The organism is Thalassospira sp. CH_XMU1448-2, from assembly GCF_037027285.1.
GTDB classification, from domain to species: Bacteria; Pseudomonadota; Alphaproteobacteria; order Rhodospirillales; family Thalassospiraceae; genus Thalassospira; species Thalassospira profundimaris_C.
The window spans coordinates 501,114-558,784 of the sequence record NZ_JAYMEA010000002.1 but is presented as its reverse complement, the minus strand read 5'-3'; the positions used below and the strand labels follow the sequence as shown (position 1 = coordinate 558,784).

The window sequence follows — 57,671 nt, the reverse complement described above, 5'->3', positions numbered from 1 at the left end:
ATCGGCAACCGACGTCAGCGGGTCGCAACCCTCGACATCAACTTCTTGCAGTTCCTCGACGAAATCGAGGATACGGGTCAAATCTCCCGCCAGTTCGGAAAGACCTTCTTCGGACACGTTGATACGTGACAGATAGGCAATGCGGCGAACTGTTTCCTTATCCAAAGACGACATGGATGAAAGTCTCTCTTAAGGAATGACAAAAAACCCGGCAGACATTTCATCTGCCAGAACTTGAATTACAGCGCGGAAACTAGCACCCTGCCGCCCCTATCGCAAGGCCCGCAAACGCCCTAAAGGTGCGACATCTGCAATCACCGCTATCCGATGTCGCCATCAAGGTCAAAAATGCCCGCAACGATCCGCAAATGACGTTACAATCGGGCATGCCTGAATTGCGTCATTCAACCGGCAATTCGGCTGGTGTTTTACAATCAACCCGCCTATAAGGTCGCCATGATTTGCAATGATACTCAGGAATTGCTGCGGTTTTTAGCACCAGCAGCGCGCGTTTTGGGCCTGGACCTTGGCACCAAAACCATTGGCGTGGCCCTTTCAGATGTCGGGCTGCAGATAGCTTCACCTTATGAGTTGATCTCGCGGAAGAAATTTACCCGCGATATCGCACAGCTATCGTCGATCATTACCAAGCAGAATGTTGGTGGCATCGTCATTGGCTTCCCGCGCGAACTGGATGGTTCGATCGGCAAGGCCTGCCATCGCGTTTACGCCTTTATCGACGAGATGGAAAAATACATCGACCTGCCGGTACTGATGTGGGACGAACGTCTTTCAACCAACGCGGTCGAGCGTATCCTGATCGAGGAAGTCGACATGACCCGCAAACGTCGTGCGGAAGTCGTCGATAAAACGGCAGCTGCCTATATCCTTCAGGGTGCACTTGATCACCTTAACCGTCACACCGATCCGGGTGAAAACGCGGAACCCGATGAAGACGAGTTTGACGGCGACGAAGACTGATATCCTCGTCCTGATCATCTAATGATTTTAAAAAGCTGCCTGTTCATTCAGGCAGCTTTTTTTATCTGGATTTGATGACGACCATCAGTCCAAAGAACTTCGATGGCGGCAGGATCAGTTGCCCCTTCTTCTGAACCGCCCCAAGGGACAATGCAGCGTCTGCAATCTTGCTGATATCTTCGACGATCAGCTCAAATCCGGCAAATCCGTCTGTTGAGAATTCAGGATCATCAAAGCCGTATTTTGCAATCAATTCATCGCTGTGAAGGGCTTCAACCAGATGATCGATCCTGATTGCTTCATAGAAATCACGTACTGCATCCGCCGCCCAATGGCTTAACATTACCTTGCCAATCGCCTTTGCACCATTGGCATGCGTCTGATATTGCGGAAAATAGAAATTCTGTGGCGGGTGGCGATGCTGGCAAACAAATGTAACCGCATTGCGCAGCAACGGATGATTTGCAAAGGCCAAGGAGAATGCCACGCCCACCGTGTCACCATCTGGAGTCCGGGCGTCACGTTCAAAGTGAAATACCGGCGGAACCGCCGCACCGGCAGCAATGAAATCCTCGCGGTCCTTTTCTGCATCGCGTGATTGCAGTGCCAGCATCGACATGCCCTGACGATGGCGCAGATAATCACGATTATAGATCGCAAAGGAAAACGGCGCCGACAAATCGGTTTCGGCAATATTACCGGGATCCACCACGGCAAGCAGCTCAATATACATACCATCAAGCTGGATCAGCGCATTGCCGGTCCCGAACGGATGAATGGCACGGGGCGTCACGGTAAAACCGAGCAGGGAATAGGCAGCAATCGCCGCATCAAGATCATTCACACATAGAACCAAATGGTCGATTGCGCGCGACATAGCGTCCCCTTTTGTTTTAGCAGCCCTGGCACTTTACAACGAGGGCACCCTTATAGATGTGCTGACTATCACATTCTGATTGCTCAACAAAGAACAACCGGGTCGCAGGTGAATTAAAGTCATCTAGCCCAATCGCTTGCAGCGATTGCATTTTTATCGGAAAACATAAGCTAGCGCCGGGCCTTTCAAACCGAAATGCACCCGGCACACATCAAGCCAGCGGGTCTTTTAATGATCGCCATTCTGTCCGCCCTTTTGCCAACATTTGCCCTGATCGTTCTGGGCTATGTGCTTCGCCAACGGCGATTCCTGCCTGATACATTCTGGCCGGGCGCAGAGAAACTGACCTATTTTGTTACCTTTCCAGCCTTGCTGTTTTCCAATACCGCCAAGGCCGACCTTGGCAGCCTGCCACTTGTCGGGATCACCAGCGCAATGCTTGGAACCATTGCGATTTGCACCATCCTGATCATGGTACTGAAGCCGGTTCTAAAGGTCAGCCCGGCGGCATTTTCATCGCTGGTTCAGGGGGCTATACGCCCCAACACCTATATTGGTCTTGCGGTTGCAGCCGCCCTTCTTGGAACATCCGGACTGACAGTTACAGCGCTTTGTGTGGCACTGGTTGTTCCGACCGTGAATGTCATATCGGTTCTGGCCTGCGCCCATTGGGGAGACAATGACCGAACACCCGGCTTGCTATCGCTGTTGCGCGATGTTTGCAAAAACCCGTTACTGATGGCATGCGTTTTGGGCAGCCTTTTCAATGTTTCAGGTCTCGGTTTACCCCCTGTGATCGGCCCGTTCCTTGAAGTTCTTGGACGTGCCGCACTGCCAATCGGCCTGCTTGCGGTCGGCGCCGGGCTTGATCTTAAGGCCGCACGCAATGCCGGGGTTCCGGTTGGCATATCGACCTTCGGCAAGCTTGCGATCAGCCCGGCAATTGCCGCCGGACTTTGTTTTGCCCTGGGATTGCCCCCAATCGAGAGCGCGGCAGTAGTGCTTTATGCCGCCCTTCCCTGTTCGGCCAGCGCCTATGTTCTTGCCCGCCTGATGGGCGGCGATGCCCAAATGATGGCCAGCATCATCACCGTTCACACACTTGTTGCCATCATCACCATGCCGATCATCGCCGTCCTGATGCATGTGGTTTAACCGGTCTCACAATTCTTGACCACGCCGAAAACCTGACCGATCAGTCAGGAAAACCTTCGCATCTTCGGGGCAAGGTTTGGAATATTTAACTTTTCGTGACAGGGGCAATTCGCTATGCTCCGCGCGAAAATTTTTCCAGACCATCCAAGGGAAATGTGCAACGCCATGAGCGTCATGGGACCAGCGGCGGATCACTATCCGCACCCACACCTCCTCGGCATCGAGGGTCTCACCCCCGGGGAAATCACCCTTATTCTTGATCGGGCACAGCATTACGCGGAAAAGAACCGTTCTGCTGACAAGACCAGCAATATTCTGGCAGGTGCCACGGTTGTTAATCTGTTTTACGAAAACTCCACCCGCACGCTGACATCGTTTGAGCTTGCCGCCAAACGTCTGGGCGCGGATGTCATCAACATGACGGTCGGGACCAGCTCGGTCAAAAAGGGTGAAACCCTGATTGATACCGCAATGACGCTGAATGCCATGAACCCGGATGCACTTGTCGTTCGTCACGGCGATAGTGGCGCTGTCAAACTGCTGAGTGAAAAGGTCAATTGTGCAGTTCTGAATGCCGGTGACGGTCGCCACGAACACCCGACACAGGCCCTGCTTGATGCACTGACCATTCGTCGCCACAAGGGACGTCTGCACCGTCTGAACGTTGCGATCTGCGGTGATATTGCGCATTCGCGCGTTGCACGTTCGAACATTCTGTTGCTCAACACCATGGGATCGCGTGTGCGTCTGGTCGCTCCGCCAACCCTTATCCCGTCAAAGATTGACCGCATGGGTGTCGAGATTTTCCATGACATGGAAGAAGGTTTGAAGGATTGCGATATCGTTATGATGTTGCGTCTTCAGCTTGAACGCATGGAAGGAAGCTTTATCCCGTCTGTGCGCGAGTATTTCCATTTCCATGGTCTTGACCGGGCAAAGCTTGCCAATGCCAAACCCGATGCACTCATCATGCATCCCGGTCCAATGAACCGCGGCGTTGAAATCGATAGTGAAGTTGCCGACGACGTCGAACGTTCCGTGATCCGCGAACAGGTCGAAATGGGAGTTGCCGTACGTATGGCCGCGCTGGAATTGCTTGTGCAGAACCACAGAAAGCTGGGAGGTCAGGCATGAACCCCGCTATTCGCGCCAAGGGCGCAGGCAAAAAGGCCCTTATCAATGCTCGCCTTCTTGATCCGGCCGCCCAGACCGATGGCCCGGGCGGCCTTCTGATCGAAGATGACACCATCATCAAATCCGGCTCCGACATTACAAAGGATACTGTGCCCGAAGGGTTCGAGATCGTTGATCTTGGTGGTGCCTGCCTGGCCCCCGGTCTGGTTGACATGCGCGCCCAGCTCCGTGAACCGGGTTTCGAGCATCAGGAAACCATTGAGACGGCTGGTAAATCAGCCGCTATTGGTGGCGTTACCACCATCATCGCCCTGCCCAATACAGATCCGGTGATTGACGATGTTGCCGGTGTCGAGTTCATCGCACGCCGTGCGCGCAAGGTCGGGCTGGCAAAGGTCTTTGTCTATGGTGCCGTTTCCAAAGGTATCGAAGGCAAGGAAATTACCGAAATGGGCCTTCTGCATCAGGCAGGTGCAGTAGCATTCTGTGACGGTGTAAAAACCATCGCCAGTGCGCGTTTGCTGCGTCAGGCCCTGTCCTACTCCGCCTTTTTCGATGGCATGATTGTGCAGCACCCCGAAGAACCCGAACTTTCCACGGGGGCTTCGATGAATAGTGGCGAGCTTGCCACCCGTCTTGGTCTGTCAGGTGTTTCGCCGCTTGCAGAAGTCATGCAAATCGAACGCGACTTGCGCCTGGCCGAAATGACAGGCGGTAGACTTCATTTTGCACATATTTCGACAGGTGAATCGGTCGAAGTCATCCGCAAGGCCAAGAAACGCGGCCTTAAGGTGACTTGCGACACCGCGCCATTCTATTTCGCGCTGAATGAAAACTCGGTATCGGATTATCGCACCTTTGCCAAACTGTCCCCGCCACTTCGTTCAGAAGATGATCGTCAGGCGATTGTGGCCGGACTGGCCGATGGCACCATTGATGCCATCGCATCGGACCATAATCCGCAAGATGCCGATTCCAAACGCTTGCCCTTTGCACAGGCTGCTGCCGGTGCGGTGGGCTTTGAGACACTTCTGCCGATTTCACTGGAACTTTACCACAACGGCCACATGTCGCTTCTTGAGGTCATCACCAAGCTGACACGTATTCCGGCAGAACTGGTACGCATCAAGGGTGCCGGAACATTGGCCGAAGGCACACCGGCCGATCTGGTGGTATTTGATCCGGATCGTCCGTGGAAAATCGATCCTTATCAGTTCCATTCGAAATCGAAAAACTCACCATTTGATGGTCGCCTTACACAGGGTCGTGTTCTGCGCACCCTGATTGATGGCCGCGAAATCTTCAAGGAAGGCGCCTGATATGGAACTCGACGAAGGCTACAAGGCCATGCTGATGTCGCTGCAGATCGCCACGGTTTGTGGTTATTTGCTGGGCTCCATCCCGTTCGGGCTGGTTCTGACACGTATGGCGGGTCTTGGGGACATTCGCAAAATCGGATCGGGCAATATTGGCGCAACCAACGTTCTGCGTACCGGTCGCAAGGGTCTGGCATTCATGACCCTGATTGGCGATGCAGGCAAAGGTGCCTTTGCAGCCCTTCTGTTCACTCATCTGGCAGGTGTTGAACAGGGAATATTTGCCGGTGGCGCCGCCGTCATCGGGCATATGTTCCCGATCTGGTTGCGTTTCAAAGGCGGCAAAGGTGTTGCCACCACGCTTGGCACCCTTGCAGCCGTCAACTGGATCATGGGGCTTTGTGCGGCCCTGACCTGGCTTGTTATGGCGCTGATTTTCCGCATCTCATCGCTGTCGGCATTGATTGCGATGATTGCCGCACCGCTTGCTGCATTTTTCATTGCAAACGATCCCGGTGCCGGATGGCTTGGCGTATTTCTGGCAGTCATTGTCTGGGCAGCACACCATGCCAATATCGGGCGTCTTTTGCGCGGTGAAGAACCCAAGATCGGTCAGAAAAAGAAACAGTCAGAAGAAGATAGCGCGCCCCCGGAAAACTGAGCCGTCCTTTCGAATAGCTTGACGAAGCAACGCCCGGATGACCACAATCCGGGCGTTATGCATTTAAGTGATCAACAACCGGCACGATTAGCACAATCAGAACGCCTTGCCCGCATGCGGCTTGCGCGCAGTGGCAATATTGGCCCGGTTACCTTTCGCAAACTGCTTGAACGCTTTGGCTCTGCGCGTGAGGCCATCGAAGTTTTGCCTGAAATCATCCGGCAATCCGCCAATAGCCGAAAAATCACACTCGCCAGCCGTGAGGACACCATTGCCGAAATTGATCAGGCAAAGGCCTGTGGCGCAAAACCAGTCATTTTCGGTGACCCGGAATATCCTGCTTTGTTGGCGCGTATTGAAGATGCCCCACCCTATTTCTATGCAATCGGGCGAACGGAACTTTTAGGGAAAACATCCATCGGGATCGTCGGTGCACGCAATGCATCGGCAAACGGTTGCGGTTTCGCCCGCAAGATCAGCCATGAACTTGTCTCAGCCGGATATGTCGTCACATCCGGGATGGCACGCGGCATTGATGGCGCAGCCCATAGTGCGGCACTTGGCATCACCGGTGATCACGCCGGAGGAACAATCGCAGTGCTTGGGGGTGGTGTCGATGTCATCTATCCCCGCGAACATCAGGAACTTTATGAACAGCTCTGCCAAAGCGGACTGGTCATTTCCGAAATGCCGCCAGGCTTAAAACCACAGGCGCGCCATTTCCCAAGACGCAACCGGATCATAGCGGGTCTATCTGCCGGAACTGTCGTTATCGAGGCCGGACGCAATTCAGGGTCCCTGATTACCGCCCGTTTTGCCGCGGATCAGGGGCGTGACGTCTTTGCCGTGCCCGGTTCACCAACCGACCCGCGTGCGGCCGGGCCAAACAGCCTGATCCGCGATGGCGCAATTTTATGCGACTCTGTTGACGTAATTCTTGATGCGTTGCGTCAGGCAGAAAAAAACATCCATCTTTTCGAAGGATTTCATCATTTCAACACAGAGGGTCGCATTCCCGATACAGATGCGTCCCCGACTGACTATGAGGACATCATCGCGTCACTTGAACGTGACGCCAAAACCTTACCGGTTCAAAAATCCGGCCAACATATTGAGAATGAACATAAAATGTCAAAAACACATTCATCCGATCCGGCCTCTGATGATCAGGAGAAAATCTTTGATTTACTGTCCACATCCCCCCTGCTGGTTGATGAGCTAATTCGTACATCAAATATGTCTGCAAACCATGTTTCTACGATTTTGATTGAGCTTGAACTTGCAGGAAGGGTTGAACGTCACCCCGGAAATAGGGTATCGCGTATCGCCAAATGAGAGTCGCGTCGAAATGTGGCGCGATAAATATTGTTGTGATTTGCTGCAATTTGCGCAATCTGATCTGAAATACACAGACACTATATATATGTGTCTCACGCATTCGGGTCATTTTAAGCACAACATAAATATCGCCTTCGGGCGCAAGAACCGGACACGAAAAACGTAATGAATCTTGTCATCGTCGAATCCCCGGCCAAAGCCAAGACGATCAACAAATATCTCGGCGACGATTATAAGGTGCTGGCCTCTTTCGGTCACATCCGCGATCTGCCGTCAAAAGACGGTTCGGTCGATACCGACAACGATTTTTCGATGGTCTGGGAAACAGACGGGCGTTCTGAAAAGCAGATCCGCGAGATCGCAGCTGCTGCACGTGACTCCGACACCATCTATCTCGCGACTGACCCGGATCGCGAAGGGGAAGCCATTTCCTGGCACATTCTTGAAGTTCTCGAGCAGAAGAAGTTGCTCCGCGGGCGTGATGTTCATCGCGTCGTATTCCACGAGATCACCAAGAAAGCCGTGACCGACGCAATCGCCAATCCACGTGAACTTAATCAGGAACTGGTCGACGCCTATCTGGCGCGCCGTGCACTTGATTATCTGGTAGGCTTTAACCTTTCGCCGGTTTTGTGGCGCAAGTTGCCCGGCTCCAGGTCGGCAGGACGTGTGCAGTCTGTTGCGCTGCGCCTGATCTGCGAACGCGAAATCGAAATCGAAGCCTTCAAACCCGACGAATACTGGTCACTGGAAGCAGGCTTTGCCGTTCCGGAAGGTAATTTTACGGCCCGCCTGACCCATCTGAATGGCGAGAAGCTTGATAAGCTGGCACTTGGCAATGAAGATGCGGCCAAAATCGCCAAGGAAAAAGTCGAAAGCCGCAACTACACGGTTTCAAAGGTCGAGCGCAAGGACGTCAAACGTCGTCCACAGCCACCTTTCACCACATCCACCTTGCAACAGGAAGCATCGCGCAAGCTTGGCTTTGGAGCGAAACGCACCATGCAGCTGGCCCAGCGCCTGTATGAAGGTGTTGATATCGGCGGCGAGACCGTTGGTCTGATTACTTATATGCGTACCGACGCCGTGGTTCTTTCACAGGAAGCACTGGCAGCGGCCCGTCGCCTGATTGCCAAGGATTATGGCGAAGCTTACCTGCCGCCAAGCGCACGCAGCTTTGCCAACAAGGCCAAAAACGCGCAGGAAGCCCACGAAGCTGTCCGCCCAACCGACCTGTTCCGTCGCCCTGATCAGGTTTCTCGTCATCTCGACAAGGACCAGCTGGCTCTTTACACCCTGATCTGGAAACGTACCGTTGCCTGTCAGATGGAAGATGCCCGTTTTGATCAGGTTGCGGTTGATCTGTCATCAAATGACAACCATGTCGTTCTTCGCGCAAACGGTTCTGTCGTCAAATTTGACGGCTTCCTGAAGCTGTATCAGGAAGGCAAGGATGACGAGGCCGAGGACGAAAATGATCGTCGCCTGCCGCCGCTTAAGGAAGGTCAGAAACCAGACCTTGGCAAAGTCAGCATCGATCAGCATTTCACCCAACCCCCGCCCCGCTATACCGAGGCGAGCCTGGTCAAGAAGATGGAAGAACTGGGCATAGGTCGCCCGTCGACCTATGCCTCGATCATCTCGGTCCTTCAGGATCGCAACTATGTGTTGCTTGAACGTCGCCGCTTTGTTGCACAGGACCGGGGCCGTCTTGTAACGGCCTTCCTGTCGAAGTTCTTTGAACGTTACGTGCAGTATAATTTCACGGCTGATCTGGAAAACCAGCTTGATGAAATCTCGATGGGTAATCTGGCCTGGAAAGATGTTCTCAGGGATTTCTGGAAATCGTTCAAAGGCAACGTGGACGAGGCAAAGGAACTCAAGATCACTGACGTGCTTGATGCGCTTCAGGTGATGCTTGAAAACTATCTGTTCCCGACCCGTGAAGACGGTTCAGACCCGCATAAATGCCCGAAATGCAACGACGGTACGCTAAGCCTTAAACTTGGCAAGTTCGGGGCGTTCCTTGGCTGTTCGAACTATCCGGAATGCAACTTTACGCGTCCGCTGGTTGCCAATGAAAATGGTAGCGATTCCGAACTTGATTCCGGCCCCAAGGTACTTGGGATCGACAAGGAAACCGGCAAGGAAATCACCCTGCGCAAAGGTCCGTATGGCGTTTACGTTCAGCTTGGCGAGGAAGAAGAAGTCGAAGGCAAGAACGGTAAACCCAAAAAGGTCAAACCGAAACGGACGTCCCTTCCCAAAGGGTTGGAACCGTCAGTTGTTGACCTGACCAAGGCCGAAGAACTTCTGACCCTGCCACGTGTTGTCGGGATTTACCCCGATACCGGCGATGAAATGAAAGCCAACGTTGGCCGTTTTGGCCCTTACGTGCAGGCAGGCAGCATCTTTGCATCCCTTAAGGCTGACGATGACGTTCTGACTATTGGTGAAAACCGTGCCATTGCCCTGATCGCGGATAAACGTGAAAAGTCGGGCACTGAAATCGGCAAGCACCCGGATGACAATGAGCCGATCTTTGTCGCAGTCGGTCGCTGGGGTCCGTTTGTGAAACACAAAAAGACCATCGCCAATATTCGCGATGTCGAACGTGACGATATCACCCTTGAAATGGCGATAAAGGCCATCAAGGAAAAGGAAGCCAAGTCCGGCAAGACAACCAAAGCCGCGACCAAGAAAACGGCAACCAAAACAACGGCGGCAAAAAAAGCCCCCGCGAAAAAGAAAACAGCTGCAAAGAAACCCGCAGCAAAGAAGACAACCACGAAAAAGGCGGCGGCGAATTAATCGCCGCCTTCCTTTTCAGGGGTTAATGATTGAAAGGACGCCGCACCGTTGGCGAACGATACAGAAGACAAGAAGCACTTCCCGACCCGGGAAGAAATTATCGAATTCATCGATATGAGCCCGACCCCGGTCGGCAAGCGCGAAATTGCGCGCGCCTTTAACATCAAGGGCGCAGCCAAGATTGAGCTTAAGAAGATCCTCAAAGACCTGAAAATTGAAGGCGATGTGGTCAAGGGCCGCAGACGGTTTGATAAACCTGACCGTCTGCCCCCGGTCGAGGTTTTGGAAATTACCGGCATTGACGATGATGGCGAGGTTCTTGCCAGGCCGAATGTCTGGAAGCACGATTACGACCCGCCCCAGATCGTCGTGAAATCGATCCGTCGTGGTGGCCCGAGTGCCCCGGGTATCGGCGACAAGATTCTGGCCAAGCTGCGCTATACCGGTAAGCAGACCTATGAAGCCAGCATCATGCGGGTCCTTGGAAGCGGCCCACAGCGCGTCCTGGGTCTTTATCGCCCCAATGAGCGCGAAGGTCGCGTTGTACCCACAGACCGCAAGGATAGCGGTGAGATCGCAGTCCCGCTTGACGATCATCCCGATCTTGAAACCGGCGCACTGGTTTTGACGGAAATTCTGCCGGGCAAACATTTCGGATTGCGCAAAGGCCGTATCACCGAGGTTCTTGGCAATATCAATGAACCAAAGTCCATCAGCCTTGTATCCATCCATGCGCGTGGTATTCCCTTTGAATTCCCGCCCGAAGTCGAACTTCAGGCGCGCGAATCAAAGGCCACACCGCTTGGCAAACGTACCGACCTTCGCGATATCCCGCTGGTCACCATTGATGGTGCCGATGCGCGCGATTTCGATGACGCTGTGTGGGCAGAACCCGACAGTGACCCGGAAAACGAGGGTGGCTGGCACATCATGGTCGCGATTGCCGATGTGTCCTGGTATGTCCGACCTGGCGATGCGCTTGACCGCGAGGCCGTCAAACGCGGCAACAGTTGTTACTTCCCGGATCGTGTCGTCCCGATGTTGCCGTTTGAGCTTTCAAATGGTTGGTGTTCGCTTGTCCCGCATGAAGATCGCGGCTGTATGGCCGTCGAAATGTGGCTGGACAAACATGGTCACAAGCTACGTCATAAATTCTGCCGCGGTATGATGAAATCCGCCGCCCGCCTGACCTATGATCAGGTCCAGCGCGCGATGGATGGGCAGCCCGATGACACCACAGGTCCGCTCGTCGAGACCATCATCAAACCGCTTTATGGTGCTTTCCATGCATTTCTTGAGGCCCGCAAACATCGCGGGGTTCTGGAACTTGATGTACCGGAACGCAAGATCGAGCTGAATGACAAAGGCCAGATCGTGGCCATAGCACCACGTGCGCGCTTTGACAGTCACAAGCTGATCGAAGAATTCATGATTGCGGCCAACGTTTGTGCCGCCGAGGAACTTGAACGCATCAAGCAACCCTGCATGTATCGTATCCATGATGCCCCCAGCGAGGAAAAGCTTGAAGCCCTGCGCGAGTTCCTTGAAGGTGCTGGTTATCAGTTAAACAAGGCATCGGTTTTGCGTCCGCGTGACTTCAACCGCATTCTTGAAATGGCCAAGGACACCCCCGAAGCGGAACTGATCAACACGGTCGTCCTGCGTAGCCAGTCACAGGCCATGTATAGCCCGGATAATATCGGGCACTTTGGCCTTGCTCTTAAGAAATATGCGCATTTCACATCCCCGATCCGCCGTTATGCCGACCTTCTGGTCCATCGTGCCCTGATTGCAGGTTTGAAACTTGGCGAAGGCGGATTGCCGCCCGAAGAAGGTGAACGGTTCGAACAGATTGGCGAAGACATTTCGGGCACCGAACGTCGGGCCGCCATGGCCGAACGCGACGCGGTTGATCGTTATGTTGCCGCCTATATGTCCGACAAGGTCGGTGCCGAGTTCCCCGGCAAGATTTCCGGTGTCACGCATTTTGGTCTGTTCATTTCACTGAATGAAACCGGTGCGGATGGTCTGGTACCGATTTCCACCCTGCCCGATGACTACTATGTCCATGACGCGGCAAGTCATGCACTTGTCGGACAGAACCGCGGCAAGAGGTTCCAGCTTGGCGACACGGTCGTTGTGCGCATTGCTGATGCGGACGCGGCAACCGGGTCACTGGCCCTGCGTTTGGCAGAACATGCTGATATCACTGCACGCGATCTGGTCGAACGCCCGCGTGGACGACGCGGTCAGAACAAGCATCGTGGCGGAAGCCCCGGCGAGCGTAGTCATCGCCATGGAAGCAAGCCCGGATTCCGTTCGGGACCGCGCGGGGCGACCGGCCCCGACGGGACATCAGCGACGAAGTCCAAGGGCAAAGCAGGTGGCAAGAAAAAAACGACACCTAAAAAGCAACGCAAACTGGTGGCGTCCAGCCGGGTAGCCCGAAGTGCTTCAAAACGCGGTGACAAACCGCAATAACAGCACAGTCAGATACACCAGAGATATAACAAGGGCGGCCAACTGGCCGCCCTTTTGCATTTCACGCCCGGATCCTGTGGCGTGTGACTACATCATTGTTTCAATGAATTTCGCCAGATGTTCCGCTGTCTGTTTGCCCCGGTTATTAATGATTGCAACATTTCCCGGCAATCCTTCGAGATCAGGGTGCGAAGCATCAAAACTGGTCAGCAGGCCAAGCTTCTTGTCCGCAAGGGTTTTCATTGCAGCCAACGCACGGATCAGTTCGATGCCACTTAGCCCATCAAGCACGGCTGCTGTAATCACAGCGTCCGGATGCGATTGTACCACCGTCTGAAAGGCCTCGACTGCGGTGCGGGCGGTGATCGTCCTGAATCCCTTCTCGCGCAATTCACGTTGAAGAAAATGCGCCTGAACTGTGGTCGCTGTCACAAGCAAGACTTCCTTGTCCTGGGCAACTGCGACGGCCGATTTTACGTCGACATCGTCTGCTTTCGCACTCCGCGTCGGCAAGGATCGCAAAATACGTGTTTCTTCATCTGCGGGCGGATTGGTCCCACTTTCGATGATTTCTCGAATCCAGCTGGTAAAATCGACCAGCGATGCAGCTTCGAGGTCATCAATTTCGGTGAGTTCGGCGATGTAGTCTTCCAGTCGATGGGCAATTGCGCCGACCAGTGGGAAACCGAATGATCCGGCAAGCCCCTTGACCGTGTGGGCTTCTCGACGCAGCTCGGCAATGCCTGCGGCGGCCTCATCCATGCCGCCGGCAACCCGGTCAATCGTGGTTTCAATGCGATCAATACGCTCGATAGTGTCCTCAATGAAGTCCTGTTTCAGGCCGGCAACGATGGCGTCTGCATTTCCCATTGGGCACTCCTTTGGCAGGTATTCATTTATGGTCAAAAGCCACAAAGTCGCCCATAGGGTGAATTGAAAGGGACGATTTCACTTGCTTGCGCTCTTGAACATCATGATGATGGTATATCGTTTCAATGCCCTTTTTTGCCCTTCGGATCAAGTGCAGGCAGGAACGAAAAAGGAGTTTCACGCCCAATGACCGAGCCCCACAATACCCCGAACCCCCTTGATCATCACGACACTGACGCCAACATGTCAGGACCGACCGACAGCGGAAAGCGTCTTTTGCTTGGTCTGCGTCGCGGATTTCGCCGTAAATGCCCCAATTGCGGACATGGATTGGCTTTTGGCGGATATCTGAAGCTGCGTACGGAATGCGATGTCTGCAGCCACCCGATAGGCGAATATCGCTGTGATGATGCCCCACCCTATTTCACTATTTTTCTGGTCGGCCATATCGTTGTGCCTGGCGTCTTGATGATGGAGCAATCCATCAAGCCGTCCGTTCTGATGCAATTGTCCATCTGGCTTCCTGCCACAGTATTGCTGTGCCTAGGCTTCCTGCCATTTATCAAGGGTGCTGTTCTCGGCACGCAATGGGCAATGCGCATCAAAGGATAGCCATTGGCTATTACGCACCTTTTCGCTTAGAATTAGGCGTGTTGGCTTTTATGAACTGATCGGATGTTTCGCTTGGTCATCTTTGGCCTGCCCCGGATCGATTATCTCCCCTTGAATAACGGCTTAAGCCAGTGGCGGCGTATCGGGGCTACGCTTGGTCTTTGTCTGTTACAAGCAGCTTGCGGCACCTCTCAGGTGGCAGGGATAACTGCCCCTGACGATCCGCAAACACGCGAACTCGTCACTCAGACCATCGAACTGGTCGCCACGCGCTACATTGATCCCATCAGTCGCGATCAAATTCTGGTCAATACGCTTGATGGTCTTTCGGAAATTGATGACAACATCCGTGTCGGCATCACCCCTGATGACCTCGTTTTGCAATATGATGGCAAAACGGTTCAGACCATTGCCCTGCCGCAGACCAACTATGACCAGACAAGTGCCGAAGGCACCCAGATCTGGTCCGAAATCACCCTGCGCGGGCTTGGTACCTATCGGGCCTATTCCCCAGTTTTGCGCAACAGCCAGACATCTGACGTACAGGCTGCCCTTGTCAGCGGTGCCATCCGCAATCTGGACCGCTACAGCCGCTACGAAGGCCCCAAACAGGCCGAAACAGCCCGCAATCGCCGCGATGGCTATATCGGTATCGGAATTCGCCTGATCGGTGGTGACGGCTATCCGGTAGTGAAACTTGTTCATCCCGAAAGCCCGGCTGCAAAGGCAGGCCTTCATCCCGGGGACCAGATCGTTACGGTTAACGGCGAAGACATGTATGGCAAGACCAGCCAATATGCTGCCGAGCTGCTTCATGGCGAGGAAGGCAGCAGAGTGATCATTGACGTGAATACTGCCGGTGACCGGACTATTACTCCGATGGAAATCGTCCGCGAACGTGTGATTGACCGGACGGTTTTTGCAGAAATCCGGGACAACATCCTGATTGCCCGTCTGACCAGCTTTAACAGTGCAACGGCAAGCACTTTGGGGGACAATATCCTCAAGGCGCAGCTTTATGACGGCGGGCTCAAGGGGGTCATCCTTGATCTGCGCGGAAATCGTGGCGGGTTGCTTCAACAGGGTGTTGCTGTTGCCGATCTGTTTCTGGAGAACGGACCGATTGGCAATACATTTTCACGCGTCACCGCAGCACGTCATACCTTCCGGGCGGAAACAGATGATTTGACCAAGGGGGCACCACTGATCGTTTTGATTGACGGGCGAACCGCATCGTCGGCCGAGCTGGTTGCCGCAGCCCTTCAGGACAGAAACCGTGCTGTTCTGGTTGGCTCAACAAGCTTTGGCAAGGGATCGGTTCAGGCCATCAATGATTTGCCCAATCACGGCACCCTTACCTTTACCTGGTCACGCATGACAGCCCCGTCTGGCTATACATTTGACAGAATCGGTCTTTTCCCGGCCATCTGCACGCAGTCGGGTGAAGATGACACACCAGGGCATCAGGTCTCGACCGCCCTTTCGCAGCGTGATCAGACGGCCGGTACGATGGTGAAATGGCGGAGCCTTGATTACCGCGACGAAAAAAACCGCCGTGAACTTCGCAATGTTTGTCCGGCAAGCAATCGCAGTGAAGAATTTGACGTCAAAGTAGCATTGGAATTGTTGAAAAACAGCCCTGATTACAAGAATCTCGCCTTTGTCGGACAACAGGAAATCGCCGATACTTTTGATGCAAATTAAAAATGCATTCTTTTTTGCCAAAATGGCTTGACACTCTGGCGATAACCTTTATGTTCCGCCGCCTGAGATACACCTGAACACAGGATGCAGAGACATGGCGAAGCCCGCTTCGATCCTCGTAAAGTTGGTAAGCACCGCAGATACCGGTTACTTCTATGTTGTTAAGAAGAACCCGCGGAATACCACCGAGAAATTCCAGTTTCGCAAGTACGACCCGGTCGTGCGTAAGCACGTCGTGTTCAAAGAAGCGAAAATGAAGTAATCTGGTTCTTCGGAATCTGATTACCGGAAGATTAAAAAAAAGACGTGTCCTTCGGGACACGTCTTTTTTTTATCTGTGCGCCATGGAAACGAGCTTTGAGCCCCCTCTTGCCTGTCTATCGACCGAAACGACGATAGCCCGCAGCGGCAAGCATCAGCCAGCCCGCAATGAATGACAGACCACCAATCGGTGCAACAGCTCCAAATAGCGTCACTCCGCTAAAGGCGATGGCATAGAGCGACCCGCAGAAGAACAGGATGCCGACGAGCATGGCATAGGCAGCGAACCGCAAAAACTTCTCGTCCGGGACATGGTGAACCAATCCGGCAATAGCGGCCAGCGCAACAGCGTGAACAAGCTGATAGTGCGCACCCTTTTCAACAAGGCTTCTGGCATAGTCCATTTCGCTTCCTGCCATCCCATGGGCCGCAAATGCCCCGATGGCCACCCCCATGGCGCCGTTCAATCCAGCCATGATTATCGATAATCGCATTGCCCGGTCCTCTTTCTGCGATATGCATTTGAAATATGGGCACAGACTAATCCGCGATGCTTGGTATCGCCATGCGAAAACGCAAAAAAATGGCCGTACTAAAAAGTACGGCCAGTAAACTCTCTTGGGGGAGATGTGCCGAGCCATCGAAATGCTCGTCACAAGATTATTAGTACCTTTGGATATTTCCCAATTCTGTGACAGCCGTCACAATTCCCCAAAAATATCATTCATTTGGCAACATTTCAGGTTCGGAAGAGTTTTATTGGCCGGTGTTTTGCCAATTCTAGTGAATGGATTCACTTAGAAACTCTTCAAGGCGACGAACATCAGGAACATGCAGCCCGTTATCTTCCTTGGTCACCAACCCCTTGCGCGCAAGACTTCCCATGACGCGCGCAACGGTCTCGCGCGAGGTGCTGACGCGGCCGGCAACTTCGGAATGAACCGGCACCGGGGCCAAGATTGCTGCTCCGTCATTATCGCAAACCTTTTGGGCGCGACGCAGAATTTCGGCGATGACGCGCTCGTTCGCGCCAAGCGTGCTGACATCGACAATACGTCGGGTCGAGGTGCGCACAATACGCGCCAGCTCGGTAATCACATTCCAGGCTACAGACGGATGGTTTTTAACGACCTTCTCGAAATTTGACGGACTAAGAATACCGACATCGGTATTGCTGACTGCAAACACACAAGCTGATCGTGGTTCACCATCAATTGCCGACAATTGACCAACACATCCCCCGGCACCGATTTCCTCAAGCGTGATTTCACGACCGGAAAGCGAATAGTTCACAATACGCACCCTGCCCGACAGGATCAGATAAACGTCGGAGCTGTCCGCCTCGGGTTCAATAATCTGGGTACCCGCAGCATATGTCTTGCGATTGATATGACGTTCAACGTCCCCAAGAGCGTCTTCGTCAAGGTCGGCAAAAATGCCAACGACAGATAATTTAATCATGAACCCGTGCTTTTTGTTGCGCTGTTGTTTTTATGCAAACCGGCAACTTTTACGCTGCCCTGCTATGACTCTGCTGTCCCGCGCGCAATCATAAGCAAACAACCCCCGACTGACAATCTCTTGCAGCACGCTCACCCAATGACACATCATGATAGACACAACCATGCTGCATGTGCGAACATGATCTCAGAATTTTCCACCATGACTTTTCGAACGCTGGTCCTGTTTCCTTTAGGAGACCTATCATGAGTCCAGAACTGGAAATTTTCCGTCGCAGTCCGACGGGCAAACCAAAAAGCAAACATCCGCTTGTTTTTGTCCATGGCGCCTTTACCGGTGCCTGGTGCTGGAACGAGCATTTCCTGACCTGGTTTGCCGAAAAGGGATTTGAAACTGTCTCGTTTTCCCTGCGCGGACATGGCGGCAGTGGTGGCAGACAATTGCGCAGTCTGGCCTCGATCGATGATTATGTCGAAGATCTTGAAGAAGTGGTCGATACGCTTGGACAGACGCCGGTTCTGATCGGTCATTCCATGGGTGGTTATATCATCCAGAAATATCTTGAAAATCATAGTGCCGAGGCCGCTATTCTGATGGCGTCCGTTCCACCGGAAGGCCTTATTGCGAGCAATGCAATGATGGCAATGGCGCAACCGGACCTTTATTTCCATATGGCATGGCTTCAAGCCATCGGGCCCCATACTTTCCTGCGTGAACGTCTCGGACGCGCGATGTTGTCGCCTGATATTGCCGAAGACGAAGGCATGATCTATTTCGGTCGGCTTGAAACTGAAAGTCAAAGAGCACTGCTCGATATGATGGGAGCCAATCCGATCTTTTTGTCACCGGAACAGGCACCGGCTATGCTCGTGATCGGCGCCCGCGATGACGAAATCATCCAAAGTGAACTGATCCATCACACAGCCAAACGATACCATGCGGACTACGCGCTTGTTGACGATATCCATCACGCAATGATGCTTGATAAGAACTGGGAGCAGGTTGCCGACACCATGCTTGAATGGCTTCAGGTCAAACTGGTCAGCCAGCAGCGCAGTAAAGGCAACAAGACTGCCGCCTGACGGGTAATTTCCCGTTTTCTGATTTACGCATTGCATCAAACGATGGCTTTCAATTGCGTGTTTTTTCTGGGAGCATGATCAACCTTAACAAGAACAAAGGTTGATGACATGCCCCACATGATCAGGAATTCCACTGCATTTTGGGCCGTCGCGTTTGTCGGTCTGGTTTCGTTTGGTGCAGCATCGGCAAGTGCCCAGCAGGCAACAGATGCAATTGCACCAGAAAATAGCACAACAAAAACGGCCCTTCGCAGCTCCGTTCAATCAAAAAACTGGATGATTTCCGCAGCCAATCCCCTTGCGGTCCGGGCCGGTGCAGACATTTTGCGTCAGGGCGGAAACGCAATTGACGCCATGGTTGCCGTCCAAACAATGCTTGGACTTGTCGAACCGCAATCCTCCGGCCTTGGTGGGGGAGCTTTTCTTGTGTATTACGATGCGACAAACGGCACGCTGACCACCCTTGATGGCCGCGAAACGGCACCAATGGATGCAACCCCCACCCTGTTTCAGGATGAGAACGGGGAACCTCTTAAATTCTATGACGCCGTCGTCGGCGGACGATCGGTCGGCACGCCGGGAACCCCGGCCCTTCTCAAGACCGCACATGAAAAATGGGGTCAACTGGAATGGCCCGCTTTGCTTTCCCCCGCGATCACCCGTGCAGATAACGGATTTGAAGTTTCGGAGCGTCTGGCATCCCTGATCCCTGCCGATCAGGAAAAGCTGTCTCGCGATCCTACGGCAAAAAGCTACTTCTTTGATGATGCTGGTGCGCCACTTGCGGCCGGGACTTTGCTCAGAAATCCGCACTATGCATCAACCTTGCGTGACCTTGCGCAGAACGGTACGAAAAATTTCTATTTCGGAACAATTGCCAGTGACATCGTTGACAAGGTCAAGAGTGCAACCTGGAACCCCGGTGTTCTGTCGCTGCGTGATTTTGCCACTTATCAGATCAGGGAACGCAAGCCGGTCTGTGCAGATTACCGTGGCTATGACGTCTGCGGAATGGGGCCACCATCGTCGGGTGCACTGACCGTCGGGCAAATCCTTGGCCTTATTGAGCCGTTTGATATTGCATCACTTGGCCCCGACTCTGCTGAAAGCTGGCGCCTGATTGGTGATGCGTCGCGCCTCGCCTTTGCTGATCGCGGGCGGTACATGGCCGATATCGACTTTGTACCGATGCCGCTGACCGGTTTGCTTGATAAAACCTATCTGGCTGAGCGTGCAAAGCTGCTTGAAAGCACCACAGCACTTGAGAGTGTGGATGCAGGCATGCCATCCTTTAGTCATGCAATGAACCTTGCTGATGACGAGGCTATCGAGTTCCCAAGTACCAGCCACTTTTCCATCGTCGATACATATGGCAATGTGGTTTCGATGACGACGACAATCGAGAATGGCTTCGGCTCTCGGCTGATGGTTAACGGCTTTATGCTCAATAACGAGCTCACCGACTTCTCGTTTCGCAGTCACAAGGAAGGCGTTCCTATTGCCAACCGGCTTGAACCGGGCAAACGTCCGCGTTCTTCGATGGCACCAACCATTGTCATGAAAGACAACAAACCGGTCATCGTCACGGGATCACCTGGTGGATCGCGGATTATCGGCTATGTCGCACAGTCAATCATCGCGATGATCGACTGGAAAATGCATCCGCAAGCAGCGATCAGCATGCCGCACCTTGTCAATCGCTTTGGCACCTTTGACATCGAGGCCGGGACATCTGCCGAAACCCTGAAACCCGAGCTGGAAGCACTTGGTTACAAAACCAGTGTGCAGGACCTCAATTCCGGCATTCACGCCATTATGATCACCGGCGGCGGATTGATCGGCGGTGCCGATCCCCGACGCGAAGGGATCGTCATCGGCGAATAACGTGGTCTTTTGAACAAAAAAGCGGGTCACCTTACCAAGACAAGATGACCCGCTTTGGTTTTGAAAACCTGTCAGAACCTAGTGCCCGGCAATCCAACTTTTAAGCAAATCATGAAGTTCCCGGTGATCATTGGCGATGAAATGTGCACCGGCATCACTCAGGTAACTGGCTGGTGTAATGTCGACAAGCCCGATTGTTGTCGCCCCGGATGCCACCCCCGCCCGAACACCATTCTGGCTATCATCGACAACGATGCATTCGGTGATCGGCAGACGCATCCTTTCCGCAGCAAGCAAATAGACATCCGGATGCGGTTTGGCATTTGCGACATCATGTGCCGAACAGATCCGGTCACCGAAACGATCCTTGATCCCGACCTTGCCCAGTGAAACATCCATCTTGTCATGCGGTCCGTTGCTGCCAACCGCCATCGGGATGTTGTGATGATCCAGAAGATCAAGGATTGGTGCCAGATCGGCAAACGGTTCAAGATCATTGCGAAAGGCAACGAATGTGCGCTGATAACATTCCGAAAGCCAGTCATCCGGCAAGGTAATATCAAAAAGTTCTTTCATCTTTGGCGGTACCATTGCAAGGGTTCCGCCAATGAACAGATCATGGGTCTTGGTCATGTCCATGTCGCAGCCATATTCGCACAGCTGTTCGGTCAGAACACGACAAGCAAGGGTTTCGGTATCGACCAGGACACCATCACAATCAAAAATGACACCCCGAACAATCGGCTTTGTCATGTCAGACATCCTCAAAGACCGGCCAGTTCAGCCCAGCGTTTTTCATCATAAGCCACCGTGCAGATTGTACCGAAATCCACCACCGGACGTTTGATCACGGTCGGATTGGCAGCAAGAATGGCAGCGGCGGCTGCACCACCCTGTTCAAGCGTTGCCTTGTCAGCATCCGAGAGGTTGCGATAGCTCGGACCGCGTTTATTAATCAGAACGGCACCACCGACTTCACCAAGCCAGCCTTCGATTGTTTTGGCATCAATGCCATCGGCGCGAAAATCATGCAGTTTATTCTCAACCCCCTTCGCGTCGAACCATTTAAGAGCCTTGCGGACTGTATCGCAGTTCTTGATGCCGTAAATCGTGACCATATCTATTCCTGTAAATTATTATCGCCGGGATGCAGCCATGCATCTCGCAATCGGTTTTGACCCCAAATCCGCTAGCATTTATAAAGACCACGCATTATCAACGGCAACCCCATTCACCCGCTTTGATGACGAACGGTAGGCATATGACTGTTAATCGACGTATTTCCGTCGCCCCGATGATGGACTGGACGGACCGGCATGATCGCTATTTCCTGCGGCAGATCAGTCGTCATACGTTGCTCTATACCGAAATGGTCACAACCGGTGCCATCATTCATGGCGGGGTCGAGCGGCATTTGCGTTATAACGACGCTGAACATCCGATTGCCCTTCAGCTTGGCGGCAGCGACCCGGATGATCTGGCACGCGCATGTGAAATCGCCAATGGCTATGCCTATGACGAAATCAACCTGAATTGCGGCTGCCCGTCTGATCGTGTCCAGAACGGTGCTTTTGGTGCCTGTCTGATGGGAACGCCCGACATTGTCGCAGATTGCGTCAAAGCCATGATCGCAGCCAGTGACGCACCGGTAACGGTAAAGAACCGCATCGGCATTGATGATCAGGAAGACTATCCATCGCTCAAACACTTTACCGAAACCGTTGCCAATGCAGGCTGCAAAACATTCATTGTTCATGCCCGCAAGGCATGGCTCAACGGTCTTTCACCCAAGGAAAATCGCGAAGTCCCGCCGCTGAAATACGAGCTGGTCTATCGACTGAAGCAGGATTTTCCCGAACTTGAAATCCTGATCAACGGTGGCATCAAGACGCTTGATGAAACAGAGCAACATCTTGAGCATGTCGATGGCGTGATGATCGGGCGAGAAGCCTATCAGAACCCTTATATTCTGGCTGATGTGGATCGACGTTTCTATGGTGATGACTTCAAACCGCTGACCCGCCATCAGGTGGTCGAGGCAATGATCCCCTATATCGAACAGCACCTGACCGAAGAAAACGCCACGATCGGTCATGTCACCCGCCACATGCTTGGCCTCTTCCAGCAAATGCGCGGTGCCAAACAATGGCGTCGGTACCTTAGCGAGAATGCCCATCGCAAAGGTGCGGGTACAGAGGTAGTGCGCGAAGCACTTGCACTGGTGCCCGAACTTGATGACGAGGCGCTGTCTGCATGACGGCCGATGATGATGCCATCGCACCTGATGACACCATTCCCGAAGCGGGCGAGATAACCTGGCGGGACGGAGATGTTCCGTTTTCACCGCATTTTGGCGATGTCTATTACAATCCCAAAGACGGTCTTTCTGAAACGCGATATGTCTTTGTTGAGGGCAACAATCTTCCGTCAGCCTGGCAAGGCAAAGAAAACTTCAGCATTGGCGAAACGGGTTTCGGAACCGGCCTGAACTTTCTTGCAGCTTGGCAATGCTGGACACAGGACGCAGATCGATCCGGTCGGCTTCACTTTGTCTCGGTTGAAAAGTACCCGTTGTCACGTGAAGACATGATCCGGGCCCATCACAATTGGCCGGAACTCCGCCAATTGTCAGCAGAGCTTTGTGAGACATGGCCACGCGAAACGATGCTTCCGGGGGTGCACCGTTTTATTCTTGGTCATGGAGCAGTTAGCCTGACCCTTTTGATTGGCGACGCGATTGAATGCTGGTCGGGGTATGAGGGCAATATTGATTGCTGGTTCCTTGACGGTTTTGCACCATCTCGCAACCCCGATATGTGGCACCCTTCCCTGTTTACTGCCCTTGCCTGCGCGTCCAACCCGAATGGCGCGACACTTGCGACCTTTACTGCGGCGCGCATTGCCCGTGACGGGCTGGAAAGTGCGGGCTTTGTCATCAGCAAGCGCAAGGGATATGCCTATAAGCGCGACATGATCACTGCTTGTCTGCCGTCGAACGATGACGCCGTAAATGAGGATACCGGCAGATACGAGATTGCCGACGATCCATGGTTCAATTTTCCCCGGAAAAGTACCACAAAGTCGGTTGCGATCATTGGTGGTGGCATGGCGGGTGCAGCTTGTGCCGAGGCACTACACCATCGTGGATGCGACGTGACACTGTTTGAAAAGCATGACCAGCTGGCCAATGCCGCGTCAGGCAACCCGATTGGTATGCTTGAACCATATTTGACCGTTGATCACGCGATCATGGGGCGGTTTTACGAGGCTGGTTATCGATACAGTCATCGAAAGATCAAACCGATGGCCGAGCGCGGCGAGGTAGAAGCAGATTTCTGTGGCGTTCTTGATCTGGCGACCAGTCCGCGCAAGCGCGAACGACTGGATGGTTTGATCGCACGCCTGAAAGATAAACCTGATCTGGTTCGCCCGATGACCCGTGACGAAGCGCGCGATATTCTGGGCCTCCCGGTTCCGGTGGATGGTGTTTTTTACCCGTCTGCCGGTTGGGTCCATCCACCTTCCCTGGTTCGGGCCCTGACCCGCAATATCACCTGTCAGCTTGGAACGGCGATTAGCGCAATTGTCGACGACCCGGACGGAAAAATGCTGCTGACAGCAGACGGGCGCGCGTTTGGCACGTTTGATGCCGTCGTTATCGCAGGTGCCCTTGAGACCAGCCAGCTGGAGCAAACCAGATGGCTTGGCGATCACTTAAATCCGGTACGCGGCCAGATCAGTTTTTGCCCCGAAGAGCTGGTATCAAAGAGCTATGAAAACGCCAATATCGGTTGTGTTGTCAGCTATAAGGGCTATCTCACGCCAGCACGAAACGGCCTGCATGTGATCGGGGCAACCTTTGGTCGCGACGATGATCAGACCGACCTGCGTGAAGAAGATCATGCACATAATATCAATCAGTTAGGGAAAATATTTCCTGTACTGGCTGAGAAACTTTCATCTGAAGTCCTTGATGGTCGCGCATCATTGCGGACAACAACGGCTGATCACTTGCCGCTGATCGGACCAGCACCGGATTTTGATCGTTATCTTGCGGCCTATCACGATATCGACAAAGGCAAAAAAGGTGCGCGATATATCGGTGCGCCCTACCACAAAGACGTGTATATCTGTACGGGATTTGGGGCACGCGGACTGATAGGTGCCCCGCTTGCCGCCGAAATTCTTGCCAGCGAGATTTGCGCCATGCCCCTGCCACTGGAAAAATCCCTGATGCACGCGGTGCATCCTGCGCGCTTTATTATCCGTGGCCTCAAACGTCGACAAATCTCTGCATGAACAGTTCGGTAGCTTATCCGCAAAAAGATCCGGAGCGCTTTAGAACCGCGACCACTCTTGCCCTGTTTTTCTCGGGCCTGTTTCTGGTACAGGGGGTTTTCCTGCCCTATTGGCCGGTTTGGCTCAAGGCGCAGGGATTGTCAGCCGGTGAGATTGGGATACTTTTGTCACTGCCCAACTGGATACGTGTTTTTGCAGATCCCTTGATCGCGCAGCGTGCGGATCGTACTGGCAATCGCAAAACCCCCATGATGTGGCTTGCGGGTATCTATGTCGTTTCCATTCTGGCCTTTCCGGTTTCAAGTAACTTCTGGTGGCTAGCAGCCCTTTCTGTGGTCATAGGTTTTACGTTCTCGCCACTTTTACCGCTTGGAACCACGATTACAGTTCACGAATGCAAGGCCCGGCAGCTTGACTATGGCCGGGTGCGGCTTTGGGGGTCATTGGCCTTTATTCTGGCATCCTACGGCGCGGGCTGGGTGCTTGACGGAACAACCGTTGAATGGATCGTCTGGATGTTGTTCATTGCGGGGATCATCAATTTCGCGATCACCACCCGCATGCCGGACCCGCAAACAGACCGTCCGCTTCGGTCCGGGTCTTCGCTGATCTATCTTTTGCGCAAGCCGGTATTCCTGATTTACCTTGGCTGCATCGGATTTGCCCAAGGGTCGCACGGCACCTATTACAGCTTTGCCTCTGTCCATTGGGAATCGGTTGGTTATTCCCATGAAATGATCGGTACATTCTGGTCCATTGGTGTTGTAGCCGAGATCGTTTTGTTCGCCATTGCCGGACGGTTTGTACGCGGACGTCATCCAGGCATTCTGTTTGCGCTTGGCGCAATGGCCGGTGTCCTTCGCTGGATCGTTCTGGGTTCCAGCGACAATGTCTGGCTGATCTTCCTTGTTCAGCCACTCCATGCCATGACATTTGGCATCACCCATCTGGCCGCAGTAAGCTTCATCGCCCGCGCCATCCCCCAACAGCTTGCGACATCAGCCCAAAGCCTGATGGCGACACTGTCAATGGGCGTGTTCCTTGGCAGCAGTATCTGGGCATCCGGTCCGCTATATGAAAGCTTTGGCGCGCACACCTATTACTTCATGGCCGCACTGTCGGGAATTGCACTGGCATTTTCATTCTGGCTCATGCGAAGCTGGCGCGGTGAAGATCAGACTTTTTGTGATTGATGCCTTAAAGCTCAAGAGTTTCATCTGCATTCAAACCGACGAACCAAAGGGACTGAAAATATGACTGCCATGCCGTTCTCACGCAGAATGCGCCGTTGGAAACTTGGTTTGAAAACGCTTTTTGGCAAAGAACCGGCGGGCTACTTCATCCCCTATCGCTATGCCAGTGAAACACAACAGGCAGTGGGTCACCCGACATATCCCGCCATCGAAACCATGATGGAACAGGCCGCGCCAACCATGAAGGCATGGTTGACCAAGGCCGCACAGTACCAGGATGCCTTCGCAAGTTTCGGCAACGCAACACCACCTGAACCGCGCTGGCAACAAAGCTGGTTTCCGCGCCTTGACGGTATGATGGCCTATGTCTTTACCCGTGAATTCCGCCCGAACCGTATCGTTGAAATCGGTTCAGGACATTCAACACGGTTTTATCATCGTGCCATCCGCGACGGCGAACTCGCCACCGACTTCCACGCCATTGATCCCGCCCCGCGTGCCGATATTGCAAAACTTCCAATCACGATTGAACGAACCATCGTACAAAAGGCCGATCCGGCCGTATTCGCAAGGCTTGCAGGATCAGACATTCTGTCGATTGATTCGAGCCATATCCTGATGCCTGGCACAGATGTCGACTTGTTGTTTTCAACTGTCATCCCGATTCTGCCAAGCGGTACCATCATCCATATCCATGACATCACCCTTCCCGATGACTATCCGGAAATCTGGCAGTGGCGCGGATATAACGAGCAACAAGGCGTTGCATCGCTTCTTGCCGGTAACGGGTTTGAAGTCTTGTGGTCCAGCGCCTATGCGACGACACGACTTGGCGGACTGATTGAAAAATCAATTGCCAACGGCATCCACCTGCCTGACGGCGCGCATGAAACCAGCTTGTGGCTCCGTAAAAAGTAACGATGCGTTAAGGAGCCTGATGCCGAAAGACGAGGTCTTCGGGATCGGGACGTTGTGCATCATGATCGAGGACTGCGCCAAGCCGTATGGCAAGCCCGATGGACCCATGATTATCGGGTGCAATATAGCTGACGAGTGTCGTCAATTTGCGGACACCAAAGGCCCATGCACGCATGGCAATAGCGGCTTCGGTCGCTATTCCGCGTCCTTCGGCATCTTGATAAAGCAGCCAACCCAGTTCGTGCTCGGGGAAAAGTGGTCCATGATTGATGCCAACCTGACCAACACAAAGCCCCGTTGATTTTTCATCAATCATTAATGCTCCGACACCAAACAGCGACCATTGCGCGGTATCCGCGCAGAACATTCCCCAAGCACCGGCCAATGAATACGGGCCGTCCATATGAATGGCCCGTTCGGACATCAACATAGACCGATATTCTGGCCAATCTGCGATCGAGATCTCACGCAATATCAGACGATCTGTTTCGAGTCTCGGGATGGCCGAAGTCATCACAGAATCAGTTCTTATAGGGATCGGCTGCATCACGCAGCCCGTCACCAAGGAAATTGAACGCCAGCACCACGATCACAACCGGCACCACCGGCAACATCAGCCACGGATAAACCGCCACGGCATTGATATTCTGGGCATCGTTCAAAAGAACTCCCCAACTGGTTACCGGCGCGCGCAATCCCAGCCCCAGGAAGCTTAGCGCCGTTTCGCCAAGGATCATGTTCGGAATGGAAAGTGTTACAGACGCAATCAGGTGGCTTGCAAAGTTCGGCAAAAGATGGCGGGCAATAATACGCTTTGGCTTTGCCCCCATAAGGCGTGCCGCCAATGCATAATCTTCTTCCCTAAGGGCAAGGAGCTTTGAACGCACAGCGCGGGCAAGCCCTGTCCAGTCAATAAGGCCGAGAATGATGGTGATCCCGAAATAGATCAGAACCGGGCTCCAGGTTACCGGCAAGGCTGCGGAAAGCGCCATCCAGAGCGGGATTTCCGGTAGTGACCGGATGACCTCGATGGTGCGCTGAGCTGTTGCGTCAACCCAGCCACCGTAATACCCAGCCGCCCCGCCGATCAGGACACCAAGAAGGAAGCTGACCGATATACCGACAAGTCCGATGGTCAGTGAAACGCGCGCGCCATATATAATGCGCGAAAACATGTCTCGCCCCAGTCGATCCGTACCAAAGATAAACAGCGTTCCATCATCTGCCGGACAGACGAAATGGAAATCCATATCGACCATCCCCCAGAACGCATATTCATCGCCTGAGCAGAAAAACCTGATGGGGTTTACGCGGTCCTTATTGACAACATAAGTCGGCTTGAGCGTTTCCATATCAACCGAGAAATCGGTGCCATAGGTAAACGGACCAACAAATTTCCCATCATGGAACAGATGAATACCTTGCGGCGGATGATGAATGAATTCTGAATTTCTGCTTTCTTGCGCATAGGGTGCGATGAACTCAACAATCAGCACAGACGCATACATGATGGCCAGAATGATCAGCGAAAAATACGCCAACCGATGGCGTTTAAGTCGCCACCACATCAATTGCCACTGTGATGCCAGATAGTATTTTTCCTGTTCCGGTGTCAGGGCTTCGCGATCCCATGGATCGAACGGTGTCGCATCGACGTAATGTTCGTTGCGCTTGTTGCTGTCCGTGCTCATTTCATCACACCTCCCTGCAAACGAATGCGGGGGTCAAGCCAGGCCAGCAAGACATCGGATATGAACATACCGACCACAGTCAGAAGTGCCAGAAACATCAGGAACGAGCCCGCCAGATACATGTCCTGGCTCTGCAGGGCAGCGAGCAGCATCGGACCTGTTGTCGGCAAGGACATCACAACAGACACCAGAACCGATCCTGATACCACCTGCGGCAGGATATTACCGATGTCCGCAATAAACGGGTTCAGCGCCATGCGCAGCGGATATTTGAATAGAACCTTGGTCGGCGACAATCCCTTGGCATGTGCGGTAACAACATATTGCTTGCTCAGTTCATCAAGGAGGTTTGCGCGCAACCGACGGATCATCGAAGCCGTACCCGATGTCCCGATCACGACGACAGGTGCCCAAAGATGCTCCGCAACTGACATGATCTTGGCAAAGGACCAACCCTGATTGATGAATTCCGGGTCCATCAATCCGCCGATCGATGTACCGAAAATGACATTCGCATAATAAAGCAGGATCAGCGCGAACAGGAAGTTTGGCATCGCAAGACCAAGGAACCCTAACAGGGTAAAACCGTAATCGCCCCAGCTATACTGGCGGGTCGCCGAATAAATCCCGATCGGAAAACTGACGATATAGATAAAAATCACGGTGCTGAAATTCAGCACCATCGACAGCCAAAGGCGGTCACCAACCACATCGGTTACCGGCAGGTTATATTCAAACGAAAAGCCAAGATCACCATGCAGTAGCCCCCATGCCCATTCCACATACTGGACATAGATCGGCTGATCGAGGCCGTATTGCCGCTTCAGAAATTCGATCTTTGCGGGGTCGACTGCTTCGCCCTGGGCCTGAAGTTCGTTCAGATAGGTACTTAGGAAATCGCCCGGCGGGAGCTGAATGATCACGAATACCAGCACACTGATCATGATCAGTGTTGGCACCATTACAAAAAGCCGTCTTGCCAAGTAAGTCAGCATCGGCGAAATCGCTCCCCCTGTCGTTTTGTGCCCTTCCCTCGTTGGCAGCAAAACGCCCTGTTATTGGTTCAAAAGGCTTATCTGTCCCACCAGAATGTGTCCGGACGATAAATCCCGAAGAATGCACCTGGTTCCCAGCTATGAATGCCTTTTTCCGGGACATTGCGCAGGTCTTTGTCAACGACGACAGGCTGCGGCACATTGCCGATCAGTCCGATCGAGAACATGTTTTCAGAGTTGATATCAAGAATGCCCTGCCAGGCTTCCCTCCGGCCCTTTTCATTGCTGGTCTGCCATTTGCGATACAGATCCATCAGTTCCTTGGCAGCGGGCATGTCTGGCGTTTCGCCTGCCTCGCCGTCGGTCTGATAATACTGCCCCCATTTCGGCCATTGCAGACTGTCTTGCTGTACGGGAACGAATTCAGATGGAACAGAGTTGGCCGTCGCCAGACCGTTATCGACCCCGTTAAAGATCGACATGATGGTTTCGCCACTATAGGCGCGATTACGAAGAACCTCGCGCTGCAAGCCTTTGACAAACATCTTGATGCCGATCTGACGCCAGCTGTCACCAATCAGCTCGAGCATGTCGTCATGTTCAGGATTCTCGCCAGTGGTCTCGACAATGATTTCCATCGGGCGACCGTCAGGCAGCAAACGGATGCCATCATCGTTGCGCTGATCAAGGCCCATGTCATCGAGCAATGCGTTGGCCGCCTTTACATCAAACTTGACGTAATTCTCGCGATATTCGGGTTTGAAAAGCGGGCTTTTTGGCAGAACCGTATTGTTGGTGGGTTGCGCCAGCCCAAAGAACAGAACCCGGTTGATTTCAGTACGGTTGATCCCAAGCGACAGGGCGCGGCGAAAACGTACATCGCGCATGACATCGCGCCAAACCGGATCCGAACATGTCAGATTGGGATAAAGGGCCGCATAGGAACCTGCACCGACATCCCAAAGGCGAACTTGATAATTCTGTTTGCCCTCGGACTGCTTGAGGAAAGTGTAATCCTTAAGAGACAGGATACGGCTTTGGAGATCGACCTCTCCCGCCCCAACTTTGGCAGGCACCAGTTTCGAGTTCGAGATATTAAAGATCATCTTGTCGATATAAGGCAGCTGATTTCCCTCGGGATCGACACGGTGATAATACGGGTTGCGCACAAACACGAACCGGTCAGACGGTTCCTCCGTTGTGATCAGCCAGGGTTCAAGCGACGGGCGGTTGATGTTCGAAAGCTTATAGGGGCGGTCCAGATCCGTGTGAAGAACAGCCCAACTACGCAATCCACGTTCGTGAACCAGTTGCTCAAGCTCATCATGGTCACGATATTTTTCATGGAACTGTTTAAGGTAATGCGCCGGGCGATAAATAAACGGCGGACGGGTTGCTGCCAGCTCGGTCAGGAAAAACGGATTGGGCTGTGACCAGCTGTATCGAACGGTGTATTCGTCCAGAACTTCGAAGGTTGCCGGTTCATCACCAACAAACAGGAAGCGCGGCGGACCAACCGGGAACAATTCGTCGTTATTGACGATGTCTTCCCAATAATATCTGAAATCCTCGGCAGTGAAGGGCTTACCATCGGACCATTTGTGTCCCTTGCGCAGATGAAGCGTGAACACGTTACCTTCTTCGTTCACGTCCAGTGCTTCGAGAATATCGGGCTGTAAATTCAGGTCCTGATCATAACCGACCAGACGCGCATAGCCATATACGACAGCCATACGGATATCCTTGGAACGCCCCATGATGGTGACGAATTCACCACCATATTTTCCGATGGTTTTATCCTCGGCACCAAAATCAATGACGTTTGGATGTTCCGGAAGCCGCTCGAGCATTGCCGGCAAAGTACCCTTGGCGACAGCGTCCTCAAAATACGGAACTTCTGCCTGTGCCATCACCGGCATCAAAGAAGCACCAACAAGCCCCATCCCGATGATCAGGCCACCGAACATGCGGCGCGCTGATACAGTCGAACTGGCACAATGCTTCATCATATTGCGACCTCCGTAAAATCGGCACGTTCAGCGCGTACAAAATGGTCTTCTGCAAATTGCATCATCTTGGGTGCACTGGTGTCATTGATCGTAAAGGGTGCTGGCCAGCGTGCCGGATCAGATGCCTTGCCATCAACAATTTTGTCGAAGTCGAGCAAATGATCCAGATCGGCAAACGGCACGGCATTCAGCAACGCCTGCGTATATGGATGCACCGGGTTCTTAAACAGCTGTTCGCGAGGGGCTGACTCAACAATGCGGCCTGCACACATCACAGCAATCCGGTCCGCGATGTAATCGACGACTGCCAGATTGTGAGAAATAAACAGATATGTCAGATTAAGATTACGCTGCAAGTCTTTCAACAAATTAAGTATTTGTGCCTGAACAGACACATCAAGCGCAGAGGTCGGTTCATCAAAGATCAGCAAATCCGGCTTCAGGCTAAGTGCGCGTGCAATGCCGATGCGCTGACGCTGCCCCCCTGAAAAACTGTGCGGATAGCGACTTAGAAAACGTGGATCAAGCCCGACAAGATCCATCAGCTCAAGCACCATCTGTTTGCGATATGCACTATCCCCGACCCCGTGAATGATCATTGGTTCTGCAATGATATCCTGAACTGTCATTCGTGGGTTAAGCGATCCAAACGGGTCCTGAAACACGAATTGTATCCGTTTCCGGTATGGATTGAGCTGATCTTCATCAAGACCGGTCAACTCGGTCATCTGACCACTTTCACCGCGAAACAGGATCGAACCGGTATCAGGCTCCATCGCCCGCATGATCAGTTTGGAAAGTGTTGTCTTGCCACATCCGCTTTCCCCGACCAGACCGACGCATTCGCCACGATTAACCGTGATGGACACATCATCAACAGCGGGAACCAGCCGTTCTTCTGATTTGATCCAGTTGCCCTTGCGCGTGCTAAAGCTTTTGCTGAGATGGCGCACCGCCAGGACAGGCTCGCTTGCCATGGCCGGATGCAACGCAAGTGACGGCGGAATTTCCGGTGCATCTCGCGTACCGTCTGTCTGGTTGCTTTCGGAAAACAGACTTCCGGTTTTGGGTTTGATTTCCCGTAAAGGACGCAACCGCTCGTCCGGGCCCATATTGAAATGCGGTACGGCAGCCAAAAGTGACCGGGTATATGCATGACCGGGATTGATGAAAACATCATCGGTCTTCCCTGCCTCGACAACCCGGCCATCGTATACGACGACCATCCGGTCTGCCATGTTGGCGACCACGCCCAGATCGTGTGTGATCAGCAAAACCGACATCTGCAGTTCGCTTTGCACTTCCTTGATAAGGCGAAGAATTTGCGCCTGAATTGTTACATCAAGGGCTGTTGTAGGTTCATCCGCCACCAGCAAAGCCGGACGACAGACCATCGCCATTGCGATCATCGCGCGCTGTCGCAGACCACCGGACAATTCAAACGGATATGTTTTAAGCGCCCTCTTTGGCTGCGGGAACCCGATCAGGGTCAACATTTCGATTGCAAGTTCGTTGGCCTCTGCCCGGCCTACCTTGCGATGAAGGCGCACGGCCTCACAAATCTGATCACCAATGGTATGAAGCGGTGACAGGGAACTCATCGGTTCCTGGAAGATCATTGAAATGCGACCACCGCGGATCGCACGCATTTCGGCACCCGAACGATCAAGCATGGCAAGATCAACACGCGTTCCCGGTTTCTTCGGGTCCGCGAAGATTATTGATCCTTTGGTAATCTGTGCTGATTTCGGCAACAGTCCCATGATTGCTTGCGAGATTGTGCTTTTGCCTGATCCGGACTCCCCGACCAGAGCGACCGTTTCCTGCGCACCGATGCGAAAGCTTACGTTTTCGACAGCCTTGACCCGCATATGCGGCAAGACGAACTCAACTTTCAGATCCTTGATACGCAGAATGTCAGTCATGTTCGTTTGGCACCACCATTTGAGCGCTCTGCCGCAGCAGCCTGAACAAGTGTTTCAGCTTCATCCAGACGCATCAGGTTTGTTCTTGTAACGTCGTCCACAAGAATTTGGTTATCTTTCGCCCAATCCCGTGAAATTTCAAGCAGATCGTCAAATCCGTCCAGTGTTGATTCTGCGACAATTTTGGTTTCGCCAGCATGAAGCGTCAGTTCGAACCAGCCTTTATTTCCATCGCGTTTGGTACTGAAATAACGCAAACGGAACTTTGAAAGTTCCGGCCATGCAAAAGCCGTCCCCCCGCGCAGGCTTGAAAGTCGAATACCGTATTCAGAGACAAACAGCTTTGACTGCAGCCTGATCAGGGTTCGAGCAAAATAAAAGATGAACAGCAATGCCAGACCGGCCGCCGTCCATTGAATGATTTCAAGCATGTCAGGGATAAGCGCGATCACACCGCAGATCAACAGGCCGACAGTTGATTTTGCCAGATCAGGCGCCATCAGTTTGGCCGGGTAAGCCATCACCTGAACATCACTGTCCCCCACCCCGACAGGTTTAACAGGATCCGCATGGATCGTTGGCCCTTCGGCGGATTCAGCTTGCAAATGATCTTTGGGACTTATTGCCATGGAAATACCCCGGGTATTCTAAGCCAGCTTAATGCAGCATGCTCCATAGAGAACAAATTATCGAGAAACTTGGTCGTTGGTTCGTCATGAACAAGATGATGGGTCAGGATGCCGGTTGGCTCATCCCTGTCAACCTGCCCTGTTCTTCTGGCTTTCAGGTGATTGACCATCATAGCAAGAGCAACATCTTCACCAACAAATCCGCGTGTTCCGCGCCAATCGATGACATCGACATGTGTGTTGACCTGAAGAAGTCCTTCGAAAGGTTCGGCTGTCTTGCGCGCATTAAAGGTACTTAGTCCCCGGAACCCAAGTGAGTGCAGGCTCGCCACAACATCGCTGGCAATGCGGTTCCAGGGCGGAACCACGACAGGCAGGAACCGGCTTCCAAAGCGCGTTTCAAGAACATGAAACCCCTGTCGCAAGTCAGCAACCACCGCCCCGATATCACGAACGTCGTCAAGTTCCTGTTTTTTACAACCTTCCGGCATATGGTTTTGATGAGACCATCCATGCTGCAATACACGGGTGTCCACGGTTTCCACCAGACGCTCGACAAGGGCGTCCTCCAACAGAGCCGGGATCACTGCAAGCGCCAGCGGAACTTTGTAATCCTGCTCAAATGCAAGAATGGTTTCAAGTTCCGCGGTAACCGTCACGGCATCGTCGTCGCGCCACCAAGCCGTGGCAACGCCGCCTTCGGCTTGCCACAGATCAAGCTCCGTGCGCAACTGATCCCAACCGCTCATACCTGCCCCTTAATCATTCCTGCGACAATTGACGCAGTCTTTTGCGCGCCATCCAATGCAATTTTTACGTTTGCCGGTTGGCTGGCGCGATCAATCTGTTTTGCTAATGATTGCGCAGACAGGCCATCAAGATCAAGCAGGGAAATAACCCCTTCTTTTGAAAGAATTTCTGCACGCTCTGTTTGCTCGCTTTCGCCCCCCTCGGCAAAAGGAACCATAACAGCAGGTGTTCTGGTCGCAAGCACGTCCATCAGCGTGTTATAACCAGCCTGTGATACAGATACTGCGGCCCCGGCCATACGTTCCCGAAAGTCTAGGAGAAAACGATGAAGAGTGATGCCTTCTGGTAAATTCCGCGCAACAGCATCAAAACGCGCGACGGGAAAATGCGGTCCGGCGACAATATCCCAGCGCGATTGTCCAAATTTTGAGGAATGGCTGCGGGCATTAATAGCAAGTTCGATCAGCTCTGCGCCAACAGCACCACCACCCGCCGAAACCAGAACTCCTTCGCGCGATACCGTCGCGCCAGTTTTCATGGCCGGTGCGACATATCCCGTATGAACAATTAAATCAGAAATCTGGTCGGCTTGGGCAAAGCTGCGATCAAAGCCAAACAACTTTGGATCGCCATGCACCAGAACCGCATCAAGATATTTTCGCGCAATATCTGCCATCCATTGCGTCTTGGCCGGGTCCTTTTTGCGCACTAGGAGATCACGCACCGAACAGATGATTGGAATTCCAGCTTTTTTGGCGGCTTCCAATAACGGGATCAGCTCAAAACGAAAGGCCCGACGTCCAAAGGGGAACATCTCGATCAGGACCAGTTTCGGAGCTGAAGCCTTGAATGCAGCAAGAAGTTCTGTCTTGCGGCGCTCTTTCCACTCATCCCCAAGCAGATTGCCATTCGGGTCCACAAGACCGGAGAAATTGCTGTCTGCTGTTTTACACGGTGAAAGCTGAACAACCCGGTCTGCGGCAAAATCAATCCCGTCATCCGGCACGCCACCACTCGCCACGGTGATCGAAAGCCCGTTATCGCGCATTGCCTGATTGATCAACGCCATGCGTCTGACATGGCCGATCCCCAGCAAATGCTGAACATAGACAAAAACATCAGACATCATTTAGCCCCGATACAGCGATCAGTGGCACATTAAGTTCGGACACTGAAAACCCGTCCTTCTCGTTCCATTCAAAAACATGCAAACGTTGCCAATCAAGCGTGTCGGGTATTTTCCCCATCATATTCCAGGGTTTTGCTGCGGCATAAACTGCACGAATAACGCCCTTGTGGGTAATGGCGCCAAATTCCGGCACAGGTGAGCGATGCAAGAATCCCTCGACCCGTTGCAACACATCGCGGGGACTTTCACCACCATCGGGACGAAAATCCCAACCACGATCCTCGTTCTCGCGCATGGTATCCCCAAGTTCTGCACGCAATTCAGGAAGTCTTCTGCCTTCCCATTGCCCCCAGTTCATCTCAATCAGCGCAGGTTCAGGCGAAACCGGCGTAATGGACAAGGCATCCGCTGTCTCGCGGGTACGCGACAAGGGGGTACAATACCATGGAACAGAACGCCAAACGTCAGGCAGGCGAAGCTTCCGGTAGGAAGCAACGGTATCAGTACTCAGCGATATATCGGAATGTCCCTGAATGCGTTTTTGAGCATTCCACTCAGTTACACCGTGGCGGAGCAATGCAAATCGAACGGCTTTCATTATCCGCCCCTTTGATGATCACAGGCAATCTTGCGAAGCGACGTGCCAAGGATGTTTGCCGCCGCAGCAACAGTGTGATGCTGCGATGCCTTCGATGCACCGGCTTGTCCAAATGGTCGAAGTACATCCAGATCCGTGGTCAGACAACTGGCAAGACGATCAGCAAATGCCTCCTCATCCCCCACCGGAACCAGCCAGCCGGTTGTGCCGTTTGATATGATACCGGATACGCCCCCGGAATCTCCTGCCAAGACGGGCAAGCCGGACGCCTGTGCTTCAAGCATCGCCATCCCGAATGCCTCGTTTACTGCTGGCCATACAAACAGGTCAGACTGCCCAAGGATATCCCGGGTTTCTTCGGGTACACACAATCCGGAAAAACTCACCTGGTCTGATGCAATACCCTGCTCGTCAAAGAGATACTCGACACGATGTCGGGCCGGGCCATCGCCAATAACGGTCAGATGCCAGTTGATCACACCATTGCGCAGAAGTCGCCCCAACGCGCGCGCCAAGACAGCAAATGACTTCAGCTTGTCTCCGTCTCGCATCATCGCTGTTGTCACCAGCCTCAGGCAATTCGGATCAATGCCCGCACGATTTTGTACGATCCAGCGGTCGACATGGGTAAAGGGTGCGATGAAATGCAGAACGTCGTCCCTGCAAACATCCTGCAAACAGGTCATATCCGATCGGTTTAATGAAAACACCGCTTCAGATTGACGCAAAGCGGTTTCAACCGCGGCATGGCTTTGGCGCCAGGGACCATCCGATCTTTTAGGTGCAAAAGATGCCTCGGCGACCACATAGGGAATATCAAGTGCACGAGCAACGATCGGTCCGATCCAGTCAGGTGCCTTGTAATAAAGATGATAGGTAAACCAGATATCCGGACGTGGACGAAAACCGGACTGATATTGCCGCAATAACCGTCCGGCGAGCTTGCCCCCGAGTTCTGAAAGCCGCGCCTGTTTAAGGCCATTGCCATCTGCAACCCGGCTTCTGAGGCGTGATGCGATGTCGACCTTCATGTCAGCAACCTCAAGCGCATCGCACAAAAGCTGCGCAATCAGCCGATCCCCCGATGGCACCGGATGGTCAACAGGTTTCAGCGGCGCATAAAAGGCGACCTGCAATCGCGTGTCTCCTAAACTGCTTCGGGTTGTCGGACGATCGTTTTGTTATCTTTGGAGTCTGTGACACCAAACCGGTGCGCAAGCTCCTTCATACCACGATAGAACGAAAAATCCCGACGCACGATTTCGTTGCCTTTGCTGCCCATTTCATGGCGCAAGGCGGGGTCGGAAATCACCGTTTCCAATGCCTTGGCCAATGCATCAGGATCGCGTTCCGGTACCAGTTTACCATTCACGCCATCGACAATCAGTTCGGGGATCGCGGAAATAGAGGTCGACACAGCAGCCAGGCCACAAAGCTGTGCTTCCATCAAGACATTGGGCAGACCATCGCGGTCACCGTCCTGTTCGATCCGGCTGGCAAGTACAAAGAGATCGGATGACTGACAGGCTGTAATGACTTCCTTCTGATCACGTGCGCCACGCCAGTCACATTTCGCGGCGATCCCGAGATCGGACGCCAATTGTTTGTATTTGCCATCGCTGCCACCGCCAATATGAATAAATCGCCAATGCAAATCCGCAGGAAGCTTGGCAAACGCACGGAGCAAGTCATCATAGCCCTTCTTACCCACCAGACGTCCGACCGAAAGGATCGTTACCGGATCATTGGCATCACGACCGTCCCGGCTTGGACGTTGTGGAAGTTCTTCCGGAAAGCGCGAAAAATCCAGACCGTGATAAAGCAGATTCACCTTTTCAGGATCTTCTGCAAGCTGGCGCAGATAATCCACATTGGCCTTCGTACATGTCACAAGCCAGTCCATATCGCGCAGCTTCTCGCGCATGTCCCAGTCTTCACTGGTGTAAATATCCTTGGCATGGGCCGAACATGACCATGGCAGTCCCCGTATGATCGCGCAGTAACGTGCAACAGATGCCGGGGTATGCAGGAAATGGGCATAGATGCGTGTGATATCGTCGGGAAGTTCGGCTGCCATCACCAGCGCCTGCGCAAAGCGGCGCGCACGGTTTGATGTACGATCCCGGCGATAGTCCTGCCACCAGATATTCAAAGCACGACGGTAGCCCGGCAGCTTGCGTGCCTTTAGCCATCCACGCAGAACCCGCATTGGTTCCTGATAGACATATTCAGGCAGGTAGTCGACCGCACCGGTGATGCGATCATTGATCGGGTGGCGTTTTTTATCTGTCGGGTGACGCAAAGACACGATGCGATACGGGATACCCGCCTGCTGAATGCCCAGAATTTCCTGCGCAATAAAGGTTTCCGACAATCGCGGATACCCCTTCACCACGATTGCGAGATTGTCGCGTGTCATTAATTCTGTTCCCGGTGATACTTATTCAGCAGCCATTTGCGGCGGAAGCCAGCGGTCAACCAGATCGCCAACGCGATCAAGCCCGCCCATCAGGTTCGGCACCGTCACGTGCGACGGCTTTGGCTGGTTGATCAGTCCGTGAAGGGCATCTGCCATTTTGCGCGGATCACGCCCACCCCTCTCGGTCAGCATCTTAACCAAACCAAGCTTTTCAGCTGCTGACGCACGAACGTACTGTTCAAGTCGCGGTACCGTTCGCGGCACGATTACGGCCGGCTTGTCAAAGGACAGGATTTCGCAGAACGTATTGTATCCACCCATTGCAATGACACCAGCCGATCTGTCCATCAGCATCTCAACATTGGCATCAAAGGTAATAACCGAGAGTTTATCGATCTTCTCGGCACGTTCCATGAAGGCTTTTTGTTCGGCAGGAGGCATGAACGGACCCAAAACCACCAGTGACGGAACAGCAATGGTCGGATCTGTCTCATAGGCACTGATCACCCAATCGACCAGATTGATGCCATCCCCGCCACCGCCGGTGGTAACAAGGTAATAGGGCTCTTCTAGACCAAGGGCACCATGCTCGGGCGTTGGACGACGGGTCGCGGTACGTGGCAGATAACCGGTATAAGCCATCTTGTCTTCCACACCTTCAGGCAAGTCGATACCTTCAAGCGGATTACAGATTTCCTGCAGACCATAAACCCAGATCTCGTCATAGAGATCGGCAAGAGCCGGAACACATTGCTTGCGATCCCATTCCTCACGCAGATTGACCGGATCATCCATCACATCGCGCAAGCCCATCACCAAGCGGGTGCGCCGATGGCGCAACATCTTGAGCGTGGATTCCACCTCGCCGCGCAGGCCAAGCGGTTCTTTATCCACGATAAAGATGTCGGGGTTAAACACATCGGCAGTATGCTGAATGATTGACTCGCGCATCGCTAAAATCTGATCGACATCGATATTCAGATTAAGCGACGTATATTCACCGTTAGAGAGTTTTATAACCCCCGGAATACGGACAAAATCGACTCGCGAACGGAACTCGAAACTGCCAATAATCGGCGACCCCGAAAGAATCAGAACTGAAACATCATCACGACGTGAAACAAGTGCGTGTGCAATTGTCCGGCAACGGCGCAAATGGCCGAGCCCGAACGTATCATGACTGTAAATTAGAACCCGATAGCCGGTGTTCCCCACGATAGACATATACCCGCCCGTATGCGTAGTGATCCTAAATATTCTGCCAACCTGACCTCAGGGTGACAGCATATCTCTTATTGGCAAGCCGATCCGTAATCGACCAATCCGGCTTGCAATTGGTTTCCCATGATAATTGCTCTCACACTGACCGGATATCGCGCAAGAGTTTTTCGAGCAGTTCACACCTTTCGCTTCCTGTTTTAAGTCCCTGTAGCTTCTCGGAAAGCGCCGTAATCGTGCCTGCATACATATTATGCCAATCATCACATGAAAGTTCTTTGCCCGAGAGCCTGGGCTTGTTCTGAACGATATGCAGCGTACCTTTTTGCAAGGTCACCGTTTCATCAAGCATTGGCATGGAAATCTTTTCAGCCGGGATCTCATTGGCAATCAGAACATGCTGGAACGCCGTACGCGCGCCCTCCTCACCATGCGTAAGGAAAATCCGCTTGGACACAGGTAGTCTGTCACGTGTCCAGCGCAAGAGCATATTCTGATCGGCATGTCCGGAATAGACATCAAGCGTTCGAATACGCGCATGTACTTCTATTTCTTCACCATGAATTCGGACATGCTTGGCCCCCTGTTGCAAGACACGCCCGAACGATCCGGCCGCCTGGAAACCGACCAGCAACACCGTGCAATTCGACCGCCACAAATTGTTCTTGAGGTGATAACGGATACGTCCGGCATCACACATGCCACTGGCCGACAAAATGATGGCACCGCTTGTGATGCGGGCAAGCTGCTTGCTGGCCTCGACATCCGGAATCATGTGGAACTTGGGATGTTCCAATGCACGCGCATCATCTGCATTCAGATGCCGGGCAAAGACTTCGGTCGCGTGCTGGGCAAGCGGACTATCAATGAAGACATTTGCTTCGGGCAATTGGCCACGATTAAACAGATGTGCCAGATCAACCAGAAGCTCCTGGGTACGTGCGACCGCAAAGCTCGGGATGACAAGGTTTCCACCGGCTGATAATGCTTCGCGAACTTCTTTGCCCAGCATGGCACGACGTTCTTCGTCATTAAGATTGGGACGATTGCGATCGCCATAGGTTGTCTCGACAAACAGATAGTCAATATCCGACGGTGCTTCGGGGGCCTCGTTAAATACGGCCTCGCCCGTACCGATATCACCTGAAAACAGCAATCGTGTCGGCTTGGCATCCTTGTCCTTCGCTGCGCACTCAATCTCGATTGAGGCAGATCCAAGCAAATGGCCCGCATCCCAGAAACGGGCGCGCACGCCTTCGACAACAACCTGCCATTCGTGATATTCGACAGGTTTTAGCTTCGAAAGCGTGTGCTCTGCATCCTTGCGAGTATAGATGGGGGTTACTTCCGGTCGTCCCCGCCGGGCATTGCGCCGGTTCAGGCGTTCGACCTCGCTTTCCTGAATATATCCGGAATCCGGAAGCATATAAGTCAGCAGATCACAGGTCGGTTCCGTCGCAAGAATGGAATTGTCAAATCCCGCCTTTACCAGTTTGGGCAGCAATCCCGAGTGATCGATATGTGCGTGGGTTAGAAGAACTGCCGATATTTCTTCGGCCTTGAACGGGAACGGACCATAGTTCAGTTCACGAACAGTTTTACTGCCCTGGAACATCCCGCAATCAACCAGGAACTTTCCATGATCGGTTTGCAGCAAATAGCATGACCCGGTGACACCACCAGCAGCACCACAAAACGTAACTGATACGGTCATTCCTGTTCTTCCTTCTGCACGTCAACAAGTCTGCAAGGTTTCAGGAATCACCCTGTCATTGCAATGATATGGATCACTTTTGGAATGGTTTATTGCAAACCGCGCAGCGGCAAATACAACACCACATCCCCTTTCGACACCTTGCCGCAATCTTCGGGAATTTCAACAAGCCCTTCGGCCCACACCATGGATGACAGCATCCCCGAACTGGTCGAAGCAAATGCCTCGGCTTCGAATTCACCATCATCATTCTGAATCAGCCGGGCACGCAACCATTCCCGACGGCCTGTACCCCGACTGAATTCAAAACCCGCACGAACCGGCATGCGCACCGGTACTGTTTGCGACTTGTCTGCCCCCATCACATGACGCAGCAACGGCATCACATAAAGAAGCCCCGAAACCAGAACCGAAACCGGGTTCCCCGGAAGCCCGATCACCAGACAATCACCGATTTTACCACGCATCAGCGGCTTGCCCGGCTTTATGGCAAGCTTCCAGGCCGTAATTTCACCAAGTTGATCGACAACCGGCTTGAGCAAATCGGCCTTGCCTACAGAAACGCCTCCTGATGTCATCACGACATCATGACTATTCGCCGCATCCTGAAGCGCATTGCGCAAAACGTCAAAATCGTCTGCCAACAATCCCAGATCGGTTACGACACATCCGGTCTCGCGCAGCATTCCAATCATCGCAAAGCGGTTGGAGTCATAGATGCCACCAGGCGGCAAAGGATCACCGGGCTTTGCAAGTTCATCACCGGTCGAAAAAACAGCAACACGCAAGGGTCTGGATACCTTAAGGCTGCCATAGCCCTGACCGGCGGCGATCGCAACGTCCTGCGGGCGCAATATGGCGCCTGCTTTCAGAACGATGTCACCTTGACTGATATCTTCACCAGCCCATCGAATATTTTGATGCAACACCGTTCGTGCGATGACATCGGAACTGATCTCGATACATGTTTCAGCCGCGTTCGCGCTCACATTCTCCTGAATGATGACGCAATCAGCCCCATCGGGAATGGCCGCTCCGGTGGCAATCCGAATAGCGCAACGATCCGGAAGGATTCCTTCATAGGGATGCCCCGCCAGCGAAGTTCCAACAACGTCAACCGGCCCGTTTATCGCGGCAAGATCGGCAAAACGCAGCGCATAGCCATCCATCGCCGAATTATCGACCGAGGGTACTGAAACCCGGGCCGTCACATCTTGGCGAAGGACAGCACCGTAACAGTCGGTCAAAAACCGGTCTTCAACATCACGGTGCACCGGCACTTCGGAAAATGCAATGTCGAGCGCCTCTGAAAGCAATGTCAGTCCGGGTTTGGTATTCTGCATTTTTGTCTTCACCCGATTGGAACGCGCTAAGTGTTCAGGATTTGCCGCCATGGCCCGGACGGGATTTGGAAATCGCCCGGCTGAGCATAATGACTGGCACCACGCCGACAAGAACAATTGTCAAGGCACCAAGAGCCGCCTGTTCGATCATTTCATCCTTGGCATACTGATAAACGTGGGTCGCCAGGGTATCAAAATTGAATGGTCGCAGAATAAGGGTTGCTGGCAGCTCTTTCATCCCGTCGACAAACACCAGAACAGATGCCGCCAGAATGCCGCCGCGCACCATTGGGAAGTGAATACGCTTGAGCGTTCCCCAAGGACTTTCGCCAAGGGTTCGTGCCGCATCATCCATGCTGGGCCGCACTTTGCCAAGTGCGGCCTCAATCGAGCCGTAAGACACTGCCATGAAACGTACGGCATAGGCGAACACAAGCGCAAAGACTGTCCCGCTAAGCAAAAGCCCCGTCGATATCCCGAACGTATCACGCATGATCGCGTCCAGGGCATTGTCAAACCGTGCAAACGGGATAAGCACCCCTATTGCCAGAACCGCGCCGGGAACGGCATAGCCGACCGATGACAGGCGAACAAAGAACTTCAAAACCGGCTGCGGGAACAGACGCAATGCATAGGCCATAAACAACGCACACCCAACGGCAAGCGCTGTTGCAAGGCCCGAAACAAGAAGGCTGTTGCCTGCAAACTCGAAGAAATCCGCCGTCCAGCTCTGATCGAAATAGCCGACTGAATAGTAGATCAGTACCGTTGACGGGATCACAAAACCAAGAACGATCGGCAAAATACAGATTGCGAGCGCACCTGCCTTGGCCACCGGGCCGAGGTCATAACCCGGCAGTTCCTGATACCGGTTTGTCGTGTCATGAAAGCGCTGACGACGACGGGAATAGCGTTCAATCACCAGAAGTGCAATCACCACGGCCAACATGGTCAGTGCGATCTGGGCAGCACCGCCCGCATTCCCCATGCCAAGCCAGACGTTAAAAACGCCAGCGGTAAGAGTGTGAACAGCAAAGAAATCGATGGTGCCGAAATCATTCAGCGTTTCCATCAGCGCGATCACGACACCAACAACGATTGCGGGACGTGCCAGGGGCAAGGCCACGGTCACAAACGAGCTCCAGGCGCTACGCCCCAAAACACGTGCCGCTTCGATAACGCAAATTGACTGTGCTAGAAAAGCCGCGCGGGCCAGCATATAGACATAGGGATAAAGTGTCAGGCTCAACACCATGATCGCCCCACCCTTGGTCCGGATATCAGGGAACCAGTAATCCGCAGCCGACTGCCACCCATAAATGTCGCGCAGAATACCCTGCACCGGCCCGGCATATTCCAGAAGGTCGGTATAGACATAGGCAACAATATAGGCCGGTACGGCCATCGGAAGCAGCATCGCCCATTCAAAAAACCGTTTTCCCGGCAGTTTGCACATGGTGACAACCCAAGCTGCCGATACACCGATCAGCGTCACGCCGATGCCAACACCAAGCATCAAAACGGCGGTATTCTTGACATACCGTGGCAACATGGTCGATGCCAGATGCGGCCAGATATTCTCTGTCGGAAAGAATGCCAGATAAGCGACAGCAATGATCGGCGCTGCCACCATCATTGCAATGACAAAGGCACCAATCAGCCATAGAGCCGACTGCCCGCGCGGCAACCAGCGCATGGCAACATTGCCACTTGGCATGCGCATCGGATCAAGTGTTTCTGTGACTGCGGCTGGACGAATATCATCGTCCTTTGGCGTATGACATGCGTTGTTCAAGGCAGTTTCCGTCTCAGTCGTCGAAGGCAACTTCATCAAGAAGCTGTTAGGCCAGGTTCTGATAGCCTGCAATGATCGTCAAAGGCAAACGTTCAGACGAAATTCACCCAAAGAACTCGATATTCCCGGTCAACCAGTCATGATCAAGGGCTTTGCCCCTATTCGTTGAATCCCACTTCATCAATCAGACGGATCGCAGCGCCGCGATTGTCCGCAATCGTGTTCAAAGACAGTTCATCATGCGTGAAGGTTCCCCAAGAACGAACCATTTCGGACCAGGCTACCCCCGGTTTGACCGGATATTCGAAATTAACATCAGCATACATGTGCTGCGCTTCATCCCCGGACAGGAATTCGACCAGCTTGATCGCATTTTCCTTGTTCGGTGCGTTTTTCATCAAGGCAACACCGGAGATATTGACATGCGTGCCACGGTCGCCCTGATTGGGGAAGACGATCCTTACCCGCTTTGCGGCGGGCGCCTTGTTCGGGTCATCAAGCATCTTGCCGTAATAGTAGGAGTTACCGATAGCAACATCACAAACGCCCTGTGAAACGGCTTCGATCTGATCAATGTCAGCCCCCTGCGGCTTGCGCGCGAGATTGTCCTTAAGCGCCATCAGCCAGGTTTTGGTGTCTTCCAGACCATGGTGGGCGATCATTGAGGCTATCAGGGCGATATTGTAAACATGCATGCCCGAACGCACACAAATGCGTCCCTTCCATTTCGGATCGGCAAGATCTTCATAAGTCGAAATCGCAGCCGGTGCCACGCGGTCGATAGAGGTGTAAAGCACGCGTGCACGGGTCGTCAAACCAATCCAGAGATCATTCTCGTCACGGAATTGCGCAGGGATGTTTGCTTCGAGAACATCACTTGAAACAGGCTGAGCGATATCGGCATCAACCGCATCCTGAATACGACCGATATCAACTGTCAGGAGCAGGTCCGCCGGACTGTTGCGACCTTCATGCTTGATGCGCTCCACCAGACCGCTTTGCGAAAACAGAGTATTGACGCGAATACCGGTTTCCTCGGTAAAGCGTTTGAACATCGGCTCAATCAGGAACGGCTGTCGCAAGGAATAGACATTCACTTCTTCTGCTGCATGTGCGGCCTGAACCATCGAAAGCCCCATTGCAGCCGCGACCAGACCATAGACCGTTTTGCGCAGAAAGATCATGAGTGCCTCTTGATAGATACGCCGCAAGAATGCGCAGCAATTAGGAATGATTTGTATTCGCCTCTGGCGAAACTAAAGGTCAGATGGCATTCCTTGCAAGTCCCAAAACCACATATGAGCCATGTTAAAGGGCCGCCTCACCTGCAAATCCGGCGCTTCCCGGCACAGCGCATGAATGCAAAAAGGGATGGCAAGATGCCATCCCCTGAAAAAGTTCGACTGGAAGGTCTCAAAGGACCTACTCGTTATAGCCGATGGTATCGACCATTTTGATCGCATTGGGATTCAAGCGAGCAATATCGGCAAGCGGCAGTTTATCTGCTTTGAACGTGCCCCATGATTTGACATTCTCCGCCCACTCGACACCCGGCTTGACCGGATATTCGTAGTTGACCTCGGCATAGATTTTCTGTGCAACGTCGCCCGTCAGAAATTCCATCAGCTTGACCGCATTGTCGCGGTTCGGAGCATCCTTGATCAGGCTCATGCCGGAAATATTCATCGACATGCCACGATCATTCTGGTTGGGGAATACGATATTTACCGACTCTGCCCACGGGCGCTGCTCTTCATTCTCAAGCATCTTGCCGTAATAATAGGTATTGCCGATGGCAATATCGCAGACGCCTTCCTTGATCGCCTTGACCTGACCACGGTCATTACCCTGTGGTTTGCGGGCAAGGTTGTTTTTCAGGCCTTCAAGCCATTCCTGCGCCTTTTCTTCGCCATGGACAGCAATCATCGACGCAAACAACGCGACGTTATAAACGTGCGTACCCGAGCGCGTGCAGACGCGCCCCTTCCATTTCGGATCAGCAAGATCTTCATAGGAGGTGATTTCACCTTCGCCCACACGATCCTTGGAGGCATAGATAGCACGTCCACGCTGGGTCAGGGCGAACCAGTGACCTTCCGGATCACGCAGATGCGCAGGAATATTCGCATTGATCACGTCATTGGATACACTGTCGGTCACACCGGCGTCCACGGCCTGCTGAATACGACTGATATCAACCGTCATCAGGATATCTGCCGGGCTGTTGGCACCTTCCTGTTTGATGCGTTCAACCAGACCTTTTTCAGCAAAGATCACATTGACCTTAACGCCGGTCTCTTCGGTGAATTTTTCAAACAATGGTGCAACCAGAAATTCCTGACGCAAGGAGTAGACATTTACTTCCTGCGCACTGGCAAGGCTTGCGGCAACAACCGTCGCACCAAATGCAGCAGCACCGATAATCTTCCTGAATTCCATCTGAACGATCCCTGTTGAACGTGATTACGTCTCTATTCCACCTAATTGCAAATCACTTGCAACCGCACTTGCAATTAAGAGCAATCCGCACGCAGTTCAACAGCCATTGTCAAATGCACCATCGCAAGTGTGAACAATGTCACACATTAGAAGTTATTAATTTACGGTAATTTTCCGGCTCAAAGAACGTTGAATGATCCGCCACTTGATACACGCCAGGCATCAAGGAACTCCTGATAGGCCGGAACGTCCCCTGCCCGTTCTTCAAGCCAGCCAACAGTCAAATTGATGGCGTGATTATAGCCATCATGATCGGTCAGTCCGGTATGAAGCGCATGTCGCAGATACAACAGATAGGTATTGAGGACATCGGTCTCGCAATAGCGTCGAATAGCGTCAATCTCGCCATTGTCATACATGTCCGAGACCTTGCTGCCATCAACCCCGGTCTTGCCCGGCAGATCAAGGGCCGCACAGACTTCGTTCATTTTGGTACGCGCTGATGCCCCGTAATCAGACAGGACTTCCGCCAGATCACAATGCCAGTTTGGCGCATAGCGTGAGGTATAGTTTTCCCACTTGTTTGTTGCCTGATGCAACCAGCGCGCCGTAACACCATGTTTCATCGCCCGGTATTTCAGAACCGGCAAGTCGAAACCACGGCCATTGAAGCTCACAAGCCGTGGGTAAAGCTTGCCGCAATAGGCGAAGAACCCGTTCACCAGGTCCTTTTCCTCGGATGACAATTCTCCGCCTGATCGCAACTCTTCGAGCTCGTACATCTCAAGATCACCGTCACGCTGGATGGTTGCCCGAAGGAAACTGATCGCAACAACCTTGTGAAACGGTTGGCGCGGAAACCCATTGCGACCACTGGTGATTTCCAGATGGTACTCTTCAAGCATCTTGCGACCGGTTTCGGGGTCTGGTGCGGTTTCCCCGGTCAGTTGCGGCAGCACATCGATATCGGGCACGGTTTCAATATCAAAAACGAAAAGACTGGAATGCATCATGGCTGGCCCCAAAGGTTTGTTTTGCCCAACATAACGACAAGCGTTTCGAAATTCACAGGAATATTGGCGCGAACTGACAGCAGTTTACCTGACATCTCCTGACATAACTGTCAGGAGCGATATGCAATGATCCCGACAACCGAACGTCATCACGTAACGGTTATCTGACATGCCGGGGGTTGCAAGATTTTTGAACCCACGGTTAAACTTGCACCACCTGTATCAGGGGCACGGTCTGGCTCATTATAAAACCAAAACCAAATTGAGCACGCGCATATACCGCAAAGACGGTGCATTTGATGCGATTCCGGACCGCAACCACGAAGGGACAGAAGGATGAAAACCCTGCCTACCGGAGCCGCAATGCTTATGGCCGCAGGCCTTGCATTTTCCACATTCAGTTCAAGCGCGCAGGCACAGGAAACGTCCTGCGAAATAGATCGTCCGGTGATGTTTGCCGGATTGAACTATGACAGCGCACTGTTTCACAATGCCGTTGCACGTTTCATTATTGAAAAGGGATATGGCTGTAAAACCGACGCCCTGCCCGGCGACGTCATTCCACTTTTGACCGGGGCTGGCAAAGGCGATGTTGATGTCGTCATGGAAATCTGGCGCGACAATGTTGCTGATGCATGGAAAAAGGCAGAAGCCGCAGGAACCGTAAGCCAGATCGGCGTAAATTTTGACGATGCAATCGAAGGTTGGTTCGTGCCACGCTATGTGGTCGAAGGCAACGCGGAACGCGGGATAGAACCGATGGCACCGGATCTTAAATCGGTTTCCGACTTGCCCAAATATATCGATCTTTTTGATGACCCCGAAGAACCCGGCAAAGGGCGTTTCTATAACTGCCCGTCGGGCTGGGTTTGTGAAAAGGTCAATTCGGCAAAATTACACGCCTATAATCTTGATGAAAGTTACACAAACTTCCGTCCTGGCACAGGAGCGGCACTTTCTGCGGCCATTGCATCAGCCCACAAACGCGGGAAACCAGCCCTTTATTATTATTGGGGACCAACGTGGGTCATGGGTCTTTATGACAGTTACCGGCTTGAAGAACCCGCCTATGATGCGGCGATTTTTGACAAGCTCAAAACCGATCCCGCCCCGACCAAGGCAACAGCCTATCCGCAAAGCACGGTGACAGTTGGCGTCAATACCGACTTCATGAAATCCGCACCCAAACTGGTCACATTCCTGACCCATTACGAAACAAGCAATTCACTGGTTTCAGAAATGCTGGCCTATATGCAGGAAAACAACGAAAAACCCGAAGGGGCGGCTCTTTATTTCCTGCAACAGAAACCTGAAATCTGGAAGCCATGGGTGCCAGATGCCGTCGCGGAACGTGTTGAAAGCGCGCTTTAAGATTTGGCCGCCCGAGAAGCGATCTGAACAAATCAAGCAAGGCGCAGCGAGATATCTGCGCCTTGTTTTGTGCAGACATGTCTATGCGTCTTCATTGAATAGATTTCCATATTGCTGATCGGTCGGTTCTTCATCTGCAGAAATAATGTTACGACCCGTTGGCGGACGCGGATCCACATCATCAGGCGCCATCAGATGGGCGACCTGTTGCAGTGACGCCAGAATTTTCTCACGTTCCTTCTGTCCCAGCATTTCATATGATTGCATGAAATGCCCGTCCATCAGTGGCGGTGTATTGATCAGAACATCGCGCCCCTTCTCCGTCAGGCTGCTATTTACCACGCGCTTGTCACAAGCATTGCGCACGCGTGTAATAAAACCGCGCGCCTCAAGACGGTTCAGGATCGTCGTTACGGTTGCCTGACTAAGCGAGACATGGCGTGAAATCTCGCGGACAGTCACAGCCCCCAATTCCTCAATCGCCAGCAAAACAACCAGCTGCGGAACAGTAAGACCACAAACCTTCATCACATGTTTTGAATGAAGGTCTGTTGCCCGGATGATTTGTCTCAGAGCGACAAGAACATCTAGAAATTCCTTACGCTTTGGCTGTTCCGATCTCATATTGACGTCGCTCCCACACTTGCTGATTTGGCCCAACTTAACGTCACTATCATTTGACATCAAATATTTTGAACTGTAACTATCTGTTTGGCGAATATAACGAGACTTGGGGGAACCTGCGCCCGAATGACGGCAATACCGCCAGCGTTTTGCGGGTCTCACAATGAAAAACCGATGAGCAATCCGGCTACGTCAAAGCTTTTCCTTTGGCGATGTCAGGCATGTTCATTGCCAAAAATCGACAAGGACTCATGACCGAAAAAATCGTTGTAAAAGACCTTTATAAAGTCTTTGGCGAACGTCCTGATCAGGCCATGCAAATGATCAATGACGGTATCGACAAAGACGAAATTTTTGACAGAACCGGACAGACCGTGGGTGTATGCGGCGCCAATTTCACCGTCCATGAGGGTGAAATTTTTGTTGTGATGGGTCTTTCAGGTTCTGGCAAATCCACGCTGGTTCGTTTGCTCAACCGCTTGATCGAACCGACATCCGGTCAGGTTCTGTATGATGGCGTCGATATTGCAGCAATGTCGGACGAAGAACTCCGCGCCTTGCGTCGTCGCGACATGGCGATGGTGTTTCAGTCCTTTGCCCTGATGCCTCACCTTTCGGTCATCGACAATGCGTCCTTCGGCCTTGAACTCGCTGGAATCGACGAGGCAGAGCGGCACAAGCGCGCCCTTACAGCCCTTGATCAGGTCGGGCTTAAGGCACATGCAAATTCTTATCCGGATGAATTGTCGGGCGGCATGCAGCAGCGCGTAGGCCTTGCGCGTGCACTGGCCAATGACCCCGCCGTCATGCTTATGGATGAAGCTTTCTCAGCCCTTGATCCGCTAATCCGGACCGAGATGCAGGACGAGCTGCTTACACTTCAGCGCGAACATAAACGCACAATCATCTTCATTTCGCATGACCTTGATGAAGCCATGCGGATCGGTGATCGCATCGCGATCATGGAAGGCGGGATCGTTGTTCAGGTTGGAAGCCCCGAAGAAATCCTCAACAATCCGGCCAATGACTACGTCAAATCATTCTTCCGCGGCGTTGATGTATCAACCATCCTGAGCGCCAAGGACATCGCATCCAAGCGCCAGGTAACAGTGATCGAACGCGAAGGTGTCGGCCTTAAAACCGCACTTAACCGTCTGCGCAACGAAGACCGCGAGTATGGCTATATTGTTGGCGACAAGCTTGATTTCCACGGCATCATTTCCGTCGACACCCTTGATGAAGCCATCAAGTCCGGAGCAGACAAGCTCTCGGCCGCCTTCCTTCCGAATGTCGAACCTGTGTCGCACGACACCCAGCTTTCCGAACTGATCGGCACTGTAGCCCACGCGCCATGCGGCGTTCCGGTTGTCGGAGAAGACGGGAAATATATGGGCGTAATCAAGAAAGCCAACCTGTTGGCGACCCTTGACCGGGAAGGAGACGGCACCAATGGCTGATAGTAGCAATCCCTGGGGCCAGACCACTGACACCGGCTCCGCAGAAACATCTGGAACCACAGCAGGCAGCAATCCTTGGGGAAGCGCGGCCCCGGCAACCCCGGACTCAGCCGCAAGCGGTCCGGGCGGCAGTGCGGGTGGTGATGCGGCCGGGTCAACAGACTGGCTGTCCAACGCGGCCCCCGCCCCGGAAAAACATTTCGATATCCTTCACCCATTTCAGGATGCGGTGATCCCGCTTGATGGATGGGTCAATGACGGTCTTGAATGGATCGTTACGCATTTCCGCGGTGTATTCCAGGCCATTCGCTGGCCGATTGATGCAGTTCTGACCGGCGTTGAGTCCGGCCTCCAGGCAACACCAGCGATCATTGTCATTCTCATCATGGCCCTGATTGCGTGGCAGCTTGCCGGCCGTCGACTGGCTATCGGAACCCTGATTTCAATGATTGTGGTTGGTTTGATCGGGGCCTGGTCCGAAGCCATGGTCACCCTTTCACTTGTCATCACATCTGTATTTTTCTGCGTTGTCATCGGACTTCCGACCGGCATCTGGCTTGCGCGTAACGAACGGGCATCGAATGCCGTGCGTCCGATCCTTGATGCAATGCAGACGACCCCGGCCTTTGTCTATCTGGTGCCGATTGTCATGCTGTTTGGCATTGGCAATGTGCCGGGTGTGGTCGTGACCATTATCTTTGCCCTGCCCCCGCTGATCAGACTGACCATTCTTGGCATCCGTCAGGTCCCCGGCGATCTGGTCGAGGCTGCCCGTTCGTTTGGTGCCAGCCCCAAACAGCTTCTGTTTCGCGTTCAGCTTCCGCTGGCCATGCCAACCATCATGGCTGGTGTGAACCAGACGCTGATGCTGGCTCTTTCGATGGTGGTGATTGCTTCCATGATCGCGGTTGGCGGTCTGGGCCAGATGGTTCTGCGTGGCATTGGCCGACTGGACATGGGTCTGGCGACCATTGGCGGCATTGGCATCGTCCTGCTTGCCATCGTCCTTGATCGGATGACCCAGGCACTGGGTCGCGATCAGCGGTCCAAGGGTACGCGCCACTGGTACGAAAGCGGCCCTGCGGCCGTCGTCCGGTCCGTACTTGGCAAAAAGTAACATCCATTCCCGAGATAGCTGATGGAACCATTCCCGGCTCCATCGGTTTGGAGAACAGGGACAGACAAACTGTCCCAGGCTCATAAAACCAGGAGAAGCTCATGACGATCCTCAAGAAACTGACAACTGGCGCTGTGATCGCTGTTACCGGCTCGATGCTGATGACCGGCACGGCCTTTGCCGACCATCACATGCCGGGCAAAGGTGTTGAAGTACAGCCGCTTAAAAGCTCGATCGCCGAAGAAACCTTCCAGACCCTGCTGGTCATGAAGGCACTTGAAGAACTTGGCTACGACGTCAAGCCAATCCAGGAAATCGAATATGCTGCCGGTCACGTTGCAATTGGCAATGGTGACGCGACCTTCCTTGCAGACCACTGGAACCCGCTACATGCCGATTTCTTCACGGCTGCTGGTGGAGATGACAAAATCTATCGCAAAGGTGTGTATTCACCGGGCGCGCTTCAGGGTTACCTGATCGACAAGAAAACGGCTGATGAACACAACATCACCAATGTCAGCCAGCTTGCTGATCCGGAAATTGCCAAACTGTTTGACAATAATGGCGACGGCAAAGCCGACCTTTCGGGCTGCAACCCGGGCTGGGGCTGCGAGGCTGTGATCGAGCATCACCTTGATGCCTATGATCTGCGCGACACCGTCACCCATAATCAGGGTTCCTATTCGGCCATTATCGCCGATACCATCACCCGTTACAAAGCCGGTGAGTCGATCCTCTATTACACCTGGACCCCGTATTGGGTTTCCGGCGTTCTCGTACCGGGCAAAGACGTAACCTGGTTGCAGGTTCCGTTCTCGTCACTTCCGGGCGAGCGTAAAGACGCTGATACTTCCCTGCCGGATGGTTCGGACTTCGGCTTCCAGGTGAACAATCAGCAGATCATCGCCAACAAGGCATGGGCAGAAGCCAACCCGGCGGCTGCAAAACTGTTTGAAGTCATGGAAGTTTCCGCAAATGACATCTCGGCCCAGAACCTGCGCATGCGCGATGGTGAAAAATCCGCCGAGGATATCGGCCGTCATGCGGATGCATGGATCAAGGGCCATCGCGAAATCTTCGACAAATGGCTCGAAGAAGCACGTGCTGCTGCCAAGTAATTCCGGCATCCACATCTGACCAGTTTCAGATTGGCAAATACCACACCCCGCAGAAGAAATTCTGCGGGGTGTTTTCGTGCCAGGACCAACCAAAATCTGTCAGGAGATGTCAGGCACCCTTCGATTTACGGTCGCATGAGAAGAACGATCTTGTTAGGCTTTGAGGCTCATTGATTTTTTGAGCAAAACGGGCACCTCACCGCCATGTTTCCAGAACAGTTGAATGTGCCTTTGGGCAAGTGGGTCAATCAGTTCGTTGATTGGCTGGTCATCAATTATGGTGCCGCGTTCGAGGCCTTTGCAGACAGCCTGTTAACTGTTCTCGTCGCACTGGAACAGGTATTGCGCGGTGCGCCCTGGTGGCTGGTGCTGATTGCCATTGCTGCCATCACCTGGCATGCAAGCCGGAACTGGAAGCTTGTCCTTGGCTTGGTGGTTGCAATGTTTGTCATTGGGACACTGGGCCTTTGGGACAAGGCAATGCAAACACTTGCGCTGATGATTGTGGCCACATCCCTTTCGGTCATTATCGGGGTTCCGGTCGGGATTGCCATGGCGATGTCAAATCGTCTGCGCGCGATCATGTTACCGATCCTTGATACCATGCAAACGATGCCAAGTTTTGTGTATCTGATCCCTGCCCTGATGCTGTTTGGACTGGGCAAGGTTCCGGCCATTCTGGCAACCGTTATTTATGCAGCCCCCCCCGTTATTCGCCTGACCGATCTGGGCATTCGCCTTGTCGATCCGGAAGTTCTTGAAGCATCCCGGTCATTCGGTGCAAGCCGCAAACAGATCCTGTTTGGCGTTCAGCTTCCCCTTGCGCTTCCCAATATCATGGCCGGAATTAACCAGACGACGATGATGTCGATCTCGATGGTTGTAATTGCCTCAATGATTGGTGCACGCGGTCTGGGTGAACAGGTCCTGATGGGCATTCAGCGCCTTGATGTTGGCGCCGGCATGGAAGCCGGTATTGCCATCGTCCTTCTGGCGGTTGTTTTTGACCGGATCGGACAGGCCTATGGCAAGCGATCCCAGCGCACCTCCAGTGCGGAGGATGCGTGATGAGCTACATTGAAATACGCAATATTTTCAAAATTTTCGGACCAAACCCGCAAGCTGCACTTGAACTGGCAAAATCGGGATCAGACAAGGAGGAAATCCTTGTCAGAACCGGACACACAGTTGGTCTGGATGACGTATCCCTGTCAATCGAACAGGGGGAAACCTTTGTCATCATGGGTCTTTCGGGATCGGGAAAATCGACCCTAATCCGGCACCTGAACCGCCTGATTGACCCGACTGCTGGCGAAATTTCCTTTGGCGGAGAAAATATTCTGGCAATGGATATCCCGACCCTGAATGCCTTTCGGCGCAAGCGTCTTGGCATGGTATTCCAGCGGTTCGGCCTTCTGCCCCATCGTAACGTGATGGATAATGTGGCTTATGGTCTGGAAATTCAGGGCACAGATCGTAAGACCCGCGAAGCCATTGCACGCAAATGGATCGAACGGGTCGGGCTTGCAGGCTACGAAAACAAGTTTCCCGATCAGCTTTCCGGCGGCATGCAGCAACGCGTCGGCCTTGCCCGTGCCCTTGCCACCGACCCGGAAGTTCTTCTGATGGACGAGGCATTTTCGGCCCTTGATCCGCTGATCCGCTCTGACATGCAGGAAGAGTTGATGAAGCTTCAGGCGGAGCTTCACAAAACCATCGTCTTTATCACCCATGATCTGGACGAGGCACTGAGGATCGGGGATCGGATCGCGATCCTCAAGGACGGCAAGCTTGTTCAGGTTGGGCGCCCCGAAGATATCATCCTTAACCCTGCTGATGATTACGTTCAGGCCTTCACGCGCGATGTAAACCGCGGAAAGGTTCTTCGTGCCAAAAGCATTATGGAACCCACAACCGGCACGATTTCAGGCGAACAGGCGGATACAAGCCAAGTGGTGCGTTCTGATACGGTCCTTGACGACATACTGCCAATGGCACTGGCGAGTGATCAGGCGATCAGGGTTCTGGATCGCAATGACAAGCTGATCGGCACGATCAAAAGACAACAGGTCATCACCGCCCTGTCTCATTCACCGGCCAATTAAGACGATCCGTTAAGCCGTTGCCGATTGGATGACCTGACAACGGCGAAAATAGCGGATGGTTTCACCACCATTGATCTGTGCTGGTGACTGGTGTTGCGCGCGGTACATTCCAGATTGCAAGACACCGCTTTGATCGGTAGCGATGATCAGCCAAAGAAAACCATGCACATCAGCGCGAGCGCGATCTGTGGTCGATGGCAGAACATTGCCGTTGGGATGGGAATGGAAACAGCCGACAACAGCCTCGTCACGGCCCCGCACGGCACGATAGGTATCAATCAGGGTCTGGGGATCAATTTCAAAGGTTTTGCGTGGCTCTGTCACAATATTGCGCGCCGGAACAATACGACGGATGTGAGCGGGGCTTTGATTTGAAGCGATCAAAAGACCACAACATTCCTCAGGCCAGCTCCGGGCGGCAAGATCGCAGATTTCGTCATGCAGGGCGGACGAAATGAATACAGTTGCGATATCATCGGAATTTCCCTGATCTTCCATTACTCGCCCTGCCCTGTTTGGCGACCTGCACACTGCTTATTGAGCGTCCGGCTCCAGCAGGATGCGCCCGATTACTTTTTTGTCTGTCAGCGAAACGACAACAAGACGAGCCCCCATTCCATTCGGGTCTTCGATCTGCAAAATCGCCTGCGTGCCCTGCACGCTATAGCCCACCAGAAGCTCACCCGGTTCAATCTTTATCTTGATATCACCAAATGCGGGGATCGACGTCACAGACAGCGTTTGAATGCCTTCTGCTGCATTCTCGCCCGCGATCGGGACGACCGGGACTGGCATGACATTCGACACGTTTTCGTCCTTGGCGTTTTTATCAAGCGACAATCCATAGGCAACAAGCCCGATGCCGATCACGATCAGCACGCCCATAAACAACACCAAGGCCTTAACTACACGCATCGTCTTTCAACCGCCCAACCTGTTGGAAAATAGTATGATCGGATAATGGACCCAATCACGCAAAACACTTTTCAAGGCCATAGCGACAAGTAAGGATAAATGCAAGGTAACAACATCACTTGCGCACGCCGGTCCTGTTTGGGCACAACAGGTATTTATTGTCGTTTGTCTGTCTGATCCGATTTCTTGCATTTCGTTGCAATCGCGCACAAAACGGCTACAAGCTGCGCTGAAGACGGCTTAACCAGTTTCAAAGAAT

At 53.1% G+C, this 57,671-nt stretch carries 51 protein-coding genes (1 of these 51 only partly in view); 23 read left to right on the top strand and 28 right to left on the bottom strand.

Going from position 1 to position 57,671, the window contains the following annotated elements; translation table 11 throughout:
• Nucleotides 1–174, bottom strand: partial view of an Asp-tRNA(Asn)/Glu-tRNA(Gln) amidotransferase subunit GatC gene (gene gatC / locus WA318_RS09905; protein ID WP_114097697.1) — the 5' portion only. The gene continues 117 nt to the left of window position 1, outside the view; only the first 174 of its 291 coding nucleotides appear in the window; its start codon is at nt 172–174; the stop codon falls past the left edge of the window.
• Between the two features lie 282 nt (nt 175–456).
• On the opposite strand from gatC, the gene ruvX reads away from it, so the two are divergent.
• Nucleotides 457–981 carry a Holliday junction resolvase RuvX gene (gene ruvX / locus WA318_RS09900; RefSeq protein WP_114097792.1) on the top strand — a complete coding sequence of 175 codons (525 nt, stop codon included), beginning with the start codon at nt 457–459 and terminating at the stop codon, nt 979–981.
• Between the two features lie 61 nt (nt 982–1,042).
• Here ruvX and WA318_RS09895 read toward each other — a convergent pair whose 3' ends face one another.
• Nucleotides 1,043–1,858 carry a VOC family protein gene (locus tag WA318_RS09895; RefSeq protein WP_336080765.1) on the bottom strand — a complete coding sequence of 272 codons (816 nt, stop codon included), beginning with the start codon at nt 1,856–1,858 and terminating at the stop codon, nt 1,043–1,045.
• 231 nt (nt 1,859–2,089) lie between these two features.
• Between WA318_RS09895 and WA318_RS09890 the strand changes: the two genes are divergently transcribed.
• From WA318_RS09890 to rnr, 7 genes are all read left to right on the top strand, one after another.
• Nucleotides 2,090–3,013: an AEC family transporter gene (locus WA318_RS09890; RefSeq protein WP_336080764.1), complete on the top strand. Its 924-nt coding sequence runs from the start codon at nt 2,090–2,092 to the stop codon at nt 3,011–3,013.
• 174 nt (nt 3,014–3,187) lie between these two features.
• Nucleotides 3,188–4,147: an aspartate carbamoyltransferase catalytic subunit gene (locus WA318_RS09885; protein WP_336081485.1), complete on the top strand. Its 960-nt coding sequence runs from the start codon at nt 3,188–3,190 to the stop codon at nt 4,145–4,147.
• Complete coding sequence (locus WA318_RS09880; RefSeq protein ID WP_336080763.1) at nt 4,144–5,466, top strand: dihydroorotase; 1,323 nt, start codon at nt 4,144–4,146, stop codon at nt 5,464–5,466. The genes WA318_RS09885 and WA318_RS09880 overlap by 4 nt, the downstream gene beginning before the upstream one ends.
• Nucleotide 5,467: 1 nt before the next feature.
• Nucleotides 5,468–6,124, top strand: coding sequence for a glycerol-3-phosphate 1-O-acyltransferase PlsY (plsY, locus tag WA318_RS09875; protein ID WP_114097694.1), 657 nt, complete (start codon nt 5,468–5,470; stop codon nt 6,122–6,124).
• A gap of 114 nt (nt 6,125–6,238) precedes the next feature.
• The gene (gene dprA, locus WA318_RS09870) at nt 6,239–7,459 is read left to right on the top strand and encodes a DNA-processing protein DprA (protein WP_443082638.1); all 1,221 of its coding nucleotides are present in this window, start codon (nt 6,239–6,241) and stop codon (nt 7,457–7,459) included.
• 168 nt (nt 7,460–7,627) lie between these two features.
• Nucleotides 7,628–10,273 (top strand): type I DNA topoisomerase, encoded by a 2,646-nt coding sequence (gene topA, locus WA318_RS09865; protein WP_336080762.1) that lies wholly within the window; start codon nt 7,628–7,630, stop codon nt 10,271–10,273.
• A 48-nt stretch (nt 10,274–10,321) separates the two neighbouring features.
• Nucleotides 10,322–12,754, top strand: a complete 2,433-nt coding sequence (gene rnr / locus WA318_RS09860; protein WP_336080761.1) for a ribonuclease R — start codon at nt 10,322–10,324, stop codon at nt 12,752–12,754.
• A gap of 87 nt (nt 12,755–12,841) precedes the next feature.
• Here rnr and WA318_RS09855 read toward each other — a convergent pair whose 3' ends face one another.
• Nucleotides 12,842–13,624 (bottom strand): Hpt domain-containing protein, encoded by a 783-nt coding sequence (locus tag WA318_RS09855; protein WP_114097690.1) that lies wholly within the window; start codon nt 13,622–13,624, stop codon nt 12,842–12,844.
• A 186-nt stretch (nt 13,625–13,810) separates the two neighbouring features.
• Between WA318_RS09855 and WA318_RS09850 the strand changes: the two genes are divergently transcribed.
• The 3 genes from WA318_RS09850 to rpmG all read left to right on the top strand — a co-directional run bounded on the left by WA318_RS09850 (nt 13,811) and on the right by rpmG (nt 16,202).
• Complete coding sequence (locus WA318_RS09850; protein ID WP_336080760.1) at nt 13,811–14,236, top strand: DUF983 domain-containing protein; 426 nt, start codon at nt 13,811–13,813, stop codon at nt 14,234–14,236.
• A 63-nt stretch (nt 14,237–14,299) separates the two neighbouring features.
• Entirely contained in the window at nt 14,300–15,940 is a 1,641-nt protein-coding gene (locus WA318_RS09845; RefSeq protein ID WP_336080759.1) for a S41 family peptidase, read from the top strand.
• 94 nt (nt 15,941–16,034) lie between these two features.
• Nucleotides 16,035–16,202 carry a 50S ribosomal protein L33 gene (gene rpmG / locus WA318_RS09840; RefSeq protein ID WP_008890790.1) on the top strand — a complete coding sequence of 56 codons (168 nt, stop codon included), beginning with the start codon at nt 16,035–16,037 and terminating at the stop codon, nt 16,200–16,202.
• Nucleotides 16,203–16,317: 115 nt separating this feature from the next.
• Here rpmG and WA318_RS09835 read toward each other — a convergent pair whose 3' ends face one another.
• The gene (locus WA318_RS09835) at nt 16,318–16,677 is read right to left on the bottom strand and encodes a DUF423 domain-containing protein (RefSeq protein WP_336080758.1); all 360 of its coding nucleotides are present in this window, start codon (nt 16,675–16,677) and stop codon (nt 16,318–16,320) included.
• Between the two features lie 304 nt (nt 16,678–16,981).
• Entirely contained in the window at nt 16,982–17,662 is a 681-nt protein-coding gene (locus tag WA318_RS09830; RefSeq protein ID WP_336080757.1) for a Crp/Fnr family transcriptional regulator, read from the bottom strand.
• Nucleotides 17,663–17,907: 245 nt separating this feature from the next.
• On the opposite strand from WA318_RS09830, the gene WA318_RS09825 reads away from it, so the two are divergent.
• On the top strand, nt 17,908–18,744 hold the full coding sequence (locus tag WA318_RS09825; protein ID WP_336080756.1) for an alpha/beta hydrolase: 837 nt from the start codon (nt 17,908–17,910) through the stop codon (nt 18,742–18,744).
• Nucleotides 18,745–18,861: 117 nt separating this feature from the next.
• Nucleotides 18,862–20,628, top strand: a complete 1,767-nt coding sequence (gene ggt, locus WA318_RS09820) for a gamma-glutamyltransferase (protein ID WP_336080755.1) — start codon at nt 18,862–18,864, stop codon at nt 20,626–20,628.
• Nucleotides 20,629–20,706: 78 nt separating this feature from the next.
• Here the strand turns inward: ggt and WA318_RS09815 are convergent, their stop codons facing one another.
• Nucleotides 20,707–21,381: an HAD family hydrolase gene (locus WA318_RS09815; protein WP_336080754.1), complete on the bottom strand. Its 675-nt coding sequence runs from the start codon at nt 21,379–21,381 to the stop codon at nt 20,707–20,709.
• An 11-nt stretch (nt 21,382–21,392) separates the two neighbouring features.
• The gene (locus WA318_RS09810; RefSeq protein WP_336080753.1) at nt 21,393–21,746 is read right to left on the bottom strand and encodes an ArsC/Spx/MgsR family protein; all 354 of its coding nucleotides are present in this window, start codon (nt 21,744–21,746) and stop codon (nt 21,393–21,395) included.
• 143 nt (nt 21,747–21,889) lie between these two features.
• Here WA318_RS09810 and dusA point away from each other — a divergent pair, with 143 nt between their 5' ends.
• The 4 genes from dusA to WA318_RS09790 are packed head-to-tail and all read left to right on the top strand — an operon-like array spanning nt 21,890 to nt 27,038.
• On the top strand, nt 21,890–22,885 hold the full coding sequence (gene dusA, locus WA318_RS09805) for a tRNA dihydrouridine(20/20a) synthase DusA (protein WP_336080752.1): 996 nt from the start codon (nt 21,890–21,892) through the stop codon (nt 22,883–22,885).
• A complete protein-coding gene (mnmC, locus tag WA318_RS09800) occupies nt 22,882–24,927 on the top strand; it encodes a bifunctional tRNA (5-methylaminomethyl-2-thiouridine)(34)-methyltransferase MnmD/FAD-dependent 5-carboxymethylaminomethyl-2-thiouridine(34) oxidoreductase MnmC (RefSeq protein ID WP_336080751.1) in 2,046 nt (681 codons plus the stop codon). Before dusA ends, mnmC begins: the two co-directional genes overlap by 4 nt.
• Nucleotides 24,924–26,120, top strand: a complete 1,197-nt coding sequence (locus tag WA318_RS09795; RefSeq protein ID WP_336080750.1) for a 3-phenylpropionate MFS transporter — start codon at nt 24,924–24,926, stop codon at nt 26,118–26,120. Before mnmC ends, WA318_RS09795 begins: the two co-directional genes overlap by 4 nt.
• Nucleotides 26,121–26,180: 60 nt before the next feature.
• Nucleotides 26,181–27,038: a class I SAM-dependent methyltransferase gene (locus WA318_RS09790; RefSeq protein ID WP_336080749.1), complete on the top strand. Its 858-nt coding sequence runs from the start codon at nt 26,181–26,183 to the stop codon at nt 27,036–27,038.
• 7 nt (nt 27,039–27,045) lie between these two features.
• On the opposite strand, the gene WA318_RS09785 is transcribed toward WA318_RS09790, so the two are convergent.
• From WA318_RS09785 to WA318_RS09700, 18 genes are all read right to left on the bottom strand, one after another.
• Nucleotides 27,046–27,585 carry a GNAT family N-acetyltransferase gene (locus WA318_RS09785; protein WP_336081481.1) on the bottom strand — a complete coding sequence of 180 codons (540 nt, stop codon included), beginning with the start codon at nt 27,583–27,585 and terminating at the stop codon, nt 27,046–27,048.
• A complete protein-coding gene (locus tag WA318_RS09780) occupies nt 27,560–28,729 on the bottom strand; it encodes an ABC transporter permease (protein ID WP_114097679.1) in 1,170 nt (389 codons plus the stop codon). The genes WA318_RS09785 and WA318_RS09780 overlap by 26 nt, the downstream gene beginning before the upstream one ends.
• The gene (locus WA318_RS09775) at nt 28,726–29,724 is read right to left on the bottom strand and encodes an ABC transporter permease (RefSeq protein WP_114097678.1); all 999 of its coding nucleotides are present in this window, start codon (nt 29,722–29,724) and stop codon (nt 28,726–28,728) included. Before WA318_RS09775 ends, WA318_RS09780 begins: the two co-directional genes overlap by 4 nt.
• Before the next feature lie 77 nt (nt 29,725–29,801).
• Nucleotides 29,802–31,733 carry an ABC transporter substrate-binding protein gene (locus WA318_RS09770; RefSeq protein ID WP_336080748.1) on the bottom strand — a complete coding sequence of 644 codons (1,932 nt, stop codon included), beginning with the start codon at nt 31,731–31,733 and terminating at the stop codon, nt 29,802–29,804.
• A complete protein-coding gene (locus tag WA318_RS09765) occupies nt 31,730–33,658 on the bottom strand; it encodes an ABC transporter ATP-binding protein (protein ID WP_114097676.1) in 1,929 nt (642 codons plus the stop codon). The genes WA318_RS09770 and WA318_RS09765 overlap by 4 nt, the downstream gene beginning before the upstream one ends.
• Nucleotides 33,655–34,287 carry a hypothetical protein gene (locus tag WA318_RS09760; protein ID WP_336080747.1) on the bottom strand — a complete coding sequence of 211 codons (633 nt, stop codon included), beginning with the start codon at nt 34,285–34,287 and terminating at the stop codon, nt 33,655–33,657. The genes WA318_RS09765 and WA318_RS09760 overlap by 4 nt, the downstream gene beginning before the upstream one ends.
• A complete protein-coding gene (locus tag WA318_RS09755; protein WP_336080746.1) occupies nt 34,278–35,036 on the bottom strand; it encodes a polysaccharide deacetylase family protein in 759 nt (252 codons plus the stop codon). Before WA318_RS09755 ends, WA318_RS09760 begins: the two co-directional genes overlap by 10 nt.
• The gene (locus tag WA318_RS09750) at nt 35,033–36,166 is read right to left on the bottom strand and encodes a glycosyltransferase family protein (RefSeq protein WP_336080745.1); all 1,134 of its coding nucleotides are present in this window, start codon (nt 36,164–36,166) and stop codon (nt 35,033–35,035) included. The genes WA318_RS09755 and WA318_RS09750 overlap by 4 nt, the downstream gene beginning before the upstream one ends.
• A complete protein-coding gene (locus WA318_RS09745; RefSeq protein ID WP_336080744.1) occupies nt 36,156–36,764 on the bottom strand; it encodes a histidine phosphatase family protein in 609 nt (202 codons plus the stop codon). The genes WA318_RS09750 and WA318_RS09745 overlap by 11 nt, the downstream gene beginning before the upstream one ends.
• Nucleotides 36,764–37,900 carry a glycosyltransferase family 4 protein gene (locus WA318_RS09740; protein WP_336080743.1) on the bottom strand — a complete coding sequence of 379 codons (1,137 nt, stop codon included), beginning with the start codon at nt 37,898–37,900 and terminating at the stop codon, nt 36,764–36,766. Before WA318_RS09740 ends, WA318_RS09745 begins: the two co-directional genes overlap by 1 nt.
• Nucleotides 37,901–37,911: 11 nt before the next feature.
• On the bottom strand, nt 37,912–39,183 hold the full coding sequence (locus tag WA318_RS09735) for a glycosyltransferase family 4 protein (RefSeq protein WP_336080742.1): 1,272 nt from the start codon (nt 39,181–39,183) through the stop codon (nt 37,912–37,914).
• Nucleotides 39,184–39,204: 21 nt separating this feature from the next.
• Entirely contained in the window at nt 39,205–40,407 is a 1,203-nt protein-coding gene (locus WA318_RS09730; protein ID WP_114097670.1) for a glycosyltransferase family protein, read from the bottom strand.
• Between the two features lie 133 nt (nt 40,408–40,540).
• On the bottom strand, nt 40,541–42,115 hold the full coding sequence (locus WA318_RS09725) for an MBL fold metallo-hydrolase (protein ID WP_336080741.1): 1,575 nt from the start codon (nt 42,113–42,115) through the stop codon (nt 40,541–40,543).
• Nucleotides 42,116–42,204: 89 nt separating this feature from the next.
• A complete protein-coding gene (locus tag WA318_RS09720) occupies nt 42,205–43,458 on the bottom strand; it encodes a molybdopterin molybdotransferase MoeA (protein WP_336080740.1) in 1,254 nt (417 codons plus the stop codon).
• 34 nt (nt 43,459–43,492) lie between these two features.
• On the bottom strand, nt 43,493–45,253 hold the full coding sequence (locus WA318_RS09715) for an ABC transporter permease (RefSeq protein ID WP_114097785.1): 1,761 nt from the start codon (nt 45,251–45,253) through the stop codon (nt 43,493–43,495).
• Between the two features lie 158 nt (nt 45,254–45,411).
• Nucleotides 45,412–46,437 (bottom strand): Fe(3+) ABC transporter substrate-binding protein, encoded by a 1,026-nt coding sequence (locus WA318_RS09710; protein WP_336080739.1) that lies wholly within the window; start codon nt 46,435–46,437, stop codon nt 45,412–45,414.
• 238 nt (nt 46,438–46,675) lie between these two features.
• Entirely contained in the window at nt 46,676–47,692 is a 1,017-nt protein-coding gene (locus tag WA318_RS09705; protein ID WP_336080738.1) for a Fe(3+) ABC transporter substrate-binding protein, read from the bottom strand.
• A 179-nt stretch (nt 47,693–47,871) separates the two neighbouring features.
• On the bottom strand, nt 47,872–48,705 hold the full coding sequence (locus tag WA318_RS09700; RefSeq protein ID WP_336080737.1) for a 3'-5' exonuclease: 834 nt from the start codon (nt 48,703–48,705) through the stop codon (nt 47,872–47,874).
• Nucleotides 48,706–49,041: 336 nt separating this feature from the next.
• Between WA318_RS09700 and WA318_RS09695 the strand changes: the two genes are divergently transcribed.
• Nucleotides 49,042–50,076 (top strand): ABC transporter substrate-binding protein, encoded by a 1,035-nt coding sequence (locus tag WA318_RS09695; RefSeq protein ID WP_336080736.1) that lies wholly within the window; start codon nt 49,042–49,044, stop codon nt 50,074–50,076.
• A gap of 81 nt (nt 50,077–50,157) precedes the next feature.
• Here the strand turns inward: WA318_RS09695 and WA318_RS09690 are convergent, their stop codons facing one another.
• Nucleotides 50,158–50,700: a MarR family winged helix-turn-helix transcriptional regulator gene (locus WA318_RS09690; protein WP_336080735.1), complete on the bottom strand. Its 543-nt coding sequence runs from the start codon at nt 50,698–50,700 to the stop codon at nt 50,158–50,160.
• Nucleotides 50,701–50,951: 251 nt separating this feature from the next.
• On the opposite strand from WA318_RS09690, the gene proV reads away from it, so the two are divergent.
• From proV to WA318_RS09665, 5 genes are all read left to right on the top strand, one after another.
• The gene (gene proV / locus WA318_RS09685; RefSeq protein WP_336080734.1) at nt 50,952–52,157 is read left to right on the top strand and encodes a glycine betaine/L-proline ABC transporter ATP-binding protein ProV; all 1,206 of its coding nucleotides are present in this window, start codon (nt 50,952–50,954) and stop codon (nt 52,155–52,157) included.
• Entirely contained in the window at nt 52,150–53,274 is a 1,125-nt protein-coding gene (gene proW / locus WA318_RS09680) for a glycine betaine/L-proline ABC transporter permease ProW (RefSeq protein ID WP_336080733.1), read from the top strand. Before proV ends, proW begins: the two co-directional genes overlap by 8 nt.
• A 101-nt stretch (nt 53,275–53,375) precedes the next feature.
• Entirely contained in the window at nt 53,376–54,392 is a 1,017-nt protein-coding gene (proX, locus tag WA318_RS09675; RefSeq protein WP_114097662.1) for a glycine betaine/L-proline ABC transporter substrate-binding protein ProX, read from the top strand.
• Between the two features lie 204 nt (nt 54,393–54,596).
• Nucleotides 54,597–55,460 carry an ABC transporter permease gene (locus WA318_RS09670; protein ID WP_336080732.1) on the top strand — a complete coding sequence of 288 codons (864 nt, stop codon included), beginning with the start codon at nt 54,597–54,599 and terminating at the stop codon, nt 55,458–55,460.
• Nucleotides 55,460–56,497 carry a quaternary amine ABC transporter ATP-binding protein gene (locus tag WA318_RS09665; RefSeq protein ID WP_336080731.1) on the top strand — a complete coding sequence of 346 codons (1,038 nt, stop codon included), beginning with the start codon at nt 55,460–55,462 and terminating at the stop codon, nt 56,495–56,497. The genes WA318_RS09670 and WA318_RS09665 overlap by 1 nt, the downstream gene beginning before the upstream one ends.
• A 9-nt stretch (nt 56,498–56,506) precedes the next feature.
• Here WA318_RS09665 and WA318_RS09660 read toward each other — a convergent pair whose 3' ends face one another.
• Both WA318_RS09660 and WA318_RS09655 read right to left on the bottom strand, forming a co-directional pair.
• Nucleotides 56,507–56,995 carry a M67 family metallopeptidase gene (locus WA318_RS09660; protein ID WP_336080730.1) on the bottom strand — a complete coding sequence of 163 codons (489 nt, stop codon included), beginning with the start codon at nt 56,993–56,995 and terminating at the stop codon, nt 56,507–56,509.
• A 36-nt stretch (nt 56,996–57,031) separates the two neighbouring features.
• A complete protein-coding gene (locus WA318_RS09655) occupies nt 57,032–57,412 on the bottom strand; it encodes a hypothetical protein (RefSeq protein ID WP_336080729.1) in 381 nt (126 codons plus the stop codon).
• Nucleotides 57,413–57,671: the final 259 nt, after the last annotated feature.

Excerpts from the sequence above, each read along its gene's own strand:
- WA318_RS09815 (WP_336080754.1), bottom strand. The coding sequence starts at position 21,381 with ATGACAAAGCCGATTGTTCGGGGTGTCATTTTTGATTGTGATGGTGTC.
- WA318_RS09895 (WP_336080765.1), bottom strand. The coding sequence starts at position 1,858 with ATGTCGCGCGCAATCGACCATTTGGTTCTATGTGTGAATGATCTTGAT.
- WA318_RS09780 (WP_114097679.1), bottom strand. The coding sequence starts at position 28,729 with ATGAGCACGGACAGCAACAAGCGCAACGAACATTACGTCGATGCGACA.
- WA318_RS09855 (WP_114097690.1), bottom strand. The coding sequence starts at position 13,624 with ATGGGAAATGCAGACGCCATCGTTGCCGGCCTGAAACAGGACTTCATT.
- proX (WP_114097662.1), top strand. The coding sequence starts at position 53,376 with ATGACGATCCTCAAGAAACTGACAACTGGCGCTGTGATCGCTGTTACC.
- WA318_RS09725 (WP_336080741.1), bottom strand. The coding sequence starts at position 42,115 with ATGACCGTATCAGTTACGTTTTGTGGTGCTGCTGGTGGTGTCACCGGG.
- WA318_RS09755 (WP_336080746.1), bottom strand. The coding sequence starts at position 35,036 with ATGAGCGGTTGGGATCAGTTGCGCACGGAGCTTGATCTGTGGCAAGCC.
- WA318_RS09790 (WP_336080749.1), top strand. The coding sequence starts at position 26,181 with ATGACTGCCATGCCGTTCTCACGCAGAATGCGCCGTTGGAAACTTGGT.
- WA318_RS09845 (WP_336080759.1), top strand. The coding sequence starts at position 14,300 with ATGTTTCGCTTGGTCATCTTTGGCCTGCCCCGGATCGATTATCTCCCC.
- WA318_RS09890 (WP_336080764.1), top strand. The coding sequence starts at position 2,090 with ATGATCGCCATTCTGTCCGCCCTTTTGCCAACATTTGCCCTGATCGTT.
- WA318_RS09835 (WP_336080758.1), bottom strand. The coding sequence starts at position 16,677 with ATGGCTGGATTGAACGGCGCCATGGGGGTGGCCATCGGGGCATTTGCG.
- mnmC (WP_336080751.1), top strand. The coding sequence starts at position 22,882 with ATGACGGCCGATGATGATGCCATCGCACCTGATGACACCATTCCCGAA.
- WA318_RS09665 (WP_336080731.1), top strand. The coding sequence starts at position 55,460 with ATGAGCTACATTGAAATACGCAATATTTTCAAAATTTTCGGACCAAAC.
- WA318_RS09695 (WP_336080736.1), top strand. The coding sequence starts at position 49,042 with ATGAAAACCCTGCCTACCGGAGCCGCAATGCTTATGGCCGCAGGCCTT.
- dusA (WP_336080752.1), top strand. The coding sequence starts at position 21,890 with ATGACTGTTAATCGACGTATTTCCGTCGCCCCGATGATGGACTGGACG.
- proW (WP_336080733.1), top strand. The coding sequence starts at position 52,150 with ATGGCTGATAGTAGCAATCCCTGGGGCCAGACCACTGACACCGGCTCC.
- WA318_RS09710 (WP_336080739.1), bottom strand. The coding sequence starts at position 46,437 with ATGATCTTTCTGCGCAAAACGGTCTATGGTCTGGTCGCGGCTGCAATG.
- proV (WP_336080734.1), top strand. The coding sequence starts at position 50,952 with ATGACCGAAAAAATCGTTGTAAAAGACCTTTATAAAGTCTTTGGCGAA.
- ggt (WP_336080755.1), top strand. The coding sequence starts at position 18,862 with ATGATCAGGAATTCCACTGCATTTTGGGCCGTCGCGTTTGTCGGTCTG.
- WA318_RS09655 (WP_336080729.1), bottom strand. The coding sequence starts at position 57,412 with ATGCGTGTAGTTAAGGCCTTGGTGTTGTTTATGGGCGTGCTGATCGTG.
- WA318_RS09750 (WP_336080745.1), bottom strand. The coding sequence starts at position 36,166 with ATGATGTCTGATGTTTTTGTCTATGTTCAGCATTTGCTGGGGATCGGC.
- WA318_RS09745 (WP_336080744.1), bottom strand. The coding sequence starts at position 36,764 with ATGAAAGCCGTTCGATTTGCATTGCTCCGCCACGGTGTAACTGAGTGG.
- WA318_RS09850 (WP_336080760.1), top strand. The coding sequence starts at position 13,811 with ATGACCGAGCCCCACAATACCCCGAACCCCCTTGATCATCACGACACT.
- WA318_RS09730 (WP_114097670.1), bottom strand. The coding sequence starts at position 40,407 with ATGTCTATCGTGGGGAACACCGGCTATCGGGTTCTAATTTACAGTCAT.
- WA318_RS09825 (WP_336080756.1), top strand. The coding sequence starts at position 17,908 with ATGAGTCCAGAACTGGAAATTTTCCGTCGCAGTCCGACGGGCAAACCA.
- WA318_RS09760 (WP_336080747.1), bottom strand. The coding sequence starts at position 34,287 with ATGGCAATAAGTCCCAAAGATCATTTGCAAGCTGAATCCGCCGAAGGG.
- rpmG (WP_008890790.1), top strand. The coding sequence starts at position 16,035 with ATGGCGAAGCCCGCTTCGATCCTCGTAAAGTTGGTAAGCACCGCAGAT.
- WA318_RS09705 (WP_336080738.1), bottom strand. The coding sequence starts at position 47,692 with ATGGAATTCAGGAAGATTATCGGTGCTGCTGCATTTGGTGCGACGGTT.
- WA318_RS09720 (WP_336080740.1), bottom strand. The coding sequence starts at position 43,458 with ATGCAGAATACCAAACCCGGACTGACATTGCTTTCAGAGGCGCTCGAC.
- WA318_RS09785 (WP_336081481.1), bottom strand. The coding sequence starts at position 27,585 with ATGCAGCCGATCCCTATAAGAACTGATTCTGTGATGACTTCGGCCATC.
- WA318_RS09690 (WP_336080735.1), bottom strand. The coding sequence starts at position 50,700 with ATGAGATCGGAACAGCCAAAGCGTAAGGAATTTCTAGATGTTCTTGTC.
- WA318_RS09765 (WP_114097676.1), bottom strand. The coding sequence starts at position 33,658 with ATGACTGACATTCTGCGTATCAAGGATCTGAAAGTTGAGTTCGTCTTG.
- WA318_RS09735 (WP_336080742.1), bottom strand. The coding sequence starts at position 39,183 with ATGACACGCGACAATCTCGCAATCGTGGTGAAGGGGTATCCGCGATTG.
- WA318_RS09700 (WP_336080737.1), bottom strand. The coding sequence starts at position 48,705 with ATGATGCATTCCAGTCTTTTCGTTTTTGATATTGAAACCGTGCCCGAT.
- ruvX (WP_114097792.1), top strand. The coding sequence starts at position 457 with ATGATTTGCAATGATACTCAGGAATTGCTGCGGTTTTTAGCACCAGCA.
- WA318_RS09670 (WP_336080732.1), top strand. The coding sequence starts at position 54,597 with ATGTTTCCAGAACAGTTGAATGTGCCTTTGGGCAAGTGGGTCAATCAG.
- WA318_RS09830 (WP_336080757.1), bottom strand. The coding sequence starts at position 17,662 with ATGATTAAATTATCTGTCGTTGGCATTTTTGCCGACCTTGACGAAGAC.
- topA (WP_336080762.1), top strand. The coding sequence starts at position 7,628 with ATGAATCTTGTCATCGTCGAATCCCCGGCCAAAGCCAAGACGATCAAC.
- WA318_RS09880 (WP_336080763.1), top strand. The coding sequence starts at position 4,144 with ATGAACCCCGCTATTCGCGCCAAGGGCGCAGGCAAAAAGGCCCTTATC.
- plsY (WP_114097694.1), top strand. The coding sequence starts at position 5,468 with ATGGAACTCGACGAAGGCTACAAGGCCATGCTGATGTCGCTGCAGATC.
- WA318_RS09795 (WP_336080750.1), top strand. The coding sequence starts at position 24,924 with ATGAACAGTTCGGTAGCTTATCCGCAAAAAGATCCGGAGCGCTTTAGA.
- WA318_RS09770 (WP_336080748.1), bottom strand. The coding sequence starts at position 31,733 with ATGATGAAGCATTGTGCCAGTTCGACTGTATCAGCGCGCCGCATGTTC.
- WA318_RS09775 (WP_114097678.1), bottom strand. The coding sequence starts at position 29,724 with ATGCTGACTTACTTGGCAAGACGGCTTTTTGTAATGGTGCCAACACTG.
- dprA (WP_443082638.1), top strand. The coding sequence starts at position 6,239 with ATGCGGCTTGCGCGCAGTGGCAATATTGGCCCGGTTACCTTTCGCAAA.
- WA318_RS09810 (WP_336080753.1), bottom strand. The coding sequence starts at position 21,746 with ATGGTCACGATTTACGGCATCAAGAACTGCGATACAGTCCGCAAGGCT.
- WA318_RS09885 (WP_336081485.1), top strand. The coding sequence starts at position 3,188 with ATGGGACCAGCGGCGGATCACTATCCGCACCCACACCTCCTCGGCATC.
- WA318_RS09660 (WP_336080730.1), bottom strand. The coding sequence starts at position 56,995 with ATGGAAGATCAGGGAAATTCCGATGATATCGCAACTGTATTCATTTCG.